The organism is Geomicrobium sp. JCM 19038, assembly GCF_000698125.1.
In the GTDB taxonomy this organism is placed as follows: Bacteria; Bacillota; Bacilli; order Bacillales; family Marinococcaceae; genus Geomicrobium_A.
Map to the genome: position 1 here is coordinate 1 of NZ_BAXA01000024.1, position 40664 is coordinate 40664.

The 40664-nt window shown below is 42.0% G+C and carries 44 protein-coding genes and 2 pseudogenes; 34 read left to right on the forward strand and 12 right to left on the reverse strand.

Going from position 1 to position 40664, the window contains the following annotated elements; genetic code table 11:
• Window positions 1-84 precede the first annotated feature (84 nt).
• A complete protein-coding gene (locus JCM19038_RS19230) occupies window positions 85-633 on the forward strand; it encodes a TetR/AcrR family transcriptional regulator (RefSeq protein WP_042420986.1) in 549 nt (182 codons plus the stop codon).
• Window positions 630-1241, forward strand: coding sequence for an MBL fold metallo-hydrolase (locus JCM19038_RS19235; RefSeq protein WP_042420987.1), 612 nt, complete (start codon window positions 630-632; stop codon window positions 1239-1241). The genes JCM19038_RS19230 and JCM19038_RS19235 overlap by 4 nt, the downstream gene beginning before the upstream one ends.
• Here JCM19038_RS19235 and JCM19038_RS19240 read toward each other — a convergent pair.
• Both JCM19038_RS19240 and JCM19038_RS19245 read right to left on the reverse strand, forming a co-directional pair.
• Window positions 1242-2337, reverse strand: a pseudogene (locus JCM19038_RS19240) (NAD(P)/FAD-dependent oxidoreductase).
• A complete protein-coding gene (locus tag JCM19038_RS19245; protein WP_042420988.1) occupies window positions 2334-2915 on the reverse strand; it encodes a class I SAM-dependent methyltransferase in 582 nt (193 codons plus the stop codon). Before JCM19038_RS19245 ends, JCM19038_RS19240 begins: the two are co-directional and overlap by 4 nt.
• A gap of 105 nt (window positions 2916-3020) precedes the next feature.
• On the opposite strand from JCM19038_RS19245, the gene JCM19038_RS19250 reads away from it, so the two are divergent.
• Window positions 3021-4202, forward strand: coding sequence for an MFS transporter (locus JCM19038_RS19250; protein WP_042420990.1), 1182 nt, complete (start codon window positions 3021-3023; stop codon window positions 4200-4202).
• A gap of 19 nt (window positions 4203-4221) precedes the next feature.
• On the opposite strand, the gene JCM19038_RS24660 is transcribed toward JCM19038_RS19250, so the two are convergent.
• Window positions 4222-4350, reverse strand: coding sequence for a hypothetical protein (locus tag JCM19038_RS24660; RefSeq protein ID WP_255343406.1), 129 nt, complete (start codon window positions 4348-4350; stop codon window positions 4222-4224).
• Window positions 4351-4623: 273 nt separating this feature from the next.
• Here JCM19038_RS24660 and leuS point away from each other — a divergent pair, with 273 nt between their 5' ends.
• Window positions 4624-7041: a leucine--tRNA ligase gene (leuS, locus tag JCM19038_RS19255; RefSeq protein ID WP_042420992.1), complete on the forward strand. Its 2418-nt coding sequence runs from the start codon at window positions 4624-4626 to the stop codon at window positions 7039-7041.
• Between the two features lie 46 nt (window positions 7042-7087).
• Here the strand turns inward: leuS and JCM19038_RS19260 are convergent, their stop codons facing one another.
• On the reverse strand, window positions 7088-8344 hold the full coding sequence (locus JCM19038_RS19260) for an NAD(P)/FAD-dependent oxidoreductase (RefSeq protein ID WP_042420994.1): 1257 nt from the start codon (window positions 8342-8344) through the stop codon (window positions 7088-7090).
• A gap of 296 nt (window positions 8345-8640) precedes the next feature.
• On the opposite strand from JCM19038_RS19260, the gene JCM19038_RS19265 reads away from it, so the two are divergent.
• The 7 genes from JCM19038_RS19265 (at window position 8641) to JCM19038_RS19295 (ending at window position 14218) form a co-directional block, all read left to right on the forward strand.
• The gene (locus tag JCM19038_RS19265; RefSeq protein ID WP_042420996.1) at window positions 8641-9057 is read left to right on the forward strand and encodes a secondary thiamine-phosphate synthase enzyme YjbQ; all 417 of its coding nucleotides are present in this window, start codon (window positions 8641-8643) and stop codon (window positions 9055-9057) included.
• Window positions 9054-9401, forward strand: coding sequence for a hypothetical protein (locus JCM19038_RS19270; RefSeq protein WP_042420997.1), 348 nt, complete (start codon window positions 9054-9056; stop codon window positions 9399-9401). Before JCM19038_RS19265 ends, JCM19038_RS19270 begins: the two co-directional genes overlap by 4 nt.
• Before the next feature lie 10 nt (window positions 9402-9411).
• The gene (locus JCM19038_RS19275) at window positions 9412-9873 is read left to right on the forward strand and encodes a DUF6884 domain-containing protein (RefSeq protein WP_042420998.1); all 462 of its coding nucleotides are present in this window, start codon (window positions 9412-9414) and stop codon (window positions 9871-9873) included.
• A gap of 115 nt (window positions 9874-9988) precedes the next feature.
• On the forward strand, window positions 9989-11602 hold the full coding sequence (locus JCM19038_RS19280; RefSeq protein ID WP_042420999.1) for a polysaccharide biosynthesis protein: 1614 nt from the start codon (window positions 9989-9991) through the stop codon (window positions 11600-11602).
• Window positions 11603-11667: 65 nt separating this feature from the next.
• On the forward strand, window positions 11668-12846 hold the full coding sequence (ftsW, locus tag JCM19038_RS19285) for a putative lipid II flippase FtsW (protein ID WP_042421000.1): 1179 nt from the start codon (window positions 11668-11670) through the stop codon (window positions 12844-12846).
• On the forward strand, window positions 12846-13505 hold the full coding sequence (locus JCM19038_RS19290; RefSeq protein WP_042421002.1) for a hypothetical protein: 660 nt from the start codon (window positions 12846-12848) through the stop codon (window positions 13503-13505). Before ftsW ends, JCM19038_RS19290 begins: the two co-directional genes overlap by 1 nt.
• Window positions 13502-14218, forward strand: a complete 717-nt coding sequence (locus tag JCM19038_RS19295; protein WP_238554499.1) for a pseudouridine synthase — start codon at window positions 13502-13504, stop codon at window positions 14216-14218. The genes JCM19038_RS19290 and JCM19038_RS19295 overlap by 4 nt, the downstream gene beginning before the upstream one ends.
• Before the next feature lie 54 nt (window positions 14219-14272).
• Here the strand turns inward: JCM19038_RS19295 and JCM19038_RS19300 are convergent, their stop codons facing one another.
• Window positions 14273-14488, reverse strand: coding sequence for a DeoR family transcriptional regulator (locus JCM19038_RS19300; RefSeq protein WP_042359704.1), 216 nt, complete (start codon window positions 14486-14488; stop codon window positions 14273-14275).
• Between the two features lie 209 nt (window positions 14489-14697).
• Complete coding sequence (gene cysK / locus JCM19038_RS19305) at window positions 14698-15633, reverse strand: cysteine synthase A (protein ID WP_042421003.1); 936 nt, start codon at window positions 15631-15633, stop codon at window positions 14698-14700.
• A gap of 157 nt (window positions 15634-15790) precedes the next feature.
• Between cysK and thpR the strand changes: the two genes are divergently transcribed.
• The 6 genes from thpR (at window position 15791) to trmB (ending at window position 20121) form a co-directional block, all read left to right on the forward strand.
• Complete coding sequence (thpR, locus tag JCM19038_RS21405) at window positions 15791-16330, forward strand: RNA 2',3'-cyclic phosphodiesterase (RefSeq protein ID WP_052362027.1); 540 nt, start codon at window positions 15791-15793, stop codon at window positions 16328-16330.
• A gap of 6 nt (window positions 16331-16336) precedes the next feature.
• Window positions 16337-16717: a CidA/LrgA family protein gene (locus JCM19038_RS19315; RefSeq protein WP_042421005.1), complete on the forward strand. Its 381-nt coding sequence runs from the start codon at window positions 16337-16339 to the stop codon at window positions 16715-16717.
• Entirely contained in the window at window positions 16710-17402 is a 693-nt protein-coding gene (locus JCM19038_RS19320) for an LrgB family protein (RefSeq protein WP_042421007.1), read from the forward strand. The genes JCM19038_RS19315 and JCM19038_RS19320 overlap by 8 nt, the downstream gene beginning before the upstream one ends.
• Before the next feature lie 10 nt (window positions 17403-17412).
• Entirely contained in the window at window positions 17413-18354 is a 942-nt protein-coding gene (locus JCM19038_RS19325; RefSeq protein ID WP_042421010.1) for a nuclease-related domain-containing protein, read from the forward strand.
• Window positions 18355-18584: 230 nt separating this feature from the next.
• Window positions 18585-19424, forward strand: a complete 840-nt coding sequence (locus JCM19038_RS19330; RefSeq protein WP_042421011.1) for a phosphotransferase family protein — start codon at window positions 18585-18587, stop codon at window positions 19422-19424.
• Between the two features lie 52 nt (window positions 19425-19476).
• Window positions 19477-20121: a tRNA (guanosine(46)-N7)-methyltransferase TrmB gene (gene trmB / locus JCM19038_RS19335; RefSeq protein WP_042421014.1), complete on the forward strand. Its 645-nt coding sequence runs from the start codon at window positions 19477-19479 to the stop codon at window positions 20119-20121.
• Between the two features lie 35 nt (window positions 20122-20156).
• Here trmB and JCM19038_RS19340 read toward each other — a convergent pair whose 3' ends face one another.
• Complete coding sequence (locus JCM19038_RS19340; protein ID WP_042359699.1) at window positions 20157-20465, reverse strand: PepSY domain-containing protein; 309 nt, start codon at window positions 20463-20465, stop codon at window positions 20157-20159.
• A gap of 160 nt (window positions 20466-20625) precedes the next feature.
• Here JCM19038_RS19340 and JCM19038_RS19345 point away from each other — a divergent pair, with 160 nt between their 5' ends.
• A complete protein-coding gene (locus tag JCM19038_RS19345) occupies window positions 20626-21699 on the forward strand; it encodes a M42 family metallopeptidase (protein WP_042421047.1) in 1074 nt (357 codons plus the stop codon).
• On the opposite strand, the gene JCM19038_RS19350 is transcribed toward JCM19038_RS19345, so the two are convergent.
• Complete coding sequence (locus JCM19038_RS19350; RefSeq protein WP_042421016.1) at window positions 21700-22146, reverse strand: YtoQ family protein; 447 nt, start codon at window positions 22144-22146, stop codon at window positions 21700-21702.
• A gap of 126 nt (window positions 22147-22272) precedes the next feature.
• Here JCM19038_RS19350 and JCM19038_RS25225 point away from each other — a divergent pair, with 126 nt between their 5' ends.
• The 12 genes from JCM19038_RS25225 (at window position 22273) to JCM19038_RS19400 (ending at window position 32769) form a co-directional block, all read left to right on the forward strand.
• Window positions 22273-22389: a thioredoxin family protein gene (locus JCM19038_RS25225; protein ID WP_307190073.1), complete on the forward strand. Its 117-nt coding sequence runs from the start codon at window positions 22273-22275 to the stop codon at window positions 22387-22389.
• Complete coding sequence (locus JCM19038_RS19355) at window positions 22373-22591, forward strand: thioredoxin family protein (protein WP_307190074.1); 219 nt, start codon at window positions 22373-22375, stop codon at window positions 22589-22591. Before JCM19038_RS25225 ends, JCM19038_RS19355 begins: the two co-directional genes overlap by 17 nt.
• A 17-nt stretch (window positions 22592-22608) precedes the next feature.
• Entirely contained in the window at window positions 22609-23406 is a 798-nt protein-coding gene (locus JCM19038_RS19360) for a DUF1444 family protein (RefSeq protein WP_042421017.1), read from the forward strand.
• Window positions 23407-23419: 13 nt separating this feature from the next.
• Complete coding sequence (gene ytpR / locus JCM19038_RS19365; RefSeq protein WP_042421019.1) at window positions 23420-24040, forward strand: YtpR family tRNA-binding protein; 621 nt, start codon at window positions 23420-23422, stop codon at window positions 24038-24040.
• Window positions 24041-24210: 170 nt separating this feature from the next.
• On the forward strand, window positions 24211-24417 hold the full coding sequence (locus tag JCM19038_RS19370; protein ID WP_042421020.1) for a hypothetical protein: 207 nt from the start codon (window positions 24211-24213) through the stop codon (window positions 24415-24417).
• Between the two features lie 293 nt (window positions 24418-24710).
• Window positions 24711-27419, forward strand: coding sequence for a DNA translocase FtsK (locus JCM19038_RS21410; RefSeq protein WP_052362029.1), 2709 nt, complete (start codon window positions 24711-24713; stop codon window positions 27417-27419).
• A gap of 104 nt (window positions 27420-27523) precedes the next feature.
• On the forward strand, window positions 27524-28624 hold the full coding sequence (locus JCM19038_RS19380) for a nicotinate phosphoribosyltransferase (protein ID WP_042421022.1): 1101 nt from the start codon (window positions 27524-27526) through the stop codon (window positions 28622-28624).
• 209 nt (window positions 28625-28833) lie between these two features.
• Window positions 28834-30141: a UDP-N-acetylmuramate--L-alanine ligase gene (gene murC / locus JCM19038_RS19385; RefSeq protein ID WP_042421023.1), complete on the forward strand. Its 1308-nt coding sequence runs from the start codon at window positions 28834-28836 to the stop codon at window positions 30139-30141.
• A gap of 110 nt (window positions 30142-30251) precedes the next feature.
• Window positions 30252-30665, forward strand: coding sequence for a DUF948 domain-containing protein (locus JCM19038_RS19390; RefSeq protein ID WP_042421025.1), 414 nt, complete (start codon window positions 30252-30254; stop codon window positions 30663-30665).
• A 34-nt stretch (window positions 30666-30699) separates the two neighbouring features.
• Window positions 30700-31131, forward strand: a complete 432-nt coding sequence (locus JCM19038_RS19395) for a YtxH domain-containing protein (RefSeq protein WP_042421026.1) — start codon at window positions 30700-30702, stop codon at window positions 31129-31131.
• Window positions 31132-31232: 101 nt separating this feature from the next.
• On the forward strand, window positions 31233-31469 hold the full coding sequence (locus JCM19038_RS22085) for a monothiol bacilliredoxin BrxC family protein (RefSeq protein WP_152549528.1): 237 nt from the start codon (window positions 31233-31235) through the stop codon (window positions 31467-31469).
• A 202-nt stretch (window positions 31470-31671) separates the two neighbouring features.
• On the forward strand, window positions 31672-32769 hold the full coding sequence (locus JCM19038_RS19400) for a bifunctional 3-deoxy-7-phosphoheptulonate synthase/chorismate mutase (protein WP_042421028.1): 1098 nt from the start codon (window positions 31672-31674) through the stop codon (window positions 32767-32769).
• Between the two features lie 57 nt (window positions 32770-32826).
• On the opposite strand, the gene JCM19038_RS19405 is transcribed toward JCM19038_RS19400, so the two are convergent.
• Window positions 32827-33087: a hypothetical protein gene (locus JCM19038_RS19405; protein ID WP_042421029.1), complete on the reverse strand. Its 261-nt coding sequence runs from the start codon at window positions 33085-33087 to the stop codon at window positions 32827-32829.
• Window positions 33088-33410: 323 nt separating this feature from the next.
• Between JCM19038_RS19405 and ccpA the strand changes: the two genes are divergently transcribed.
• The 3 genes from ccpA to JCM19038_RS19420 are packed head-to-tail and all read left to right on the forward strand — an operon-like array spanning window position 33411 to window position 35970.
• Window positions 33411-34412, forward strand: coding sequence for a catabolite control protein A (gene ccpA / locus JCM19038_RS19410; protein WP_042421031.1), 1002 nt, complete (start codon window positions 33411-33413; stop codon window positions 34410-34412).
• A gap of 28 nt (window positions 34413-34440) precedes the next feature.
• The gene (gene motP, locus JCM19038_RS19415) at window positions 34441-35259 is read left to right on the forward strand and encodes a flagellar motor protein MotP (RefSeq protein ID WP_042421033.1); all 819 of its coding nucleotides are present in this window, start codon (window positions 34441-34443) and stop codon (window positions 35257-35259) included.
• Window positions 35260-35970, forward strand: a complete 711-nt coding sequence (locus tag JCM19038_RS19420) for an OmpA family protein (protein ID WP_255343407.1) — start codon at window positions 35260-35262, stop codon at window positions 35968-35970.
• A 24-nt stretch (window positions 35971-35994) separates the two neighbouring features.
• On the opposite strand, the gene JCM19038_RS25230 is transcribed toward JCM19038_RS19420, so the two are convergent.
• Together JCM19038_RS25230 and JCM19038_RS19430 are read right to left on the reverse strand one after the other, a co-directional pair.
• The gene (locus tag JCM19038_RS25230; protein WP_081831924.1) at window positions 35995-37800 is read right to left on the reverse strand and encodes a CBS domain-containing protein; all 1806 of its coding nucleotides are present in this window, start codon (window positions 37798-37800) and stop codon (window positions 35995-35997) included.
• A gap of 21 nt (window positions 37801-37821) precedes the next feature.
• Window positions 37822-38454, reverse strand: coding sequence for a GNAT family N-acetyltransferase (locus JCM19038_RS19430; protein ID WP_042359686.1), 633 nt, complete (start codon window positions 38452-38454; stop codon window positions 37822-37824).
• A 223-nt stretch (window positions 38455-38677) separates the two neighbouring features.
• Between JCM19038_RS19430 and acsA the strand changes: the two are divergent.
• Window positions 38678-40397, forward strand: a pseudogene (gene acsA / locus JCM19038_RS19435) (acetate--CoA ligase).
• Between the two features lie 56 nt (window positions 40398-40453).
• Here acsA and JCM19038_RS19440 read toward each other — a convergent pair.
• On the reverse strand, window positions 40454-40664 hold a 211-nt coding region (locus JCM19038_RS19440), incomplete at its 5' end, for an IS3 family transposase (protein WP_152549527.1).

Here is a 40664-nt window from a genome sequence, read left to right on the forward strand (position 1 = left end):
CTCCATAAAGGAGTTGCTTTTTTTGTGAGCGTTTTATATGATATAACCATCGGTTAGTAACCATTGGTTATGAGGTGGAGTAGAATGGATAAAGCTAGACAACGAATTATGAAAGCAGCAGAGCAACTTTTTGTACAAAAGGGGTTTAATCACGTGTCAGTACGTGAAGTTGCAAGCCGTGCGAAGTGCTCACATACGAGCATTTACGTCTACTTTAAGGATAAACATGCTCTATTAGAAGCAATTGCTGAAAAGCCGCTTGCTACGTTACATGCTTCATTAGTTGAAGCAAATGATCTTTATGAATTAGCAGAGCGTTTTGTGACATTCGGATTGATTCATCGCAACTTGTATCCATTGATCATGACGACAGAAGCACAACGTTTAGATGAGGGGATAAATCATGAGTTAAATGAATGGCGCTTAATGTTATTTACTGAATTAAAAGAGAAGATTCTAGCGGAGAATGATCAATCATGTTCAATGGACGTTGCCCGTATGGTTTTTTATCAACTACATGGAATGATTATGACGTACGTGACAAGTGAAGAGACAGTTGAGGAGTTGCTAGAGCGTCTGCGACCGTTGCTTAGACATAGCGTCAGACGATTATGTGAGGGGGAAGGTACATGAAACAGGTTCAAATTTCACCATCGGTCATGAAGTTAGAGTTCTTCATCGGAATTAAAGTAAGCGTTTGGATAGTTAAACATGATCAAGGAGTTCTTCTCATTGATTCAGGGCTTGGAATATTCTCGCGAGCGATTACGCAACAAATTGGACTGATCGGAGAATTAACAGAAATAGTACTTACCCACGGTCACCCAGATCATATTGGTGGGGTGAAGGCAATATCAAGAGAGGGTATAATACCCGTCATGGTCGATGAGAGGGAGTTGCCTTACATCTTTGGAGAAAAACCATATCCCAACAGAAAAAAAGCACAGAAGCCGATTGCAATTAAAGAGGTTAAACCACTGGATGATGAAGGTTTGCTAGAAAAAGGTTTACGGGCATTCTATACACCGGGTCATTCTCCAGGTCACACGTGTTTTTATCATGAAGCGGAAGGTGTTCTCATTGCAGGGGATCTCTTTACTAGTAAAAAGGGAAAGCTTCAAGACCCAGTACCTGCATTTACAGCTGATATGGATCTTGCAAAGCGAAGTGGCAAAGACGTGCTTCAAGTCGTTTCACCCGCTGTCGTTTCACCGTGTCACGGGAAAGACGTTTGGTTGTAATTAGTTGTGGACCGCAAGTTGATAACGGTTCACATCAAAATCAAGCTCATTTCCTTGTGCCATTTCTGACAGTACACTTCCTAAATACGGACCGACGGTTAACCCGCTTGCGCCTAATCCGTTCGCAAACAAAATGTTGTTTGCTTGTGGAATATACCCGAAAGAAGGTAAAAAGTTGGCTGTAAACGGTCGGAAGCCAACACGAACTTCTTGTACAGCGAATAGTTTCATTGCTTCTCCGTGTGAGAATGCTTGGTCAAGAATCGAAGAAACACCGTGGGCAGTTGGATACGGGTGAAATTCGCTCGTATCTTCATGAGTGGAGCCAATCACAACGGTACCGTCAATGTTCGGTACGAAGTATTGCGTGCCAGGTGGCATGATAACCGGAGGTTGTTGCTTGAATGGCTCCTTTGCTTTGAGATGGATGATTTGCGCTTTTTGGTGGGTCACGAGTGGCTGTATACCAAGTGCATCAGCATTCATTGCCCCAGGCGCCTGTCGTGACGATGAGTGTGTCATAGCCTAGTTCCTCACCGTCTACGTAAAGCTTGTCCGAAAACGTAGCTTCCTTGAACAAACAAGTTGCTCCGAGTTTTTCCGCAGCTTTGAGCGTTGCGTTTCGTATAGCGCGACCGTCTACTTTAGCACCGCCACTAACGTGAAGGGCGTAGTCGTAATTTGAGAGGTGAGGGAAATAGTCTTGAATCGCTTCCGCACTCGTAATCATTGTTAACTCCCCAATTTCAGGAGCGAGTTCCTTCTTTTTTAGGACGCGGTCGTACATTTTAGTAAGTGAGCGCTCATCTTTATGAAGGGCAAGTGTTCCAACTTGATCGTACCCAGTCGTAGATTCTCCGAGTTCATGAAGTTCGTGAATATAGGTCGGATAATAGCGAGCGCCATTTTGTACGAGATAATACCAATCTTTGTTACGGCGTTGTGAAAGCCATGGAGACACAATACCAGCAGCGGCATCGGTTGCTTGTCCTGTGTCAAAACGATCAATAATCGTGACGTCATGTCCAGCTTTTGCAAGGTGATAAGCAGTACTTGCACCTAGAATTCCAGCGCCAACAACGACATACTTGCTCATAGGAAATCACCTTCCCGGCGTTTTTCTAAAGCGACGATAAATGGTGCATCGTTTTTATGGTTCATAAACTCATATTTAGCAACGAGTACGTGTTCATGAGATAGGTTTCGAATATAAGCAAGAAGTTGGTCCTTTTCTTGTTTGCCTTCTTCATGTCCATGGTAGACGACGAGGACAATCGTTCCTTTCACTGGCATCATCGTTAATAATTGTTCAATCGCTTTCACGGTTGTTTTGCCAGTAGTCGTTACTTCTTTATTGCTTCCGGGTAAGTAACCTAAGTTAAAAATCGCGGCCTTTGGTCGATCGTCTTTGCAATATTGTTCGATCTTGTCATGGCTATCATGAATCAATGTGACACGATCTGTGACTTGTTCTTTTTCCAATCTTTTACGTGTATTTATAATGGCAGTTTCTTGTACATCAAAACTATAGACTTTGCCTTTCTCTCCTACGAGGGAGGCGAGAAATAACGTATCATGACCGTTGCCAGCGGTCGCATCAATGGCTGTGTCACCAATCGAGAGGCTATCGCTCATTAATCGTTTTGCAAAGGGCAGTATTTGTGGTAGTGACAATGAAATTCTCCTCTCTTCGTTGTAGAAATAGTGTACCACGACTGAATTGCCAATTTCCTAGCATTCATTGTACACTGATGGTCGGTACTAAAGGTAGGTGGGGATATGCCGAAGATCATTTGGCTATTAATTATCGGAATGAGTACGAATGTAATTGCTTCATCGTTTTTATGGCCATTAAATACGATTTACATTCATGAACAACTAGGAGAGCCGCTATCTGCAGCAGGTGTTGTGCTGATGATGTATGCGGGGGCAGGGGTCATCGGAAACATTGTCGGTGGACGGTTGTTTGATGTAATTGGTGGTTATAAAACGCTCGTCATCGGAATGACATTTGCACTTGGCTTTGCAATATTACTCGCTTTTAATCATGAATATTATCAATATATGGCATTTTTGACTGGGATCGGACTCGGTCACGGCATGATCGTGCCGGTATTTTATTCACTTGCAGGTTCTCTTTGGCCGGAAGGGGGCAGACGACCATTTAATGCGATGTACGTTGCACAAAATGTCGGGGTTTCAGCAGGTACAGCGTTAGCTGGAATTGTCGCAGCATTTCATATTGAAATGATTTTTGTTGCTAACAGCATCACGTACTTGGTGTTATTTTTGTTTGCAGTTATTGCATACAGAGGGATTCAAGAACGATCAACATCATCGGCACAAGTACAAAAGAGCAAAAACTTCAAACAACAGAACATGTCAGCCCTTGCGATTTTGTCTGTTGGGTTTCTAATCTGCTGGGTCGCTTACGTTCAATGGTTGTCGAACATTTCTGTACATATGCAAAGTTTGAACATTGATCTCTATTACTATAGCTTGCTTTGGACGTTAAATGGTTTGCTGATTGTTATCATGCAACCAGTGATGGCGATCGTTGTTCGTAAATGGGTAACAACGCTAAAAGCACAACTTATTACGGGAGCAATTATATTTGCAGGGGCATTTCTCGTATTAACACAAGCAGAAGTGTTTACTGTGTTTTTACTTGCCATGATTATTTTGACGTTCGGTGAGTTATTCGTCTGGCCAGCAGTTCCGACGATCGCGAACAAAATGGCGCCAAAAGGAAGTGAAGGGTTTTATCAAGGTATTGTAAACAGTGTCGCTACTGGGGGGAGAATGATTGGACCACTTCTTGGTGGGATGATTGTTGATCACTACGACATGCATACGATGTTCTTTGTTATTCTAAGTCTCTTCATTATTGCAATTATTTCATTTGCAATGTACGATCGGCCGTTACGTAAATCAAATAAAAAGCTGCCTCTTCAATCGTAAAGTGAAGAGGCAGCTTTCCTTATTCATAGCGTGGCACAGGATGTCTTCGTAAATAATCCCGAATTGATTGTTTGAGCTTACCGGTTAGTTTTTTGCGACGGGCTTGTTTCTTTGATTTCGCTTTGCCCATGGATTCCACAGCTACCACGGTCTTCACTCCCTTCACGAAAATGTCTTGTCTCTTTAGTATACGCTTAATTTATAGAAAATGCTTCTTAATCTAGAATTTCTCAAAAGGTTAGGATAATGAAAGCTCGCAAATGCTTGACAGCCTTGACATTGACAGATTTCGTGCCTACAATGGCAATATCAAGAAATCCGTCGTTATGGATGGTTTTACACTTTTCGATGACGTCTCCGATAAGGAGATTTTTTTTTAGACATTACACATACTTCACTGTTGACAAAGGAGGCACCCCTTATGGCCTTTTCACATAAGGAGATTGAAAAAAAATGGCAAACGTTTTGGGAGTCGAATAAAACGTTTCGTGTGGATACAGCTGACCACTCACGCGAGAAATTTTATGCGTTAGATATGTTCCCTTATCCGTCAGGAGCGGGTTTACACGTTGGACACCCTGAAGGGTACACAGCGACAGATATTTTATCGCGAATGAAGCGTATGCAAGGGTATAACGTATTGCACCCGATGGGTTGGGATGCATTCGGTTTACCTGCAGAGCAATATGCATTAGATACGAATCAACACCCGAATACTTTTACACAAAAGAACATCAACACCTTTAAGCGTCAAATCCAAGAACTTGGGTTTTCTTATGACTGGGATCGTGAAATTAGTACAACGGATCCAGATTATTATAAGTGGACACAGTGGATTTTTATTCAACTTTACAAAAAAGGATTAGCCTACGTTGATGAAGTAGCGGTGAATTGGTGCCCAGCACTTGGAACCGTACTTGCTAATGAAGAAGTCATTGACGGTGTTAGCGAACGTGGTGGACATCCTGTTGAACGACGTCCAATGAAGCAATGGATGCTCAAGATTACCGAATATGCCGATCGTCTCCTTGACGATTTAGATGAATTAGATTGGCCTGAAAGCATTAAAGATATGCAACGCAACTGGATTGGAAAATCCGCTGGCGCTGAAGTTCGTTTCCAAATCGATGAGCACAATGTTGATGTATTTACGACGCGTCCAGATACACTCTTTGGTGCAACATACATGGTGCTTGCACCAGAACATCGCCTCGTTGACCTCATTACGACTGACGATGCCCGTGAATCTGTGGAAGCCTACCGCAAGAAAGTAAGTACGAAAAGTGACTTAGAGCGTACCGATCTTGCAAAAGAGAAAACAGGTGCATTCACAGGTGCTTATGCTACGAACCCAGTGAATGGCGAACAGGTTCCGGTTTGGATTGCTGATTATGTGCTTATTAGTTATGGAACAGGTGCGGTTATGGCGGTCCCTGCTCATGACGAGCGCGACTATGAATTTGCTAAAACGTTCGACTTACCGATTCGTGCAGTTGTGAGTGGCGGCAATATTGATAAAGAGCCATACGTTGGTGATGGTGATCACATAAATTCAGAGTTTCTTAACGGTTTGAACAAAGATGATGCGATTCAAACGGTCATTGAGTGGCTTGAGAAGAACGACTATGGCCAAAAGAAAACGACGTACCGTTTGCGTGATTGGTTGTTTAGTCGTCAACGTTATTGGGGAGAACCGATTCCAATGATTCATTGGGAAGACGGTACGATGACGCCGGTTGATGAAAGTGAGTTGCCATTAACCCTTCCTGATTTGGACGAATTTAAGCCATCAGGAACAGGGGAATCACCGCTTGCCAATGCAAAAGACTGGCTTGAAGTGACTGATTCTAAAACGGGAATGAAAGGTCGTCGTGAAACGAATACGATGCCACAATGGGCAGGCAGCTGTTGGTATTATTTACGTTTTATCGACCCAGACAATGATGAAGCCCTTGCCGATCCTGAGAAGTTGAAAACTTGGCTTCCAGTCGATATTTACATCGGTGGTGCGGAACATGCCGTTCTTCACTTGCTATACGCTCGTTTCTGGCACAAAGTTCTTTACGACATCGGTGTTGTACCAACGAAAGAGCCGTTCCAACGTTTGTACAACCAAGGGATGATTCTTGGTGAGAACAACGAGAAGATGAGTAAATCAAAAGGCAACGTCGTCAATCCAGATGAGATCATTGAAACGCATGGCGCGGATACGCTTCGTATGTATGAAATGTTCATGGGACCATTGGATGCATCAATTGCTTGGTCAACAAATGGACTGGACGCATCAAGAAGGTTCCTCGATCGTGTGTGGCGTTTACTCGTTACTGAAGAAGGAAAGCTTGTGGATACGGTTGTTGATGATGCTGCGAGCGATCATTCACTCTTACCGATTTATCACCAAACCGTTGCTAAAGTGAGTGATGACTTTAAAAACTTACGATTTAACACGGGGATTAGTCAGTTGATGGTGTTGATTAATGCGGCATACAAAGCAGACACGTTACCGAAAGTTGCGATGGAAGGTTTCGTAAAGATGCTTTCGCCAATCGCTCCACACGTAGCAGAAGAGCTATGGCAAAAACTTGGTCACACAGGCACAATTTCGTATGAAGCTTGGCCAGTGCATGATCCTGCTTACCTCGTTCAAGACGAAGTAGAAGTTGTCGTTCAAGTAAATGGCAAAGTACGTGCCAAGCTTGTCATGTCAAAAGACGCGACAAAAGAAGAGATGCAAGAAAGCGCCTTAGCTGATGAGAAAGTCGCTAGCAACATTGAAGGCAAAACGATTCGCAAAATCATTGCCGTACCAGGAAAACTCGTTAACGTTGTTGCGAATTAATAAAAAGCCCGTCAGTAGCTTCTTAGCTACTGACGGGCTTTTGCATTTATTCAGCGGTTGCAGCGTTCAGTCCGGCAGTATAGCCAGTTGAGAAAGCAACGGTAATGTTAAATCCACCTGTATAGCCGTGAATATCAAGCACCTCACCGCAGAAGTACAAGCCTTCTTTTTGCTTAGAAGCCATCGTTTTAGGTACGATTTCTTTGATTGAAACGCCGCCTCCAGTAACGAAGGCTTTTTCAATGGAAAGTGTTCCGTTCGCAGTAAATAAAAACGCCTTAGTAAGTTCGCTTAACGTTTGCAATTGTTCATGACTGATTTCTTTGAGTGGTGTTGTTGAATCAATTTGTGCTCGGTTTAATAGCGTGAGTAAATAGCGCTCTGGTGCAAAGTTCGCTAGCGCGTTTTTACTAGACCTAGCCCCATCGGTTTCTTTGTAAGAAAGCAATTGTTGCTGTAAAGAAGCGACAGTCTCTTCAGGATATAAATCGAGACTTAACGTAACCGGGCTTTGTTTGTTCTTTTTACGTTCTTTTACGACGTACTGACTACAGCGAAGTGCGGTTGGACCACTAATTCCGAAGTGCGTAAACAACAAATCACCCGTATGCGTGACGATTTTCTTTTGTTTCTTGTTTAAGACGGTTAGGGCAATATTTCGAAGCGACAATCCTTGCATTGACCGATTTTTTATGAAGGTCTCGTTCGACGTAATTGGAACTTCTGTAGGATAGAGATCCGTAATGGTGTGTCCTGCGGACTTTGCAAAAGGATAACCGTCCCCAGTGCTGCCCGTATGGGGGACGCTCGTTCCACCCGTTGCGACAATGACGGCATCTCCTTCAATTGTTTTTCCAGATTCCAATTTGACTCCAGTTACGTGCTCTTCGTTGATTTGCAATGATTTCACACGTTCATTCGTTCGAATGGTTACCTTAAGACGGTGTATTTCTTTTAACAACGTATCCACGACGGTTTTTGCGCTATCGGTAACGGGGAACATCCGACCCATATCTTCTTCTTTCAATTGGATGCCTAACCCTTCGAAATAGTGAATGATGTTTTCATTGTTCCAAACGGAAAACGGGCTGTACATAAACTTCCCGTTGCCTGGAATAAATGAAATCAATTCACTTTCATCCATTCGATTGGTGACGTTGCATCGACCACCACCTGATATCGCTAGCTTTCGACCGAGTTTATTGCCTTTGTCGACGAGCGTGACCTTCGCTCCGTGTGTGGCGGCAGCAACGGCTGCCATTAACCCTGAAGGTCCTCCACCGATTATAATGACTTTTCTCATAACGTACTCCTTTTACATCCGTTCATTCGTTATTGAATGATAACACGGAACGAGCGGAATTTCCTAATTCATTCAGCAATGACCACAGAAAGAAAGCTGAAACAAAATACTCTGAATTTGAAACCTGTTCAACCATGTAATCGTACTTTACGTATGGCTTTATTATTGAACATACTGGTGGAAAATACGAAATAAATGCTTCTATATTCCCAGTAATAACTAGTTTTTACCCATGTTATACTAAGAATAGATTATTTAACCGTCTACTCTGAAAATATGAACAAATGAGGTGAAGCATGGAACAGATTACGATTCATAGTCGCACTCATAGTGAAATGATCGATATTACCTCACAGATTGAACAGTACATTACGCAAAATAATTATGATCATGGCATTGTGTACGTGTCTAATTTGCATACGACAGCCGGAATTACGATCAACGAAAATGCCGACCCCGATGTAAAGACCGACTTTTTAAGACGTTTGGATGAAGTGTATCCTTGGGAGCATCCAGAGGATTTGCATGCAGAGGGAAATACAGCCGCTCATTTAAAAGCGAGTACTGTTGGAGCCACTCAAGCAATTCTCGTGGAAGATGGTAAGTTAGTGCTTGGAACGTGGCAAGGCGTTTATTTTTGTGAATTTGATGGACCGAGAAACTCAAGACGAGTGGTACTTTCGTTTGTCCAGTCAGAAGGAGGTCGCGTATGAGTCGAAGAGGAGGTAGACCAAGAGCGTCTTCTCGTTCGAGAAGACCATCTAGTCGAGGTTCGAGTGGTCGTTCAACGAGTCGTCCACGTACAAACCGTCCATCTAGTCGCCCGAGCACAAGTAGTGGTGGAGGCTATCGCCCGAAAGCATCAAGCAGTGGTGGAAGTGGTGGAGGTTTCCTAAAAGGTATGGCAGTAGGGAGTATGATGGGGCGAGGTCGAAGGAGAAGACATATGGGTGGAGGCTATTACAACAGAGGCGGCAACGGAATGGGTTTAGGTTGTTTAGCAGGAATCGTTATTGTCGTTTTAATCGGGATCATTTTCTTGCTCTTAACGAATTGAGGTACGAATCATGAACGGAAGTTTGCACGTTATTCCGTGTGGGAAGAAGAAAATCTGGGATGTGGATTCTACGCACCCACCTGCTTATGCAAAAGATGCTTATGTCGGTACATTCCACCGAATTTGTCGCCACTACGTGCACCATTTTGAAGTTGACTGGGTGATTCTTTCAGCGAAGTACGGATTCCTACTCCCAAATCATATCGTTTCACATAATTATGATTTAACATGGAATGCGTCACATAAAAAAGAATGGATTTCAATGGAGCGTTTACGAAATCAAGTGCAAGAAGAAAAGCTTCATAATTATGAGCGAATTGTCTTGTTAACTGGGAAGAAGTACGAACCGATCGTTCGTAACATTTTTGGAGCGTGTTTTCCTGTTATTCGTCCCCTTGACGGGGCAAGAGGAATCGGTGACATGCAAGCAATGTTGAAACGTTCGATCGAACAAAACGTCAAATTATGTTGAGAAGCGACAACGATGATAAAGTTGTCGCTTTTTTGTAAGCAGTCATCTTTAATAAGATATGGTAAAATGCGTAAGATGGACGTTTGTTTTCTCGGTGAAGGGTGCGTAGACAATTATGGCAGAAAGTAAGTTAGTCCGAGGAACAATGATGCTAACAGGGGCAACGTTGTTTTCACGGTTACTCGGATTGTTATACATATTTCCATTTACATTAATGGTCGGTCAACAAGGAAATGCTTTATATTCTTACGGTTATCTTCCGTATACGTTGTTGCTCAGTTTATCAACGTTAGGAATTCCGATGGCAGTATCTAAATTCGTTGCCAAGTACCACGCAGTTGGCGATTATGAAACCGGTCATCGACTGTTTCGTTCAGCACTAATTGTAATGGGGATTACAGGGGTAATCTCATTTCTATTACTCTTTTTATTAGCACCACAAATTGCGGCGCAAGTCGTTGCTGATGATGGGACCGGGAATCGACCAGAAGACGCAACATTTGTTATTCGTATGGTAAGCGTCGCGTTAATTATTATTCCAATTATGGCAGTCATTCGTGGATACTTCCAAGGGTTCCAATCGATGGGACCAACGGCAATTTCACAAGTCGTTGAACAAATTTTCCGTGTCGGTTTTATTCTCGTTGCGACATTCCTTATTTTACAAGTAGGAAATGGCTCGCTCGGGACTGCCGTTGGTTTTGCGACATTTGGTGCATTTATTGGTGGATTAGGCTCATTTCTTGTCTTGTATTATTTTTGGAGAAAGCGCAAGGCAGGAATTCACCAATTAGTAAGCGAAACAAAGAGACAAGGAGAGCCGTTGCCACTTGGCGGCATGTACAAAGAATTGATTCGTTATGCGTTGCCACTTTCGTTTGTAGGACTGGCAATTCCACTTTACCAATTAATTGATATGTTTACGTACTCGAGTGCGTTGGAAACGTATGGATTTACAGGTCAAGAAGCGGAGAGCGCATTTGGTATCTTTGCTAGAACGAGTCACTCAGTCATTCTAATTCCAGTGGCAGTAGCAACGGCCATGTCAGTAAACATTATCCCAGCCATTACCCGATCGAATACAAACGGCGATCGTGATGAGATGAATGCATACATGACCAAGTGTTTTTACATTATCTTATTCTTTACCGTTCCAGCAATGGCAGGACTCATGATATTGTCGACACCAGCGTTTGCGACATTGTTCGGGATGGATGACTATATTCTCGGTGGTCAGATTCTACAAATGTACGCGCCAGCTGCAGTTTTGTTTTCACTATTTGCTGTAACCGCAGCGATGTTACAAGGGATGAACAAGCAAAAGCAAGCGATCATGGGGCTTGTCATTGGGCTCGTTATTAAATTGAGCCTCACGTACATTCTTACTGTTTTGTTTGGTGTTGGTGGAGCGATTGTCGCTACGTTACTTGGTTATAGCACTGCAATCGTCTACAACGTCGTATCAATCCGAAAAGCAACGAACTATGAAGTGAATCAGCTTAAGCGTCCTGCACTAAAAGTAGCGTTGATTACAGTAGTTATGGTCGTTGCCGTAGCAATTGTGCAAGCAGGTGGTCAACGCGTGTTTGATGCATCAACACAATTAGGAATGGTTTCTATTCTAGCCTTCGGTGTTGTTACAGGCGGATTATTGTATTTCGTTCTGGCTGTACGTACGGGGTTAGCAGCAGATGTATTGGGAGATCGTTTTACTTTGTTAAGAAAATGAAATCTGCTGTAATTGGTTCAGCGTGTTACACTGAAATTTGATTTTATTGTAGGTGGGTGAAAAGGATGCTGGCACGTTTTAAAGCCTTTGATTGGATATTTATCAGTGCTGTATTTGCTTTAGCTGTCTTCGGTCTTCTGATGGTATATAGTGCTAGTTATCCTGCTGCAATTAACAGCGGTCAACCAGCCACTGCGGTCGTATCAAGACAGCTGATGTTTTTTGTTATCGGTATCGTATTGTTTGTTGTAATCATGAATTTCAGATACCAATTTTTTAAGAAGTTAAGCCCGTTAATCATTATTGCGTCATTGATTCTCTTGTTATTAGTTCCGATTATCGGTCTTGAAGATAAAGGGGCGACGAGGTGGATCTCCATTGGAGGGTTTACGCTTCAGCCATCTGAGTTTGTAAAGCTTGGCGTTATTATCTATTTGGCGTCTGTCTACTCGAAGAAACATAAATACATTAATCGTTTTATACAAGGGGTCTTGCCGCCGCTCGTCATCGTCGTCTTTTTGTTCACGTTAATTTTGTTGCAACCGGATTTAGGTACAGCAATTGTGATTTTGATGGTTACGGGGATTATTATCTTTTTGTCAGGTGCAAGACTTCGGCATCTAATTATGCTCGGAGCACTTTCTTTAACGTCAGTCGGTATTCTAATTACGCAAGAAGAGTATCGAATGAACCGGATCTTTGCTTTTGTAGATCCGTTTGCTCATCAAGATACACACGGACACCAGTTGATTCAATCGTATTATGCGATTGCTAATGGTGGGGTAACAGGTACTGGATTTGGACAAAGTGTACAAAAACTAGGCTATTTACCAGAGCCACATAACGACTTTATTTTATCGATCATTTCAGAAGAAACGGGCATTCTCGGTGTTGGATTTGTCATTCTTTGCTTCTTAGTAATAGGATTTCGTGGGATTGTCATCGGTAGTCGGTCGAAAAGCGTGTTCGGCTCATTGCTTGCATACGGAATTGTGTTTATGTTTATGTTCCAATTCATCTTTAATGCGGGAGCCGTAAGTGGAACGTTGCCAATTACAGGGATTACGCTGCCGTTCGTAAGTGCTGGAGGTTCGTCACTGATCGTTTCTTTCGTTGCTGCAGCCATCGTTGCGAACATCTCAAGGCAGAACACGAAAGAACAAAACCAAGAGCACATTGAAGGCATGGAAGATGAAGAACCAACACTAACTGTTGTTCAAAACAAGAAGATGGGGGCAAAATAATGTTGATTATAGGCTATGGTCGATTAGGACAAGCAATTGTCGGCATTTTAACGAACCATCAAACAGAACGCGTACACGTGTACAATCGAACGAAAGATAAATTAGCAGGTGTGCAAAACGTAGATGTCATCGACCCTCAGTCGTTTAAAGATTATCATGATGTATTGCTTGCAATTCCGGCTCATGCATATGAGCCGTTTTTTTCCATGTATCGATCATTTTTCTCGTCAACGTGCCGGTTTTATTATACGGCTACCGCGCTAATGCATTCGGACGTCGCACCACTTATAGAAGAAGAACAGACGATGATTCCGTGTAAGTTGTTAGGTCATGCTCGGGTTGCATTACAAGAACGAGAAGCGGTATTTGCACTTCAAACAAAGCAACAGGTTTTGAAGTTCAATGAGCTAACGTCATCCGCATTTACCGTTATTGTAGGTCATGAAGACGCCGTTAGAAAGGCAAATACAATTGCTACTGAAGAAAGCTTGCGAGGGTTAAAACGCATGGAAGAGCGTATGAGCGAAACGTCAATTTCCGATGAGATGCTTCGCGCTGTACAAGCTCAAATACCAAATGGTATTGCGAAGGCGCATTTGCAAAACGACCACGGCCACTTTGCAAAATCACTATTACAACAATGGGAGCGACGAAGATGAGTGAAAGTAGCATGAGAATTGATAAATTTTTAGCAAATGCGAACGTAGGCTCAAGAAGTGATGTGAAGAAATTAATCAAAAAAAAGCTCGTCCTCGTAAATGACATCGTAGTTTCTGATGCAAGTTTTAAAGTGGATGCATCGACAGATGAAATACAAGTGAACGGGAAGTCGATTACGCTAAGAACGTCACCGAGCTATTACGTCATGAACAAAAGAAGTGGTGTCGTTACAGCGACTAAGGATCACCTCCATAAAACGGTAATGGATGATTTACATGTCGGCCTACGTGAGCAACTCTTTCCTGTCGGTCGTCTAGACAAAGATACGGAAGGACTACTTCTTTTAACGAGCGATGGGGATTTTGCTCATCGCTTAACGTCGCCAAAGCATGACGTCGAAAAAGAATATGCCGTTGGGCTAGACGCGTTGCCGCTTAAAGAAGATCTTCTCCGAATTGAAGATGGACTTGAGTTAAAAGACGGAAGTCATACAAAACCAGCAAAAATTACAACGAGCAATCATCCAGATTATACGTTGCATATTACGATTACTGAAGGTAAGTATCATCAAGTAAAACGAATGTTTGGAGCGATCGGTCGTAAGGTTGAGCGTCTAAAGCGTGTCAGGATTGGCTCGCTTTCGTTAGATGATCGTCTAGCTGCAGGCGAATACCGTGAGCTCACAACAGAAGAGGTTGACCAACTGAAGTAAACAAAAGAAAGCCAGCACATTTGTGCTGGCTTTTCAAAATTTCTACACGTATGTTTACGAAGCTTTAACTTTCTGCTTTGTGGTCCACTTGCCACGACTGGGACTATGAACTAGATTATTGTATTCTAGTACGTTTAAGTCACGCTGGATCGTACGTTGTGTGATGCCGAATTCATCAACCAGTTGTTGTGTGGTTACCGTGCCTTCTTTTCGAATGTACAAGTAAATTGACTTAATTCTAATAAGCATACGGTCGGTTGAAGTTCGCAAAAAACCACTCCTTCTATAAAAATAGAATCAAGGGGACGCGTACGTTCTCTCTTTCTTTGCAATAACGCGGCACTGCACAGATCCAGGAGACCAAAAGTGTATATGAAATTGTGTTGACAGGTCTTAGGCTGGCCAGTGTTCCTGATTCAAGATCCATTATACTACACGATTATTTGAGAATCAAAACATCTTTCCTCTATCAATGTGGATTACGATTCGAATTGGAACAAGTCTGTAGAAAGGTATCGCTCACCAGTATCACAAGCAATGGCGACGACAACTTGTCCAGGTTTTAACGTTTTTGCAAGTTCTATTGCTGCAAAACAAGCAGCACCAGAAGAAGGACCAACGAGGATGCCTTCATCACGAGCTAATTTGCGAACCGTATCATAGGCATCTTCGTCACCAATGCGATCAATGTCATTGTAGACGGATTGATTTAGAATAGGTGGAATAAACCCTGGTGACGTACCTACAAGTTTGTGAGGACCTGGTTTACCACCTGACAATACTGGAGAACCTTTCGGTTCTACGACACGAATTGTGATGTCAGGATAATGTTCACGTAGCGTTTCCCCTGTTCCAGTAATCGTTCCACCGGTACCAGATGCTGCAACAAAACCAGCTAGTGGCTTATTCAGGGTTTCAACATCACTCACGATTTCAAGTGCTGTCGTTTTTCGATGAGCATCAGGATTCGCTTCATTCTCAAATTGCATCGGTATAAAGCTATTGTCGATTTCTTTTGTGAGCTCATGTGCTCTTGAAATTGCACCAGGCATTTTCTTATCTCCTGGCGTGAGAACGACTTCAGCACCATATGCTTTTAGAAGGTTAATTCGTTCTTGTGACATCGTGTCTGGCATCGTTAAGATACAACGATAACCACGGACGGCAGCGTTCATTGCGAGGCCAATGCCAGTGTTGCCTGACGTCGGCTCAATAATAACCGTGCCTTCTTTTAGATGTCCGCTTTCTTCAGCTTGCAAAATCATTTCTCGTGCAGCGCGGTCTTTCACACTACCGCTAGGATTTTGGTACTCCAGCTTTAAGTACACATCTGCACTTCCTTCTGGAACAATGCGATTCAGTTTAACAAGAGGTGTGTTACCTACAAGTTCGTCAATTTGATTGTATACGGTCATTACGTTCACTCCAACTAGTTATAAGTTAATGGCGATTAAACAAACTGTTCTTATAGGTATTATAACGGAATTGAATGGTCTACGAAAGAAAGGCGTATTCCTAATTTACAAAATGTACGGTAGGATAGTGAGAACTGCTACAGAAGGGTGAGTCATCATGGCAACGCATTATTTCTTTGGAATTCATGTACCAAAAGAGACACGAGCAATGATTTTAGCAAACCGTGAATTACAAACAGCCATACTACCATTTAAAAAACAGACACATCCGAGTGATTATCACATTACACTCAAGTTTTTTGGTCAATTATCCGATGAGTTACGTAACGAACTCATTCAGTCAGCGAGCGAACTAGCGAACAAACTAAAACCTTTTATGATTAATGTTGAAGGCATCGAAACATTTGGTTTAAGAAACGCTCCGCGAGTTTTATACGTAGAAACAAAGTTAAATCAGTCATTAGCACAATTACAAACCATGATTGAAGATGAAGCAAAGCGATTAGGAATTGCCAAAGAAACGCGGCCATACACCCCGCATATTACCGTTGCAAGGCGGTTTAACGGCCAAGCGTTTACACTGCCTAAAACACAAATTAACGATCGGCTACACGTCGTAGATTTTCGTTTATATGAAGTGCGTCCGAATTTTATCCCTCGTTATCACACGGTTTCACAATTTACATTAAAAGGGTGAGGGATGATGAAGGTAGTGAAAGACTTCTCGTTTTTGCTTTTACAGTTAGCCGTTCTCGTGCTTTTTTATTTTATAGGGATGATGATGAGTAGTTGGATTCCATTTCCAATTCCAGGAAGTGTAATTGGGATGCTGCTGTTGCTACTTTGTCTTCAGTTCAAGGTTATAAAAATCCAATGGGTCAAAAAAGGTGCAACATTATTAATCGTACATATGCCTTTGTTATTTATTCCAATTCTTGCTGGACTCATACAACATTTAGATTTGCTTCGCGCACATGGGTTAACGCTCGTTGCAATTACAGCTTTAAGTACGTGGATCGTATTAGCAACTGCTTCATTGCTTAGTCAATGGTTGTTAAAGAAGCAGGTGAGCAGCAATGAATGAGCTCATTATGAGTGTATGGTTTATTGCGATTACACTTTTAATTTACATGGCTGCTCGTAAATTAAATACGGTTCACAAAGCGTTGTACACGATGCCGTTTTTAACCGGTACGATTGTCCTCGTTATGTTTCTTATTTTTTCGAATACGTCGTACGAAGCATACTCATTAGGTGGAGCATGGATTGAATTTTGGTTAGGACCGGCAATCGTTGCACTGAGCATCCCGCTCTATGAGCAACGAAAGACATTATTAAAATTTATCATTCCGCTCGGTGTACCAGTCGTCCTAGCAACATTTCTCGGAATCGTGACAGGTGTTAGCTTTGCAGGAATTGCTGGACTTAGTGAAGAATTGATGTATTCAATTTTACCGAAATCTGTCACGACACCGATCGCGATGGATATCGCGAGTATTTTAGATGGTGATCCATCCATTGCTGCGTTACTCGTCCTTGTCGCTGGCGTTAGTGGTGTGTTATTTGCAGATATTACGTTCCGCATTTTCAAGATTGATCAGAACTTAGCAAAAGGAATTGGACTCGGTGCAGCGGCTCATGGAATTGGTACAGCAAATGCGATGGAGAACGGTCAAGTTCAAGGGGCGGCAAGCTCCGTATCGATGACGTTGTGTGCCATCTTGCTGTCGATTTTTACACCAATCATTGCACTCGTTTTCATGTATTAAGGAGGGTCTGATGGTTCATCTCGTTAAATTAGAAGATTATGTTTCGCGATATGAAGTGGACTTACAACGTTATCCGAATCAGTATTCTAGGCTAAAACAAGAAAAATGGCGACACATGAAGAAACTTTGGCAAGATGCGAATGTTGATTTAAGAGAAGATGAGGAATTTGATGAAGAGTGGTTTTTAGGGGAGTCGAAAGGTTTTTGGAAGCAAGCCATTGCGAAGTTCAAAAAAACGCCAACAGAGGCTTCGTCTGAACGGCAAGAACTTCATCCTGATTTCGAACGTTACCGAAATAAAACGTTAGCTGACTTGGAACAGCAATTTTATTATGAATTGTTCCAAGCACAGTTGAAGTGGGCATCATCTTCTTTACAAGAAGAATCAATTCTTGATAGCAAGTATCGTTACGACAGTCGTTTGAGACAACTGCTCAAGGAGATTCCAGATAATTATTTTCTATTTTATAATCCGGTTTTAAAAGTTGCTCAAGCGGAAATTGATTTAGAAGTTGTCTTAATTTCTCCTACTGATATTTATTGTGTAACGTTTATTGAGACGAACAAAAATTCAATTATTCATGCGAGTACAGATCGATTTTGGAAGGTTGATTACGGTAAAAACTATCGCAAAAAAATAGTGAGTCCGGTACTCTCGCAAAATCGCATGCGAAAAGTAGTCGCGACCCTGTTGGGTGAAGCTTCTATACGCTCTCAGATTCATTCTGTCATTGTTGCGCCAGATGGATACATTGATGACCATCAAGCGCCTCTACGTGCACTAAAAGTTGATTGTACGTCATATAACCAATGGTTGAGTGAGTTGAAGCGTCATCCTTCTCCGTTAAAAAAGAAGCAAATGGATATAACAGTAGCGTTGTTAAATGCAAGTTCTACGAAAAGTTTTGAGCGTCATCGTTCCGACGTAGAAAAGCATAGCTTTGAGTCTTGAACAGCAATTGACGGTCTTTCTATTCATCTGCTATGATTAACGTTGATTATTAATTAGCCAAAAGACAAAAACTGTACGTAATAATAGAAAAGCACGAATACTAAAGTGATATGTTGCGCCACGACCGATTCGGATTTTGTTGGCGTATCTTTTTTTCGGTAGTTCAATCAATACGTCAAAGTCTGGGCAGTGAGAAGATGCAAGCTCAAATATTTAAAAGGATCCCCGCCATGAGACATTTCGATATCAATTCTAAAGTAAAAAGGAAAAAGTGGTTGGAAATGCTTCTAGGCAGCAACTGGAACTTAGAGCCTGCTGGTGGTTCTACGGGTGAAGCGTTTATTGCTCATGACGGCAGTCAAAAACTGTTCCTAAAGTGCAACTCCTCACCATTTCTTGCCGTTTTATCTGCCGAAGGCATTGTACCTAAGTTACTTTGGACGAAACGGTTAGCAAACGGTGATGTGATTACCGCGCAGCGATACATTGAAGGCCGTGAGCTTGGAAGTAAGGATATGCAGCTACCTGAAGTCGCTCAACTTCTTAGACGAATTCACACGTCAAAAGAGTTACTTGAAATGCTAAAGCGCATTGAGAACCAAGTGCATTCTCCAGACGTGTTACTTGCGAAGTTAAGAAAGAAAGCCATTTATCAACAACATCGTGTTGCTCCGATTTATCAACAAGCTTTTGCTTATTTAGAGCAGAATAAAGCGTACATTGAGCACGAGAACTTTGTTGTTTGTCATTGTGATTTAAATCATAACAACTGGATTGTTGAAAACAACGAAGCGCTGTTTCTCATTGATTGGGACGGGGCATCGGTTGCTGATCCAGCTTTAGATTTAAGCATTATGTTGCATTGGTACGTACCAAGAGCAACGTGGGAAGAATGGCTGCGTGATTATGGCATTGAGTTAAATGACTCATTGTTCCGTCGTATGCATTGGTACATTACGATGCATACGTTAGATTATTTGCTCGAAAGTGATGAAGACAACGATGTGTTACGAAGTCAATGGGTTGAATACTTGGAGTCATTGATGGTAGAAGATGTCTTTACGGATTAAAGGAGCGGATTCCCGCTCTTTTTTATGAATAAAATAAAGGATGAATGTAATCATGAGACTGCGTAAAAAACCAGGAGCAACAGATAAAATTAACGCACATCCAACGATTGTAATTCCACAACCAGAACAGTATCGTGGACGTTGGGAAGAAGCGTTTTCTGATCAAATAAAAAAGCCATTACACGTCGAATTCGGAACAGGTAAAGGGCAGTTCTTGCGAGACATGTCAGATATTTACCCAGATGTTCATTATATCGGTGTAGAACTATATGAAAGTGTACTTGTGACAGCTTTAGAAAAAAACATCAATCACGAAGGTAGAGTAGCATTCATTTTAGGAGATGTTGCTGACGCTAAAGACTATTTCAAAGAAGGTGAGATCGACCGAATCTACTTAAATTTTATGGATCCTTGGCCTAAAAACCGTCATGCTAAACGTCGATTAACGCACGCAAACTTCTTAGAAATCTATAAGCAACTTCTTCCTAAAGATGGCGAGATTCATTTGAAAACCGACAATGAAGGACTGTTTGAGTTCTCACTGCAATCTTTTTCGGAGAATGGGTTTCAGTTGAAGAATGTTTCAGTAAACTTACATCGTGATGAACCTGAAGATAATGTTCGAACAGAGTATGAAGAGAAGTTCTCTAGTAAAGGACAACCGATTTTTCGAACAGAAGCATATATTCCACAATAATAAAAAACCCTTCTACATTTGTGTAGAAGTTTTTATTATTGCTTTTCAAGCTCCAAAATCGTACCTGTTTTTGCATCAACAACAAAGTCCATTTGCTTTGTTTCACCAGAAGCAGTGCTTGATAGACCGCCACGGTAAACGTTGTAATCAAGTTCGTTTTTCTCATAGTGTTCGGGGTTCATATGAATCCATGAACCGCTAATCGGAATGCGGTGAGAGACGTTTTCTTTTACTTGCTTTAATGCCTTTTCTGGAGAAACCGATTTAGCTGCACAAGCTTCTTTCACTGCGTATCCTGCCGCGAAGCCAAGAGCAACTCCGACGAGTAGATCTTTAATTTTCATGTCTAATCAACCGCCTTTGTTCTAAAAATTTATACAACAAGTATATAGTGACTTTCCTAATTTGTCCAAGTATAGCAGATGGGACTTACTAGAATTTACCGTGAAATTTCGATACAATAGTACAATCGACTGTCAGACCGAGGAAGGGACGTGAATGGACATGCAACATGATACGAAAGAAATGTTTAAAACATTGACTGAACTAGCAGGGCCTCCAGGGTTCGAACATGATGTACGAGCGTTTATGAAAGAGGAGCTCAACAAATTTTCCGATGAAATTGTACAAGATCGACTAGGAAGTACATTTGGTTTCAAAAAAGGTCCAGAAGACGGGCCAAAGGTGCTCGTTGCGGGCCATATGGATGAAGTTGGCTTTATGGTAACGTCAATTACAAAAGAAGGATTAATACGCTTTCAAACGCTCGGTGGTTGGTGGAGTCAAGTTCTCCTTGCTCAACCTGTTGTTGTACTTACAGATCACGGTAAGATTCCAGGGGTCGTTGGTTCAACACCGCCTCACCTCCTTGACGATGCAATGCGAAATAAACCGATGCCAATTAGTGAAATGTACATTGATGTCGGAGCAGACGATGAAGACGACGCAAAGCGATTAGGCGTTCGACCAGGACTTGCCATCGTTCCTGATTTCCCATTTACACCAATGGCTAACGAGAATAAAATTATGGCAAAAGCTTGGGACAATCGCTATGGTGTAGGTCTTGCCATTGAGCTGTTAAAAGAAGTCCAAGGTGAAACATTACCAAACAACCTGTATTCAGGTGCAACGGTTCAAGAAGAAGTCGGTCTACGTGGTGCGAAAACAGCAGCGAACCTTATTCAACCTGACATTTTCTTTGCCCTTGACGCTTCTCCTGCAAACGACACGTCTGGTAAAAAAGGCGAATTCGGAAAAATGGGTGAAGGTGCTTTGCTTCGCATTTATGACCGTACGATGATTACTCATCGAGGAATGCGAGAGTTTATTCTCGATACTGCAGAAAGCGAAAATATTCCGTATCAGTACTTTATCTCTCCAGGGGGAACGGATGCAGGGTCTGTTCATACGGCTAATGAAGGTGTCCCTTCAGCGGTTGTTGGTGTGTGTGCTCGTTATATTCATACCGGTGCGTCTATCTTAAATGTAAAAGATTACGAAGCTGCGAAAGCACTCATTACAACACTCGTAAGAAAAACAGATCGCTCCACCGTTGAAGCGATCCGTTCAAACGGATAATTACTCCGTTTCAAAGATGTAACTTAATGCTTGTAGCGCTTGGTCAATGTTAGTAACGACGAGCTGGGAACGGTTTGCCATTTCCTTCGCCGGGTGATGCAAAGAGCTTGGACGAATTAAAATGACCGGTTTACCAAGTGCGGCGGCACTGCCGACATCCATTGCTGCATTCCACTGTTTGTAATCCTCACCAAACATGGCGATGACGACGTCGGACTTTTGCATAAGAACTTTCGTCCGTAAATTATTGATTGCAGAAGCTGCTTCGTCTTTGAAGATTGCATCAGGTTGTTTGCCGAGAACTTCTTCTCCAATATCATCTGATCGATCATGATTTGTCATCGGTTCGAAGAAATGAAGTGGAAGGTTTTTCTCCTTTGCTTTTTGTTTTACATCTTCACGCCAATCGTCGTGAATTTGACCTGCTAAGTAAACGTTTAAATTCATATTGATCACCTCAAAAAAATATTGACTTACTAAATTATATCGTCTTTTGTTACGATCGTTGTTTATTATTTTCCCATTCAACGATTGTGATAAACGTCATCGACCAATTACTGGAGGAATGAAACAATGAAAAAGGTTGAAAATAAACAAGCATTTGAAGAAGCAATTCAAGCAGAACGAGTTGTCGTGATGTTTAGTGCAGATTGGTGTCCAGATTGTCACTTTATTGATCCGGCAATGTAGAATTGAAGCAGATTACCCGGAAATCGATTTTATTCATGCTGATCGAGACGCTCTGATTGACGTTTGCCAGCAATATGATATCTTTGGAATTCCGAGCTTTGTAGGTTTTAAAAATGGCGAAGAAGTCGATCGCTTTGTAGATAAAAAAAGAAAGACAGAAGAAGAAGTAACATCATTTATTGATCGTTACCTCGAGAAGTAAGTTAGAAGGGAGTTTCTATGGCGACCTCAAATAAAGTGTTGCGTAAACTTAAAGCAAAATTTCACGATTTAGATGTACAACATGATGAAGAAAAAGCCTCGGTGAGAATCGTGCATCCAACGCTTCAAACGGGTTTAAATCTTGACTTGCCACGCCTTGAAGCAAAGTACGACCAAAAAGGTGATGCGGGACTTGAAGACACGTTTTCTTTTATCACGTTATCCTTTCAAGCAATGGAAGAGAAAAAGCAACTTCAAGGTAAGTTGCAACACGTATTCCCTGTTATTCGTTCGACGTCATTTCCAATAGAAACGAAAGATCAAAAAGCATTAATTCACGAACCTCACACGGCTGAGACGAGAATTTATTATGCACTTGATCAAGGAAAGACGTATGCATTAATTGATGAAGGGATGCTAGAATCTGAACAGTTGGACGAGCAAGCGATTAAAGAAGCTGCTCGGTTTAACTTACGCTCGTTAGAAACGGACGTTAAGGTCGATGAAGTTGCTGGTAATCGATTTTACTTCCTAAATTCCAACGACGGATACGATGCAAGCCGTATACTCAATGAAGCTTGGGTGAAAGAGATGGCAAGCATGATGGAAGGTTCTGTAGCGTTTTCAATTCCACATCAAGATGTTCTAATCGTTGCAGATATTCGAAACGACCAAGGGTATGATGTTTTGGGACAAATGACGTTCCAATTCTTTAAAGAAGGTCGTGTTCCTGTAACGGCATTACCATTCTCTTACGAAAATGAAAAGCTAGAACCGATATTTATTTTAGCGAGAAAAAAACCAAAAGATCAGTAGAGGGAGATTACGAATGAACGCGTTTTATAATAAGCAAGGTATAGGTGATGTACTTCTCCTAGCGATCAAAGAAATTGAGACAGACAAACGTCAAGTTGAACGTAAAGGTGAAATTGCACGCTTGTACCATGAAAATAGTGGCGAAACCGTCGGTTATCACTTTTTCAATGTGAGTTCTTATGCGTCCCCACGTGGCACAGGGATGTTGTATATCGATGATGCGTTACTAACAGATTTGAACAAAGCGCTAGCAGAAGAAGGAATTGATGACGAATTAACAAAACCAACTGAGCCTAGTTTTGTTGTCGGGCACGTCGATGAAATTGCGCCGCATCCTGATGCAGATAAGCTGCGAGTATGCCAAGTAGATGTTGGTAGTGAGCAAGTGCAAATTGTCTGTGGTGCTCGAAACGTTGACGAAGGACAGAAAGTCGTCGTCGCAAAAGTTGGTGCCAACATGCCAAGTGGGATGAGAATTAAGGCATCGAAGCTTCGCGGGGAGAAATCAAACGGAATGATTTGTTCCATCAAGGAGTTAGCTTTACCGATCGAACAAGAAGAAAAGGGAATTTATGTCCTCCCAGACCGCTATGAAGTCGGTCAAGATTTCTTAAAACAATTCCATAATGGTTAATAGTAAGCCCCTTCTCAATGCATGTTTACTTGAGGAGGGGTTTTTCGTTGTACTAGAAATGACAAGATTTAGGAATAAATCTTTCCTTAGGAGGTGTTTAAAAGCGGCAAGCTATGTAGAATAGGAGTAGATTTCACATACTACTATAGAAACATGAGCAGGTGAATAAAATGCCAAAGAAAAAGAAAAACGGCGTTTGGAATACAATTAATCACTATTTATTCGGAAATGATCCGAAGAAAAACGATGAAAAGACGGTTGAACCGAAGCGACAAGAACGTGCTAGTTACGGGAGACAAGATAAACGAAACGACGATGCATCACGAGCAAAAGTGTTTCATAAATACCCGAAAGAAGGAACTTTCGATTCCCTCTAGATGTTGACGAGGGAAAAAAACCAGATACGACGAAACGAGCTGAACCTGTAAGACCGACTCGAAAGGAGCCGGAGAGTCGACCGACCAAGTCAGAGAAAGTAGAGGAAAGGCCAAAGCGCAAACCAAGACAAAACGTCAAGCAAAAAACAAGCAAGACGCCTCCTTTATCACTTGATGAAAGGCGCCAGTACTTTAACAATCCTCACTTTTCAGTACAGAACATCCCTTCACCAGTACATGGCTTTCAAAAAACGAAAAATTTACAAGTTGATGAAGAAGAGATTAAGGATGTATTGCCTACAGGTGATTGGAGTAAAAGTTCAAGCAACGATAACGATTTACAAGCATTGTATGCTCGTGTCAATAAAGCAGCATTAGAACGACTCGAAGCGGAAAATCTCAATCAACAAGTAGAGCATGAGGGTGAAGTTGCTGCTACGAAATTATCAGAACCAGTGTCCGGTCGTCCGAGTGAAGAAACGGCTATGATTACTAGAGATAGTGAGTTGTCAGATTCAGCCTATCGCACAGTCACACTAGCAGAAGACAAACAAACCGAGCCTGAAAACGAGGTCGTAGAGCAAGAAGTAGATATTGAAACAAACGATAAGACAACAGATCTTTCAATTGCAAGTGAACGACAAGGCTCAGCTGATTTACAAGAAGCTCATTTCATAGAGAGACAAATTGAAAAAGAAGAGTCTCTCGTGCAAGATGAGGAATCAAAGCCAGAAGACGACGTCGTTCATTTCCCGAGAAATAGTCAACGGGAGGTCGATGAACACAATGACGAAACTGAAGCTTTAGATCAAGAAGGCTCAGAGGACGTGACAGCTTTACGTGATGATCAGCCAGGCACGGCGTTTATACAAAAAGATCATCAACTAGGGGATGTTCAAGAGCGGTCTAATGAAACAATGGAGCAAGAAGCTCATGTCATTGAGTCAGATGAAACAGATGATGAAACGAAATCACAAAGTGAGACTGACGATGAACAATTCAACAGTGATTCCTCCGAATTTGGTAACCAGGTTGTTGAGAACCGTGATGGTGAAGAGGAGTCGTCAGGCGAAGCGACCGAGCAGAGTAATACCCTTAATGGGGACGGAGCAGAGTCTGTAGCTATAATTCAAGAAGAAGATGAATATGCTGAAGATCATATGCTCTATGAGCCCGAGCAAAGAGCTAGCGACGATACTGATTCAGACACACGTTTGATGTTTGAAAGCGATGACCAAGAGCACTTCATTTCAAACGACTCAGACTTTGAAGAAGTTAATCTAGTCGATCAAGAACAATCCTATGAGGTGGAAGAACGCGTAGAGGTAGAGACGGATGAAGATCAAGATGCTACATCGTTGCTACCGTATAATGTAATGATGACCCCATCGGATCGCGCGGCGTACCTACGACAAAAGAAGTTACGTGAAGAACCGAAGGAATCGTCACAAGAACCGATGCTGGCACCGGTTGATTCACAAGTAACAAAGGAACAAGATGTGTACGAGCAACCTCAATCATTCTCAAATGAAGAGCCTAAGGAAGAAGTGGTTGAAAACCCTTCTGTTCTAAGTGAACTTGATGACATGGAAGTGGAGCCAATTGCACCACCTCCTCACGATCTTCTTGTGGAGCCTGTTCAAACCGCTACTGAAGGTGTATCTGAACAATTAATTCGTCAAAAAGAGCAATTAGAAGCGACGCTCCAACATTTCCATGTTGATGCGAAAGTGACGGACGTTACCGAAGGGCCTTCTGTTACTCGCTTTGAAGTACAACCAGCTCCAGGCGTAAAAGTGACGAAAGTGACGAACTTAACAGATGATTTGAAGCTTGCAATGGCAGCGATTGATTTGCGAATGGAAGCACCAATCCCAGGTAAGAGTGCGATCGGTATTGAAGTGCCTAAACAAAATCGGAATCCGGTCGTCTTAAGAGAGATTCTAGATTCTAAAGCATTCCTAGAACATGATAGCCCACTAGCGGTAGCTTTAGGACTAGACATTAGTGGCGAACCCACAGTGATTGATCTCAAGAAAATGCCCCACGGATTGATTGCAGGTTCTACTGGATCAGGGAAAAGTGTATGTATAAACAGTATTTTGCTTAGCTTATTGTATAAGTCGTCACCAGAAGAGGTGAAACTGTTACTCATTGACCCGAAAGTCGTTGAATTAGCGTTTTATCAAGATATCCCTCATCTAGCCGCTCCTGTCGTTACTGATCCGAAAGAAGCGACAATGACGTTAAAATGGAGCGTTGAGGAGATGGAGAGAAGATATCAGCTGTTTGCAAAAGCAGGTGTACGTGATATCTCAGGGTACAATCGCAAAGCAGAGCAAAAGGACAAACTGCCTTACCTTGTCATTGTGATAGATGAGCTTGCAGATTTAATGATGGTCTCCCCACAAGATGTGGAGGAGTACATTTGTCGAATTGCTCAAAAAGCACGAGCGTGTGGGATCCATTTACTCGTCGCAACACAACGACCTTCGGTTGATGTAATTACTGGATTGATTAAAGCGAATATCCCGACTAGGGCTGCGTTCGCTGTGTCATCGATGGCAGACTCACGCACGATTCTAGACGCGGGCGGAGCAGAACGGTTAATCGGAAAAGGCGATATGTTGTTTAGTGAAAACGGTGCTTCTCGTTTTGTTCGATTGCAAGGTACGTTTGTTGATGATGAGGAAATTGAACGAGTAGCGGATTATTGGAGACAAAGACAAAAGCCGAACTACTTGTTTACAAAAGAAGAAATCACAAAGCAATCGTCAATGAATACTGTTGAAGATGATTTATTAGAAGAAGTTACGTACTTTGTCGTTCGACAAGGAAGCGCATCTACGTCAAGTATTCAACGTCGTTTTCATATCGGTTACAACCGAGCTGCGCGATTAATGGATATGCTAGAAGAGCGCGGAATTGTATCCGAAGCGCTCGGTACGAAACCGAGGCAAGTCCTTGTGTCAGAGGAAGTTGTGCATGCACTTTTTGAATAGATTGAAGTCAAGAGCGGGCTCTTGTGAAAATAGACACAATCTACTATGATTGAACATAATGCACAATATCACTGTAATCTTTCGCGAGGAGTCGACACGAAATCATGAAGGAAATTGAATTGAAGTTGCAAGGGAAGATCCAACGATTAACGAACAAAACGTTTAAGTTCGATGAACGTGTTGGAGAAGGTTGGTTTTCTGCAGTTTACTTTTTGAAAACAAGAGACATTATTCGTAAGTATAAACCAGATAATATTGTTACAATGCAGTTTTTCCAAAAGAAACATGCCGTACTTTGTGGTACGGATGAAGCCATTGCGCTTATTCAAACGTTCGCTGATCATCCAGAGAAGCTAGAAATTCATTCATTAAAAGACGGAGATCGTATTGAACCATTTGAACCGGTTTTAACGATTAAAGGCGCTTATCATGATTTTGGTTTTCTTGAGGGGGTCATTGATGGGATCTTCTCAAGAAGAACTTCAGTCGCAACGAATGTTTATGAAGTTGTGAAAGCAGCGCGTACATCTGGCGTTCAAAAGCCTGTTATATTTATGGGAGATCGTGATGATCACTTCACACAACAAGCCGGAGATGGTTATGCAGCATTTATTGGTGGGTCTAAAGCACAAGCGACTCATGCAATGAATGAATGGTGGGGGAAGTCAGGAATGGGTACAATGCCTCACGCCCTTATCCAACTTTTTCACGGAGATGTTGTGGCGGCAAGTCATGCATATAAGGAAATGTTCCCAGACGATCAGCTCATGGCGCTTGTCGATTACAACAATGATGCGGTGACGGATGCGCTTCGCGTAGCGAGGGAATTTGGCAAAGAATTGCATTCTGTTCGTTTAGATACGTCCAACTATATGGTTGACCAGTATTTCTGTAGAAACCCACATAAGATGGGTGACTTTGATCCGACAGGCGTGAACGGTCCGCTCATTCAAGCACTCCGTGATGCGTTGGATGAAGAAGGTTTTAAGCACGTGAATATTACGGTTAGTGGCGGGTTTACTGCTGAACGTATAGAAGCTTATGAACGTGCAGGAGTTCCTGTAAATGTTTATGGTGTTGGTCGTAGTTTATTGGAGAAGACGATTGGATTTACTGGAGACAATGTAATGCTAGATGGTGTCCACGAAGCGAAAGCTGGACGGAAGTTAAGAGAGAACCCCCGGTTGGAGCGAATAACATTTTAACGACCGGTCGGACACTCTCCAATTCTAAGTTGTTACATAAGATAATGCATCACATGAATTTGCTCTTGAATTGTAAGTAAATAGGTCGATTTTGTTCTTGTATCGGTTTTTGCTATAATAATATGCGCACAAACACAAAGAGACAACTGCCTATCGTAGGTAGAACAGCTCCGAGTCATGGAGAGGTTCAAGTTTGGAGGTCCGTATTAATGACGAGTTACCACTTTATCGGTATAAAAGGTTCGGGTATGAGCGCACTTGCACAAATTCTTCACGATATGAATGAAGAGGTTCAAGGCTCAGACGTCGACCAACATTTCTTTACCCAGCGCCCGTTAGAAGAGCGCGGCATTCCGATTTTAGCTTTTGACAAAGATAATGTGAACAATAACCAAGAGATCGTTGCGTCAGCAGCATATACAGAAGATCACGAAGAGATCCAACAAGCCAATGCGATGGGTGTGAAAGTACAACCTTATCCGACATTTCTCGGTGAATTTGCTTCTCAGTACACATCAATTGCTGTCACTGGTGCACATGGCAAGACAACAACGACTGGTTTATTATCACACGTTTTGGGTGCGTTTAGACCAACGTCCTATCTAATCGGTGATGGCACAGGTAAAGGCGAACAAGACAGTACGTTTTTCGTGTTTGAAGCTTGTGAATACCGACGTCATTTCTTAAACTATCATCCGGATTATGCAATCATGACGAACATTGACTTCGATCATCCGGATTACTTCAAGAACGTAGAAGATGTATTTGATGCATTTAATCAAATGGCATCTCAAGTGAATAAAGCGATTATTGCTTGCGGCGATGACGAATATCTTCAAGCGTTAAATGCCCCGGTTCCAATTGTTTATTATGGAATAGAAGGAAAACATGACTTTAATGCCGAAAACATTACGACAGATGAAAAAGGTACTCATTTTGACGTAACCATTCGTGGGGACTTCTTTGAACGTTTCACCATTCCAGGTTACGGGAAACATCACGTATTAAATGCATTGGCTGTTATTGCGTTATGTCATTATGAAGAGACACCAGTGTCTGTTATGAAAGATCAACTCGCGACGTTCCCAGGTGTTAAGCGTCGTTTCACTGAGAAAAAGTGGGGCTCACAAGTGTTGATTGATGACTATGCGCATCATCCTACTGAGATTCGAGCAACGATTGAGTCAGCAAAAGCGAAGTACCCGAACAAAGACATTGTCGCGATTTTTCAACCGCATACGTTTACGCGTACATTTGCTTTTCTACAAGATTTTGCTGATTCACTTTCAGAAGCAGATCATGTGTATTTATGTGACATCTTTGGTTCAACGAGAGAAAAGCAAGGGCAGCTAACTGTTGAAGATTTACAACAACGAATTGAAAATGCTCAACTCCTGAAAGAAGATGACATTCTTTCCCATACGAAGCACGAAGATAGTGTACTCTTATTTATGGGTGCTGGAGATGTGTCTAAGTACCAAAAACGTTACGAAGCACAATTCTCAAACAAAGTATAATGGATACAGGCAGTCGGTCGACTGCCTGTATCTCTATACATTGGACGAGCTTAAATAAGGGTTTTAAAAGTGAAAAACGTGGGAATGAAAATTTTAAGGAGGCGAGTTGGGTGACGATTGTATACATAAGTGTGGCAATTGTAGCCATTGCAATTGTCGTGTTAATCTTCTATATCATCAAAACGCTTAAGTCTGTTCAGGGGGTGGTTGAACAATTAGGCAACACATCCAGTGCTGTCGAAAAACAGCTTCAAGGTATAACGACCGAAGTCGATCACCTCATGAAGACAACCAACCGAATTGCTGAGGATGTTGAAGGGAAGTCTGAGTCATTAAATGGCTTATTCCAAACGGCAGATGAACTTGGCAAGATGTCGGAGAAGTTGAATCATTCGCTCCAAACGATTACGAACCGGGCTTCGGTTGAGGCTGAACGCCAAGCACCTCAAGTTTCGCAATTCGTGCAATGGGGTAATGCAGCAATCGACCTGTATGCAAAGTGGCAAAAACGTAAACAATCGTAAGAACAACTAATTATGAACTGAGGAGGACTTTAACATGAGTGATATGAATACGAAAGACTTTTTAATTGGAACGCTTATCGGTGGTATCGTAGGGGCTTCTGCAGCATTGCTATTCGCTCCAAAGTCAGGTAAAGAACTTCGTGGAGATATTAGTGAAGGTGCATCAACTGCAAAAGACAAAACGTACGAGTTTACAAATGCAGCTTACGAGAAGAGTAGCGAGTTCGCAAACGCTGCGATTGACAAAACACAAAACGTAGCTAAGACGGTTTCTGACCAATCTTCACAAGTTGTTGATCGCATTAAAGATGCAACAGGGCAACTAAAAGAAGATGCCGCTTCTACGAAGAAATCTGCTGAAGAGCTTGCAGATGAACTATCTAATGAGTTGAAAGACTCTGGTGAAGAAATTTCTGGTACAGTTAAGGAAGAAGTCGAGAACCTTAAAGATAAGGTTAAGAATTAATTCGGAGGTTGGCATGCAACAAGTAACGACTGAACAAGAGATTGAACAAGCATTTGTTCAACACGAGAAGGTTTTTGTTTTAAAACAGCACAACGTGCCCGATTAGTGAGGCGGCCTTTGAAGAATTAAAAGCCTTTGACGAAGCTAACGACACGGGAATTCCGGTTTATTACTTGCATGTTCAAGACTCACGTTCGCTCTCTAATTGGGTTGCGGATGAATGGAGTATTAAGCATGAATCACCTCAAGCATTGTTGTTAAAGGAATTTGATGTTGTTTGGTCTAAGTCTCATTACGACATCAAAAAAGATTCTTTACTGGATGCAGCAAGAGCATAAAGCATAGAAAACGATCGTTCTTTTAGAACGATCGTTTTTTATGTAATTGCATAGAGTAAAAAAAGGAGAAAATTCAATTTATCACTTTAACGCTTAAAAGCGTCTAACAAATAAAGAAAAATTCGTGACAACAGTAAAAAGATCAGTTATAATGGCTACAATCACAAAACACAGAAGAGATAAAGATAGGAGAGGATTAGACATGAGTCATGAGGAATTAGATCAGTTACGCGCGAAACTAGACGATAAAAATATGGAATTGCTCAAACTTTTAAATGAGCGTGGCAATCTTGTTAAAAAGATCGGTGAAGTTAAAAGTAAAGCTGGTACGAAACGATTTGATCCGGTTCGTGAACGGAAAATGCTTGATTTAATTGCCGAAGAGAATGAAGGACCATTTGAAACAACAACATTGCAACATTTATTCAAGCAAGTATTCAAAGCCAGTCTTGAGCTAATGGGTGAAGACGAACAGAAGACATTACTCGTTTCTAGAAAGAAACATCCTGAGAACACGGTCGTTAATGTTAAAGACACATTAATTGGAGACGGCGTTCAGAAGCTAATCGCGGGTCCTTGTTCGGTTGAAAGCGAAGAGCAAGTGTTGACGGTAGCGAAAGCACTTAAGGAACGTGGCATCTCGTTACTTAGAGGTGGCGCATTTAAGCCGAGAACCTCTCCATACGATTTCCAAGGTTTAGGTCTTGAAGGATTGAAGATCCTGAAAAAAGCCGGAGATCAATACGACATGGCAGTAATCAGTGAAATTGTCTCACCAAATGATATTGAAACAGCACTCGACTATGTTGATGTCATTCAAATTGGTGCAAGAAACATGCACAACTTTGAGCTTCTTAAAGAAGTTGGGATGACGGATAAGCCAGTATTATTAAAGCGTGGATTATCTGCTACGATTTCAGAGTTTATTCACGCAGCTGAATACGTGTTATCAAGAGGAAACACGAACCTCATGCTCTGTGAGCGTGGTATTCGAACGTACGAGACAGCTACACGTAACACGTTAGACATTTCAGCTATTCCAATCTTAAAGCAAGAAACCCACTTACCAGTGCTTGCTGACGTTACTCATTCAACGGGTCGAAGAGACCTGTTGTTACCAGCAGCGAAAGCAGCACTCGCTATTGGAGCAGACGCAGTAATGGCAGAAGTTCACCCAGATCCTGCTGTTGCATTATCTGATTCTGCACAGCAAATGGATATCGCGGAATTTAATGAGTTCGTAACGACGCTTCGAGAATCTAACTTACTCAAAGATGTTGCAGCAAAAGCATCGATCTAATGAAAAAGGGAAACCATCGCTTTGATGGTTTCCCTTTTTGTCTTGCTTCAAGTTTACTTATGAGTATTTCTTTTTACGAAAAGCTGCCAACTGGATTCCAACGAACCCTGTAATGTTGTATAAAATTAAGTAGATCCACGTGCTAACATCTGCAAAATCAAGTCGATTTACAAATACGATAAACAGATGAAAAGCTGTGAACAAAATAACACCAACGACCCATTTAATTTTTTTATCAGTAAGTATATTTCCGATTACAAAACCAACCAAAAATGTAATTAAAGGGTTAAATACTGTCCAAAGAACAATTGGAGGCATCTCCATCACCTCTAGTTTGATTTCAAAGCACTTTCTATCATACCAGTTTTACGTTAAGACATGCATCGATTCCAGTTAAATTGATGAAATGTCTCGTAATTGTCACATCTTAAAGTATGGACCGTTTTCATGGCTCTCATACGTTAACAGGTTTGCATGGAAGGCTTTCAGGAAATAATAGAAGGTGGATGTAATGAATGAGGGCTAAACATCTGTCTTCTCTTGTCGATATAAAACAAAGAAGCATTTGCAGACCTCTATTAGTTATCGTATGATTATCCTATGAAAACGAAATGAAAGCTTGTATTTAAGGAGGTCTACCATTGAGTACGACAATTTATGATGTTGCAGCGGAAGCTGGTGTTTCAATGGCTACCGTCTCGCGCGTAGTGAATGGAAACCCAAATGTGAAACCTGCAACGAGAACGAAAGTTCTTGATGCCATTCAGAAACTAGAATACCGACCGAATGCCGTTGCAAGAGGGCTCGCCAGCAAACGAACGACGACTGTTGGTGTAATTATTCCAGACATCTCAAGTATCTTCTTCTCAGAGTTAGCAAGAGGGATTGAGGACATTGCAACGATGTACAAATATAATATTATTCTTTGTAATTCGGATAACAACAAGGAAAAGGAAATTCACCTCGTAAACACCTTGCTCGAAAAGCAAGTCGATGGAATTCTGTTTATGGGTGGAGAGATTACTGAAGAGCACGCTGAGCAACTAAATCGCTCGCACGTTCCAGTTGTCCTTGCAGCAACATTCCATGAAGATGGAGATTTTCCATCTGTAAACATTGATTACGTTCAAGCGGCCAAAGATGCTGTTATGATGCTCATTGACAAAGGGCATGAAAGAATCGGCATGGTATCAGGCTCTCTTGAAGATCCAGTAAACGGCTATCAGAAGTTTAGAGGATACAAAGATGCGTTAAGTAGTAAAGGAAAGGAATTTGATGAGTCACTTATTGCGATCGGCGATTATACGTACGACTCTGCCATCGAAGCGGTTCAACAGCTACTTTCTAAAGAGAATCGCCCATCAGCAATTTTCGTTGCGACTGATGAAATGGCGCTAGGAGTGATTCATGGTCTTCAAGACCAAGGAATTAGCGTACCTGAAGACGTTGAAGTCGTAGGATTTGATAATACTCGTCTTGCAACGATGGTTCGTCCGACATTAACGACAGTCGTTCAACCGATGTATGATATTGGTGCTGTCTCTATGAGACTTTTAACAAAGTATATGAATAAAGAAGATGTTTCTGATGGAGTTGTCGTACTTCCGCACCGTCTAGAGTACCGAAATTCGACAAAAACATAATCTTCACCAAGAAATAGGAGCTACATTCATGACAAGAAAATTTGATATCCTAACGCCAATTGGTCTACTTGCTGGGCTTATCGTCGTAACGCTCGCTATCTATTCCATTACTGGGTTAGACGGAATTGTTCTTTTCATTCAGCTAGCCTCCATTTTTATCGTTGTTGGTGGTGTGTTTGCTGCACTTCTCGTCAACTTTACTTGGGAAGATTTAAAGAGATTACCGTCTGTGTTAAGAGAAGGTTTTAGACGAGACGAAATGAATCTCGAACAGCTAAATGAAACGTTCATCGACCTTTCAACGAAGGCGAGACGTGAAGGATTATTATCGTTAGATTTACATATTGAGAATGAAGTGGAACAACCGTTCATAAAAAAAGGAATTGGACTTGCTGTTGATGGTGTTGAGCCAGAAGTCATTAAAGACATTATGATGGCTGAAGTGATTGCAATTGAAGAAAGACACCGAAAAGGCAGAAGAATGCTTGAGAAAGCAGGAGAGTATGCGCCTGCTTGGGGGATGGTCGGAACCATAGTAGCGCTCGTCATTATGTTAAATGATATGAACGACCCAGCAGCGCTTGGACCGAGTATGGCATTAGCGATGTTAACGACGCTTTATGGGTCACTTGCTGCGAACTTATTCTTTAACCCTCTTGCAAGTAAGCTGCAAGCAAAAACCGAAGCAGAAGTGTTTGCAAAAGAAATTATTATTGAAGGCGTTATTGGCGTTCAATCTGGTCAGAATCCTAAAATTCTTGAAGAGAAGCTTGAAGCATTCGTGCGTAAAGAAAAGCATCGATTTGAGAACTTAAGTGGCTCAGGAGCGATCGTAAATGAGGCGTAGATCAGAGGGGGAGAGAGCAATCAAGGAAGAGGCTGGCTCGTTACATTTTCAGATATGGTGCTCATCATTCTCGTCTTCTTCATCATGCTATTCTCCATATCAAATGTAGATGCACAACGCTTCCAAGCTTTGTCAGAGTCATTTTCTGGAACGAGTATTATGGATGAACTTTCTTCAATTACGGAATTTGAAGATGAGCAAATTGAACAGCTTGTTGACGAAGAAGAGGAAGTTGACCATTTTACTGAAGTAAAAGATTACATCGATGAATACTTGATTGAACATGATCTTGGTGACATGATTCAAACGATTCAAGATGATCGTGGTATCACATTAATTTTGCAAGAACAGCTCTTATTTAATTCCGGAGAAGCGCTCATCTTGTCAGAAGCCAAGCCATTTCTAGATCAAATCGTCAGCATCTTAAAAGGAATCCCTGATTATTATATTGAAGTAGAAGGACATACAGATAATCGTCCAATTGAAACGTATCGTTATCCGTCAAACTGGGAGCTATCAGGAGCTCGTGCAAGTAGTGTGATTCGCTACATTACAGAACGTAGTGAGATGGTTGAACCTGGGCGCTTTAGAGCGACAGGATATGCGGATACAAGACCACTTGTACCGAATGACTCAAGAGAGAACATGCAGAAAAACCGGCGTGTTGTCGTCATGATTACAGATCGTACAACTACTGATGAAAACCAATAAGCATCTGCCTATTTAGGCGGATGCTTATTGGTTTTCACGTATATAATATAGTGCTTTTTCTAGTGTGTTGTTATTTTTCTCTTCGATCTCAAGCTTACGGGGAATGTTCGGCATCATTGAAGAAGGTTCTTTCCACGTATTGATTAACTTTGTTGGAAGAGCGCGATCTTGCCATTTCGAGAGCCAATCTTTAGGTAAGTTACCCGTAGCTTTTGACGTTTGATTCGTCATCTCAAGCCAGACGAGCGACCAAGCTTTCGGAACGACGCGCCACCAATCATAGCCCCCGCCTCCAACAGCGACCCAGCGACCTTCACAATATTCGTGCGCGAGCTCATGAGCTAGACGGGGCACAGCGTAAAAGGTCTCCATCGATGTTGATAAGTGTGTTAATGGATCAAAGTGGTGAGCATCGGCACCGTTTTGTGAAACGATTATATCCGGTTTAAAGAATCGACAAGCTTCTCGTACCGCCGTTTCATAACAATGAATAAACGATTCATCTTCAGTGAAAGCATCGACTGGAATGTTGAGTGAGAACCCGTAACCTTTACCATTTCCCTTTTCCGTAATTGCTCCAGTACCAGGGAACAAATAACGTCCAGTTTCATGAATGGATAGGGTCATAACGTTCGGATCATCATAAAACGCCCATTGCACACCATCCCCGTGATGAGCGTCGGTATCGATATAGAGTACTTTCACATCATAGCGTTCACGCAAATAGCGAATCGCAATGGCAGTGTCGTTGTAAATGCAAAACCCTGATGCTTTCCCTCGGAAGCCGTGGTGCAGACCGCCTCCTAAATGAGCTGCGTGAAGTACTCTTCCTTCCATGACTTCATGTGCCGCACGAATGGTCCCACCAACGAGGTTAGAAGCTGCGAGGTGCATGTCTTTAAAAACCGGTGTGTCTTCTGTACCGAGGCCATACTTCTCTAAGCTTCCGTTACCAAGACTCTCAGTGCCAGCGTGTTTAACCGCTTCCATAAATGAGTGATCATGAAACAAGCAAATTTGTTCGTCACTTGCCGATTTTGAGTGAATCATATCAGCGTCAGAAATGGCACCTAACGACCGGAGTAAATCAACGGTGAGTACTTGACGCAATGGACTAAACGGATGTTCTTTTGAGAATTCGTACGGCAATTGTTCGTGATTATAAATGAAAATGGCGTCGCGTTTACTCATTGAATAACCCTGGTACCGACGGCTCATAAGCTCGTACCCTTTTTCTTTGAGTTCTTGTATGGCCGGTCTTGGATCCATAATTTGAACTCGAAATGTTAACACTTTAGAAACGCCATCTTTATGGGGGTACACGAGAACACTCGTGATATTCACCCCATGTTTATGGAATATTGTTGCGACTTCAGCGAGTGTCCCGCTGAAATCTTTTACTTTAATTTCAAGTTGACTGCTCGGTTGATCTGCACCGGTTAACCGGACGAGTGTGTCTAGCAGGTCGCGACCTGTAATCATGCCAACGAGTTGCTTTTGGACGGTTACAGGTGCGGCACTAATTTGTTGTTCGCTTAACATACTCGCGATATCTTCCACAAAATCAAGGGGATGCGCGGTAAACACATCACGTTTCATAATGTTGTGAAGAGGTCTTGAAAGAAGTTCGTCCGATTGCTCTCGAAGAAAAATGGAGTGCTTACTGTCGCGAATATCTCGATCCGAGATAATTCCGATTAGCTCATTGGATTGATTGACGATTGGAATATGACGAATTCGTTCACGTTCCATCATCTTAACAGCGTCTTCAATCGAGTTCGTCTCTTGTAGCGTATGAATCGGTTTTCTCATCATATCCTCAACTAGCACGTTGATCACCTCTGATAAGTTCTAATACATAAAACGGTTAACGAAGCGAATGTTATCGAATTCTTGCACGTCCTCCATTGGAACACGTTTTCCAAAACGAACCATTAAACAGTTGGCAGGGTGAGAGCTGATTTCTGGATCATCGGTTGCCATCCAATAAAGCCCACCGGAGTTCATCATTTTCTCCATAAGTTTACGATAATCCCAAACGGAAAGGCCGCTATTCTTTAAATCCCAATGCCAATAATACTCAGTCGTAATAATGATGTAGTCTTCCATTGCATCATCTTGCATTGCAAGTTGAATTAATTTACTTCCAACTTTCCCTCCGCGATACTCGAATGCGACTTCAACAGCTCCGAGCTCCAATAAATTGTCAAGAGGGCTCTCAGACCAACGTTCAAGTGGATCTGGGTAAACAAATGTAACGTAACCTACGACGGTATTGCGATGTACTGCGGCGATAATTCGACCTTCAGGTAAATCAGCAATTCCGACTAGAGCTTCTTTCTGTGCTTCAGGTTGTCGAAACGCTACTAACCCTGGATGGAAATCATAATTCTTAAGGTGTGCTCCGCATATTGGACCTTCTAATAAGACGAGATTGTCATTAACGTTAAGCTCTTCAGAATAATAGGTCTTTTTATGAATCATGCCATCACCTTTACAAGTAGTTAATTTTATTATACTACATACTGAAAGAAGAAGTATCGGAATCCGCTTAGGTGAATCTAACAATTGTTTGTAAAAAATTTGACAAATTATCAACATTATAAATTGATTCATATAAGAATAGTGCGTATAATGAGAATTAATCAATGGTGGTACACAAAACAGTGTATATGGCTAATTTACCATTAAAGAAGGAGAGATAAACATGGAAATGCAAACGCTTCCACCAAAAGGTGGCAATCCGAATCTAGAAAGCTATGACGAAATGGTGAAACAATTCGATTGGACTGAAGTTGAAAAACATTTTTCTTTCCATCAAACCGGTAAGGTGAACTTGGCCTATGAAGCCATTGACCGCTACGCAGAAGATGAGCAGACGAAGAATAAAATTGCTCTTTTATATAGCGATGCAAATCGCGATGAATCGTATACATTTGAAGAAATGAAGCGGATGTCGAATAGAGCGGCAAATGTGTTTAAGGAAGCTGGCATTAAAAAGGGAGATCGTGTCTTTATTTTTATGTCCCGTTCTCCAGAATTGTATTTTGCAGCACTCGGTGCAATTAAGATTGGTGCAATTATTGGGCCGTTGTTTGAAGCATTTATGGAAGGTGCGGTTCGTGATCGCCTTGAGAATAGTGAAGCGAAAGCAATCGTAACAACACCAGATTTGATTGAGCGAGTTCCAGTCTCAGAACTTCCAGCTTTAGAGCATGTGTTCATTCAAGGAAAAGACGTTGATGAGAAGGACGGCGTTATTGATTTCCAAGCGAAGCTGAATAAAGCTTCTGAAGATGCTGAAGTTGAGTGGGTCGATAAAGAAGACGGCTTAATCTTACATTACACGTCAGGATCAACGGGAATGCCTAAAGGGGTATTGCACGTTCACGGTGCGATGCTTCAACATTACCAAACAGCGAAATGGGTACTCGACTTGAAAGAAGACGATGTGTACTGGTGTACAGCTGATCCAGGTTGGGTGACAGGAACATCTTACGGCATTTTTGGACCTTGGTTAAATGGGGTTACAAACGTAGTTCGTGGAGGACGTTTTAGCCAGAAGATTGGTATAGTACCATTCAGAAATACAACGTAACAGTTTGGTACAGTGCACCTACAGCATTTCGTATGCTCATGAGTGCTGGAGAAGATGTAATTAAGCAGTATGACCTTTCGAGTTTGCGTCACGTTCTTAGTGTAGGTGAACCGTTAAACGCAGAAGTCGTTCGTTGGGGAGCAGAAGCGTTTGGTCAACGCATCCATGATACGTGGTGGATGACAGAGACTGGCGGTATGATGATTACGAACTTCCCGGCAATGACTATTAAGCCTGGATCAATGGGGAAACCCTTCCCAGGAGTTGAAGCAGCAATTATTGATGATCAAGGGAATGTACTCCCTCCGAACCGTATGGGTAACCTTGCCATTAAGAAAGGTTGGCCATCGATGATGCGCAAGATTTGGAAGAACGAAGAAAAGTATCAAAGTTATTTTGAAATCGAAGGATGGTACGTATCTGGTGATTCTGCGTACATGGATGAGGACGGTTATTTCTGGTTCCAAGGGCGAGTGATGATGTGATTATGACTTCTGGGGAGAGAGTTGGCCCGTTTGAAGTAGAAAGCAAGCTCGTTGAACACCCTGCAGTCGCTGAGGCAGGTGTAATTGGGAAGCCAGATCCTGTTCGAGGAGAAATCATTAAAGCATTTGTTGCGTTACGCTCAGGCCATGAAGTGAGTGATGAGCTAAAAGAAGACATTCGTGTGTTCGTGAAGAAAGGGCTTGCTGCACATGCAGCGCCTCGCGAAATTGAATTCCGTGACAAACTACCGAAGACGAGAAGTGGTAAGATTATGCGCCGCGTCTTGAAAGCTTGGGAATTAGATTTACCAACAGGTGACTTGTCTACAATGGATGACGATTGATGATCACGAGAAAAACCGCACCCCCGAGGGTAGTGACCCCAAAAAGTTAGAGTTTGTTAAACAGCTGATTGGCTGGTTGATGTTCGATATTGAATCGGACTTTGACCAGCCAGTTTTAGTTTTATACGTTCGTGATTGTAGTAGTGGATGTACTCCTCAATTCGTTTCTTTAACTCTTCATAGGAAACCAAGGGTTTTCCATAGTACATTTCTTGTTTTAATAGACCAAAGAAGTTCTCCATGGGTGCGTTATCTGCACACGTAGCT

Excerpts from the sequence above, each read along its gene's own strand:
- JCM19038_RS19290 (WP_042421002.1), top strand. The coding sequence starts at position 12,846 with ATGTTGATTATAGGCTATGGTCGATTAGGACAAGCAATTGTCGGCATT.
- JCM19038_RS19260 (WP_042420994.1), bottom strand. The coding sequence starts at position 8,344 with ATGAGAAAAGTCATTATAATCGGTGGAGGACCTTCAGGGTTAATGGCA.
- JCM19038_RS19395 (WP_042421026.1), top strand. The coding sequence starts at position 30,700 with ATGAGTGATATGAATACGAAAGACTTTTTAATTGGAACGCTTATCGGT.
- murC (WP_042421023.1), top strand. The coding sequence starts at position 28,834 with ATGACGAGTTACCACTTTATCGGTATAAAAGGTTCGGGTATGAGCGCA.
- JCM19038_RS19250 (WP_042420990.1), top strand. The coding sequence starts at position 3,021 with ATGCCGAAGATCATTTGGCTATTAATTATCGGAATGAGTACGAATGTA.
- JCM19038_RS19370 (WP_042421020.1), top strand. The coding sequence starts at position 24,211 with ATGCCAAAGAAAAAGAAAAACGGCGTTTGGAATACAATTAATCACTAT.
- cysK (WP_042421003.1), bottom strand. The coding sequence starts at position 15,633 with ATGACCGTATACAATCAAATTGACGAACTTGTAGGTAACACACCTCTT.
- JCM19038_RS19340 (WP_042359699.1), bottom strand. The coding sequence starts at position 20,465 with ATGAAAATTAAAGATCTACTCGTCGGAGTTGCTCTTGGCTTCGCGGCA.
- ftsW (WP_042421000.1), top strand. The coding sequence starts at position 11,668 with ATGCTGGCACGTTTTAAAGCCTTTGATTGGATATTTATCAGTGCTGTA.
- JCM19038_RS25225 (WP_307190073.1), top strand. The coding sequence starts at position 22,273 with ATGAAAAAGGTTGAAAATAAACAAGCATTTGAAGAAGCAATTCAAGCA.
- JCM19038_RS19275 (WP_042420998.1), top strand. The coding sequence starts at position 9,412 with ATGAACGGAAGTTTGCACGTTATTCCGTGTGGGAAGAAGAAAATCTGG.
- JCM19038_RS19320 (WP_042421007.1), top strand. The coding sequence starts at position 16,710 with ATGAATGAGCTCATTATGAGTGTATGGTTTATTGCGATTACACTTTTA.
- JCM19038_RS19270 (WP_042420997.1), top strand. The coding sequence starts at position 9,054 with ATGAGTCGAAGAGGAGGTAGACCAAGAGCGTCTTCTCGTTCGAGAAGA.
- JCM19038_RS19265 (WP_042420996.1), top strand. The coding sequence starts at position 8,641 with ATGGAACAGATTACGATTCATAGTCGCACTCATAGTGAAATGATCGAT.
- leuS (WP_042420992.1), top strand. The coding sequence starts at position 4,624 with ATGGCCTTTTCACATAAGGAGATTGAAAAAAAATGGCAAACGTTTTGG.
- JCM19038_RS19405 (WP_042421029.1), bottom strand. The coding sequence starts at position 33,087 with ATGCCTCCAATTGTTCTTTGGACAGTATTTAACCCTTTAATTACATTT.
- JCM19038_RS19230 (WP_042420986.1), top strand. The coding sequence starts at position 85 with ATGGATAAAGCTAGACAACGAATTATGAAAGCAGCAGAGCAACTTTTT.
- JCM19038_RS19330 (WP_042421011.1), top strand. The coding sequence starts at position 18,585 with ATGAGACATTTCGATATCAATTCTAAAGTAAAAAGGAAAAAGTGGTTG.
- JCM19038_RS19325 (WP_042421010.1), top strand. The coding sequence starts at position 17,413 with ATGGTTCATCTCGTTAAATTAGAAGATTATGTTTCGCGATATGAAGTG.
- thpR (WP_052362027.1), top strand. The coding sequence starts at position 15,791 with ATGGCAACGCATTATTTCTTTGGAATTCATGTACCAAAAGAGACACGA.
- JCM19038_RS19235 (WP_042420987.1), top strand. The coding sequence starts at position 630 with ATGAAACAGGTTCAAATTTCACCATCGGTCATGAAGTTAGAGTTCTTC.
- motP (WP_042421033.1), top strand. The coding sequence starts at position 34,441 with ATGACAAGAAAATTTGATATCCTAACGCCAATTGGTCTACTTGCTGGG.
- JCM19038_RS19345 (WP_042421047.1), top strand. The coding sequence starts at position 20,626 with ATGCAACATGATACGAAAGAAATGTTTAAAACATTGACTGAACTAGCA.
- JCM19038_RS19350 (WP_042421016.1), bottom strand. The coding sequence starts at position 22,146 with ATGAATTTAAACGTTTACTTAGCAGGTCAAATTCACGACGATTGGCGT.
- JCM19038_RS19360 (WP_042421017.1), top strand. The coding sequence starts at position 22,609 with ATGGCGACCTCAAATAAAGTGTTGCGTAAACTTAAAGCAAAATTTCAC.
- JCM19038_RS19430 (WP_042359686.1), bottom strand. The coding sequence starts at position 38,454 with ATGATTCATAAAAAGACCTATTATTCTGAAGAGCTTAACGTTAATGAC.
- ytpR (WP_042421019.1), top strand. The coding sequence starts at position 23,420 with ATGAACGCGTTTTATAATAAGCAAGGTATAGGTGATGTACTTCTCCTA.
- JCM19038_RS19400 (WP_042421028.1), top strand. The coding sequence starts at position 31,672 with ATGAGTCATGAGGAATTAGATCAGTTACGCGCGAAACTAGACGATAAA.
- JCM19038_RS19280 (WP_042420999.1), top strand. The coding sequence starts at position 9,989 with ATGGCAGAAAGTAAGTTAGTCCGAGGAACAATGATGCTAACAGGGGCA.
- JCM19038_RS19295 (WP_238554499.1), top strand. The coding sequence starts at position 13,502 with ATGAGTGAAAGTAGCATGAGAATTGATAAATTTTTAGCAAATGCGAAC.
- JCM19038_RS19315 (WP_042421005.1), top strand. The coding sequence starts at position 16,337 with ATGAAGGTAGTGAAAGACTTCTCGTTTTTGCTTTTACAGTTAGCCGTT.
- trmB (WP_042421014.1), top strand. The coding sequence starts at position 19,477 with ATGAGACTGCGTAAAAAACCAGGAGCAACAGATAAAATTAACGCACAT.
- JCM19038_RS19380 (WP_042421022.1), top strand. The coding sequence starts at position 27,524 with ATGAAGGAAATTGAATTGAAGTTGCAAGGGAAGATCCAACGATTAACG.